This window comes from Janibacter corallicola NBRC 107790, assembly GCF_001570965.1.
GTDB lineage: Bacteria > Actinomycetota > Actinomycetes > Actinomycetales > Dermatophilaceae > Janibacter > Janibacter corallicola.
In genome coordinates this window covers 109,720-163,723 of sequence record NZ_BCSR01000001.1, presented here as the reverse complement: position 1 = coordinate 163,723, position 54,004 = coordinate 109,720, and the positions used below count along the sequence as shown (strand labels likewise).

General features: G+C 71.2%; 57 protein-coding genes and 3 tRNA genes (2 of these 60 running past the window's edge). 31 read left to right on the top strand and 29 right to left on the bottom strand.

Going from position 1 to position 54,004, the window contains the following annotated elements:
* Positions 1–326 carry the 5' portion of a pyridoxamine 5'-phosphate oxidase family protein gene (locus JCO01S_RS00860; protein WP_068249485.1) on the bottom strand. It extends 145 nt beyond the left edge of the window, so 326 of the gene's 471 nt are visible here — the first part of the coding sequence; the start codon lies at positions 324–326; its stop codon lies beyond the left edge, outside the window.
* 155 nt (positions 327–481) lie between these two features.
* On the opposite strand from JCO01S_RS00860, the gene JCO01S_RS00855 reads away from it, so the two are divergent.
* Together JCO01S_RS00855 and JCO01S_RS00850 are read left to right on the top strand one after the other, a co-directional pair.
* Positions 482–1,546 (top strand): phosphotransferase family protein, encoded by a 1,065-nt coding sequence (locus tag JCO01S_RS00855; protein WP_068249483.1) that lies wholly within the window; start codon positions 482–484, stop codon positions 1,544–1,546.
* A 28-nt stretch (positions 1,547–1,574) separates the two neighbouring features.
* The gene (locus JCO01S_RS00850; protein ID WP_068249481.1) at positions 1,575–2,336 is read left to right on the top strand and encodes an SDR family oxidoreductase; all 762 of its coding nucleotides are present in this window, start codon (positions 1,575–1,577) and stop codon (positions 2,334–2,336) included.
* Here the strand turns inward: JCO01S_RS00850 and JCO01S_RS00845 are convergent.
* Complete coding sequence (locus JCO01S_RS00845) at positions 2,333–3,301, bottom strand: helix-turn-helix transcriptional regulator (RefSeq protein ID WP_068249479.1); 969 nt, start codon at positions 3,299–3,301, stop codon at positions 2,333–2,335. The genes JCO01S_RS00850 and JCO01S_RS00845 overlap by 4 nt on opposite strands.
* 113 nt (positions 3,302–3,414) lie before the next feature.
* Here JCO01S_RS00845 and JCO01S_RS00840 point away from each other — a divergent pair, with 113 nt between their 5' ends.
* From JCO01S_RS00840 to JCO01S_RS00805, 8 genes are all read left to right on the top strand, one after another.
* On the top strand, positions 3,415–3,996 hold the full coding sequence (locus tag JCO01S_RS00840) for a mycothiol transferase (RefSeq protein ID WP_068249476.1): 582 nt from the start codon (positions 3,415–3,417) through the stop codon (positions 3,994–3,996).
* Positions 3,997–4,017: 21 nt separating this feature from the next.
* Positions 4,018–4,647 (top strand): VOC family protein, encoded by a 630-nt coding sequence (locus tag JCO01S_RS00835; RefSeq protein WP_068249474.1) that lies wholly within the window; start codon positions 4,018–4,020, stop codon positions 4,645–4,647.
* Positions 4,648–4,666: 19 nt separating this feature from the next.
* The gene (locus JCO01S_RS00830) at positions 4,667–5,929 is read left to right on the top strand and encodes an amidohydrolase (RefSeq protein ID WP_068249472.1); all 1,263 of its coding nucleotides are present in this window, start codon (positions 4,667–4,669) and stop codon (positions 5,927–5,929) included.
* Between the two features lie 21 nt (positions 5,930–5,950).
* Complete coding sequence (locus JCO01S_RS00825) at positions 5,951–6,943, top strand: DUF2804 domain-containing protein (protein ID WP_068249469.1); 993 nt, start codon at positions 5,951–5,953, stop codon at positions 6,941–6,943.
* 51 nt (positions 6,944–6,994) lie between these two features.
* Positions 6,995–7,489 carry a MarR family winged helix-turn-helix transcriptional regulator gene (locus tag JCO01S_RS00820; RefSeq protein ID WP_068249467.1) on the top strand — a complete coding sequence of 165 codons (495 nt, stop codon included), beginning with the start codon at positions 6,995–6,997 and terminating at the stop codon, positions 7,487–7,489.
* Entirely contained in the window at positions 7,486–9,129 is a 1,644-nt protein-coding gene (locus JCO01S_RS00815; protein ID WP_084342521.1) for an MDR family MFS transporter, read from the top strand. Before JCO01S_RS00820 ends, JCO01S_RS00815 begins: the two co-directional genes overlap by 4 nt.
* A 109-nt stretch (positions 9,130–9,238) precedes the next feature.
* On the top strand, positions 9,239–10,420 hold the full coding sequence (locus JCO01S_RS00810) for an acyl-CoA dehydrogenase family protein (protein ID WP_068249465.1): 1,182 nt from the start codon (positions 9,239–9,241) through the stop codon (positions 10,418–10,420).
* Between the two features lie 69 nt (positions 10,421–10,489).
* Positions 10,490–11,509, top strand: a complete 1,020-nt coding sequence (locus JCO01S_RS00805; RefSeq protein WP_068249463.1) for a pirin family protein — start codon at positions 10,490–10,492, stop codon at positions 11,507–11,509.
* A gap of 7 nt (positions 11,510–11,516) precedes the next feature.
* Here JCO01S_RS00805 and rsgA read toward each other — a convergent pair whose 3' ends face one another.
* From rsgA to JCO01S_RS00790, 3 genes are read right to left on the bottom strand one after another with little or no spacing between them, the layout of a single operon-like run.
* Positions 11,517–12,605, bottom strand: a complete 1,089-nt coding sequence (gene rsgA / locus JCO01S_RS00800) for a ribosome small subunit-dependent GTPase A (protein WP_068249461.1) — start codon at positions 12,603–12,605, stop codon at positions 11,517–11,519.
* 41 nt (positions 12,606–12,646) lie between these two features.
* Positions 12,647–13,153 carry a hypothetical protein gene (locus JCO01S_RS00795; RefSeq protein ID WP_068249459.1) on the bottom strand — a complete coding sequence of 169 codons (507 nt, stop codon included), beginning with the start codon at positions 13,151–13,153 and terminating at the stop codon, positions 12,647–12,649.
* A 30-nt stretch (positions 13,154–13,183) separates the two neighbouring features.
* Positions 13,184–13,675: an ATP-binding protein gene (locus JCO01S_RS00790; protein ID WP_245634292.1), complete on the bottom strand. Its 492-nt coding sequence runs from the start codon at positions 13,673–13,675 to the stop codon at positions 13,184–13,186.
* An 89-nt stretch (positions 13,676–13,764) separates the two neighbouring features.
* Here JCO01S_RS00790 and JCO01S_RS00785 point away from each other — a divergent pair, with 89 nt between their 5' ends.
* Both JCO01S_RS00785 and pheA read left to right on the top strand, forming a co-directional pair.
* Entirely contained in the window at positions 13,765–14,649 is an 885-nt protein-coding gene (locus tag JCO01S_RS00785) for a DUF5926 family protein (protein WP_068249457.1), read from the top strand.
* Positions 14,649–15,581 (top strand): prephenate dehydratase, encoded by a 933-nt coding sequence (gene pheA / locus JCO01S_RS00780; protein WP_068249455.1) that lies wholly within the window; start codon positions 14,649–14,651, stop codon positions 15,579–15,581. The genes JCO01S_RS00785 and pheA overlap by 1 nt, the downstream gene beginning before the upstream one ends.
* Positions 15,582–15,589: 8 nt before the next feature.
* Here pheA and JCO01S_RS00775 read toward each other — a convergent pair whose 3' ends face one another.
* The 6 genes from JCO01S_RS00775 to JCO01S_RS00750 form a co-directional block, all read right to left on the bottom strand.
* Positions 15,590–16,015: a type II toxin-antitoxin system VapC family toxin gene (locus JCO01S_RS00775; protein ID WP_068249453.1), complete on the bottom strand. Its 426-nt coding sequence runs from the start codon at positions 16,013–16,015 to the stop codon at positions 15,590–15,592.
* Positions 16,012–16,242: a type II toxin-antitoxin system Phd/YefM family antitoxin gene (locus JCO01S_RS00770; RefSeq protein WP_218002200.1), complete on the bottom strand. Its 231-nt coding sequence runs from the start codon at positions 16,240–16,242 to the stop codon at positions 16,012–16,014. The genes JCO01S_RS00775 and JCO01S_RS00770 overlap by 4 nt, the downstream gene beginning before the upstream one ends.
* A gap of 69 nt (positions 16,243–16,311) precedes the next feature.
* Positions 16,312–17,337 (bottom strand): 1-acyl-sn-glycerol-3-phosphate acyltransferase, encoded by a 1,026-nt coding sequence (locus JCO01S_RS00765; protein WP_084342520.1) that lies wholly within the window; start codon positions 17,335–17,337, stop codon positions 16,312–16,314.
* Entirely contained in the window at positions 17,334–18,155 is an 822-nt protein-coding gene (locus JCO01S_RS00760; RefSeq protein ID WP_068249449.1) for a patatin-like phospholipase family protein, read from the bottom strand. Before JCO01S_RS00760 ends, JCO01S_RS00765 begins: the two co-directional genes overlap by 4 nt.
* A gap of 10 nt (positions 18,156–18,165) precedes the next feature.
* Positions 18,166–19,101, bottom strand: coding sequence for a transglutaminase family protein (locus tag JCO01S_RS00755; RefSeq protein WP_068249447.1), 936 nt, complete (start codon positions 19,099–19,101; stop codon positions 18,166–18,168).
* Positions 19,098–21,689, bottom strand: a complete 2,592-nt coding sequence (locus JCO01S_RS00750) for a circularly permuted type 2 ATP-grasp protein (protein WP_068249445.1) — start codon at positions 21,687–21,689, stop codon at positions 19,098–19,100. The genes JCO01S_RS00755 and JCO01S_RS00750 overlap by 4 nt, the downstream gene beginning before the upstream one ends.
* A gap of 99 nt (positions 21,690–21,788) precedes the next feature.
* Between JCO01S_RS00750 and JCO01S_RS00745 the strand changes: the two genes are divergently transcribed.
* Positions 21,789–22,424, top strand: coding sequence for a winged helix-turn-helix domain-containing protein (locus tag JCO01S_RS00745; RefSeq protein WP_068249443.1), 636 nt, complete (start codon positions 21,789–21,791; stop codon positions 22,422–22,424).
* Positions 22,421–23,740, top strand: a complete 1,320-nt coding sequence (locus tag JCO01S_RS00740; RefSeq protein ID WP_068249441.1) for an MFS transporter — start codon at positions 22,421–22,423, stop codon at positions 23,738–23,740. The genes JCO01S_RS00745 and JCO01S_RS00740 overlap by 4 nt, the downstream gene beginning before the upstream one ends.
* Before the next feature lie 57 nt (positions 23,741–23,797).
* Here the strand turns inward: JCO01S_RS00740 and JCO01S_RS00735 are convergent, their stop codons facing one another.
* From JCO01S_RS00735 to JCO01S_RS00725, 3 genes are all read right to left on the bottom strand, one after another.
* Complete coding sequence (locus JCO01S_RS00735; protein ID WP_068249439.1) at positions 23,798–24,961, bottom strand: acyl-CoA dehydrogenase family protein; 1,164 nt, start codon at positions 24,959–24,961, stop codon at positions 23,798–23,800.
* A 70-nt stretch (positions 24,962–25,031) separates the two neighbouring features.
* A complete protein-coding gene (locus tag JCO01S_RS00730) occupies positions 25,032–27,206 on the bottom strand; it encodes a 3-hydroxyacyl-CoA dehydrogenase NAD-binding domain-containing protein (RefSeq protein WP_068249437.1) in 2,175 nt (724 codons plus the stop codon).
* Positions 27,207–27,230: 24 nt separating this feature from the next.
* A complete protein-coding gene (locus JCO01S_RS00725; protein ID WP_068249435.1) occupies positions 27,231–28,451 on the bottom strand; it encodes an acetyl-CoA C-acetyltransferase in 1,221 nt (406 codons plus the stop codon).
* A gap of 111 nt (positions 28,452–28,562) precedes the next feature.
* On the opposite strand from JCO01S_RS00725, the gene JCO01S_RS00720 reads away from it, so the two are divergent.
* Positions 28,563–29,141, top strand: a complete 579-nt coding sequence (locus JCO01S_RS00720; RefSeq protein WP_068249433.1) for a TetR/AcrR family transcriptional regulator — start codon at positions 28,563–28,565, stop codon at positions 29,139–29,141.
* Here JCO01S_RS00720 and JCO01S_RS16335 read toward each other — a convergent pair.
* A complete protein-coding gene (locus JCO01S_RS16335; RefSeq protein ID WP_281189162.1) occupies positions 29,131–29,262 on the bottom strand; it encodes a DUF8730 family Cys-rich protein in 132 nt (43 codons plus the stop codon). The genes JCO01S_RS00720 and JCO01S_RS16335 overlap by 11 nt on opposite strands.
* Before the next feature lie 91 nt (positions 29,263–29,353).
* Between JCO01S_RS16335 and JCO01S_RS00715 the strand changes: the two genes are divergently transcribed.
* The 3 genes from JCO01S_RS00715 to JCO01S_RS00705 all read left to right on the top strand — a co-directional run bounded on the left by JCO01S_RS00715 (position 29,354) and on the right by JCO01S_RS00705 (position 31,377).
* Positions 29,354–29,614 carry a YrhK family protein gene (locus JCO01S_RS00715; protein WP_369407275.1) on the top strand — a complete coding sequence of 87 codons (261 nt, stop codon included), beginning with the start codon at positions 29,354–29,356 and terminating at the stop codon, positions 29,612–29,614.
* A gap of 28 nt (positions 29,615–29,642) precedes the next feature.
* On the top strand, positions 29,643–30,191 hold the full coding sequence (locus tag JCO01S_RS00710; protein ID WP_068249429.1) for an NYN domain-containing protein: 549 nt from the start codon (positions 29,643–29,645) through the stop codon (positions 30,189–30,191).
* Between the two features lie 700 nt (positions 30,192–30,891).
* Positions 30,892–31,377, top strand: a complete 486-nt coding sequence (locus JCO01S_RS00705) for a hypothetical protein (RefSeq protein ID WP_068249427.1) — start codon at positions 30,892–30,894, stop codon at positions 31,375–31,377.
* 165 nt (positions 31,378–31,542) lie between these two features.
* Here the strand turns inward: JCO01S_RS00705 and JCO01S_RS00700 are convergent.
* Together JCO01S_RS00700 and JCO01S_RS00695 are read right to left on the bottom strand one after the other, a co-directional pair.
* A tRNA-Leu gene (locus tag JCO01S_RS00700) sits at positions 31,543–31,625 on the bottom strand.
* 80 nt (positions 31,626–31,705) lie between these two features.
* Positions 31,706–32,329, bottom strand: a complete 624-nt coding sequence (locus JCO01S_RS00695) for a MerR family transcriptional regulator (protein WP_068249425.1) — start codon at positions 32,327–32,329, stop codon at positions 31,706–31,708.
* 69 nt (positions 32,330–32,398) lie between these two features.
* On the opposite strand from JCO01S_RS00695, the gene JCO01S_RS00690 reads away from it, so the two are divergent.
* From JCO01S_RS00690 to pknB, 7 genes are all read left to right on the top strand, one after another.
* Entirely contained in the window at positions 32,399–32,890 is a 492-nt protein-coding gene (locus tag JCO01S_RS00690) for a DUF4188 domain-containing protein (RefSeq protein ID WP_068249423.1), read from the top strand.
* Between the two features lie 161 nt (positions 32,891–33,051).
* Positions 33,052–34,014 (top strand): FHA domain-containing protein, encoded by a 963-nt coding sequence (locus JCO01S_RS00685; RefSeq protein WP_169796877.1) that lies wholly within the window; start codon positions 33,052–33,054, stop codon positions 34,012–34,014.
* Positions 34,015–34,038: 24 nt separating this feature from the next.
* Positions 34,039–34,533: an FHA domain-containing protein FhaB/FipA gene (locus JCO01S_RS00680; protein ID WP_068249420.1), complete on the top strand. Its 495-nt coding sequence runs from the start codon at positions 34,039–34,041 to the stop codon at positions 34,531–34,533.
* 3 nt (positions 34,534–34,536) lie between these two features.
* Positions 34,537–35,772 (top strand): Stp1/IreP family PP2C-type Ser/Thr phosphatase, encoded by a 1,236-nt coding sequence (locus JCO01S_RS00675; protein ID WP_068249418.1) that lies wholly within the window; start codon positions 34,537–34,539, stop codon positions 35,770–35,772.
* Positions 35,769–37,145: an FtsW/RodA/SpoVE family cell cycle protein gene (locus tag JCO01S_RS00670; protein WP_068249610.1), complete on the top strand. Its 1,377-nt coding sequence runs from the start codon at positions 35,769–35,771 to the stop codon at positions 37,143–37,145. Before JCO01S_RS00675 ends, JCO01S_RS00670 begins: the two co-directional genes overlap by 4 nt.
* Positions 37,142–38,599: a peptidoglycan D,D-transpeptidase FtsI family protein gene (locus JCO01S_RS00665; RefSeq protein WP_068249416.1), complete on the top strand. Its 1,458-nt coding sequence runs from the start codon at positions 37,142–37,144 to the stop codon at positions 38,597–38,599. The genes JCO01S_RS00670 and JCO01S_RS00665 overlap by 4 nt, the downstream gene beginning before the upstream one ends.
* A 46-nt stretch (positions 38,600–38,645) precedes the next feature.
* Positions 38,646–40,613, top strand: a complete 1,968-nt coding sequence (gene pknB, locus JCO01S_RS00660; protein WP_068249414.1) for a Stk1 family PASTA domain-containing Ser/Thr kinase — start codon at positions 38,646–38,648, stop codon at positions 40,611–40,613.
* 39 nt (positions 40,614–40,652) lie between these two features.
* Here the strand turns inward: pknB and JCO01S_RS00655 are convergent, their stop codons facing one another.
* Genes JCO01S_RS00655 through JCO01S_RS00645 form a run of 3 tightly spaced genes read right to left on the bottom strand, consistent with a single transcriptional unit; the run spans position 40,653 to position 43,126 of the window.
* Positions 40,653–41,657, bottom strand: coding sequence for a YihY/virulence factor BrkB family protein (locus JCO01S_RS00655; RefSeq protein WP_068249412.1), 1,005 nt, complete (start codon positions 41,655–41,657; stop codon positions 40,653–40,655).
* Positions 41,654–42,307, bottom strand: coding sequence for an aminodeoxychorismate/anthranilate synthase component II (locus tag JCO01S_RS00650; RefSeq protein ID WP_068249410.1), 654 nt, complete (start codon positions 42,305–42,307; stop codon positions 41,654–41,656). Before JCO01S_RS00650 ends, JCO01S_RS00655 begins: the two co-directional genes overlap by 4 nt.
* Before the next feature lie 15 nt (positions 42,308–42,322).
* Positions 42,323–43,126: a DUF881 domain-containing protein gene (locus tag JCO01S_RS00645; RefSeq protein ID WP_068249408.1), complete on the bottom strand. Its 804-nt coding sequence runs from the start codon at positions 43,124–43,126 to the stop codon at positions 42,323–42,325.
* 81 nt (positions 43,127–43,207) lie between these two features.
* Between JCO01S_RS00645 and JCO01S_RS00640 the strand changes: the two genes are divergently transcribed.
* Positions 43,208–43,519: a cell division protein CrgA gene (locus JCO01S_RS00640; RefSeq protein ID WP_084342518.1), complete on the top strand. Its 312-nt coding sequence runs from the start codon at positions 43,208–43,210 to the stop codon at positions 43,517–43,519.
* Between the two features lie 92 nt (positions 43,520–43,611).
* Here the strand turns inward: JCO01S_RS00640 and JCO01S_RS00635 are convergent, their stop codons facing one another.
* Positions 43,612–44,493 carry a rhomboid family intramembrane serine protease gene (locus JCO01S_RS00635; protein ID WP_068249406.1) on the bottom strand — a complete coding sequence of 294 codons (882 nt, stop codon included), beginning with the start codon at positions 44,491–44,493 and terminating at the stop codon, positions 43,612–43,614.
* Between the two features lie 4 nt (positions 44,494–44,497).
* Positions 44,498–45,019: a peptidylprolyl isomerase gene (locus tag JCO01S_RS00630; RefSeq protein WP_068249606.1), complete on the bottom strand. Its 522-nt coding sequence runs from the start codon at positions 45,017–45,019 to the stop codon at positions 44,498–44,500.
* Between the two features lie 114 nt (positions 45,020–45,133).
* On the opposite strand from JCO01S_RS00630, the gene JCO01S_RS00625 reads away from it, so the two are divergent.
* On the top strand, positions 45,134–46,126 hold the full coding sequence (locus tag JCO01S_RS00625) for a hypothetical protein (RefSeq protein WP_068249404.1): 993 nt from the start codon (positions 45,134–45,136) through the stop codon (positions 46,124–46,126).
* Positions 46,127–46,249: 123 nt separating this feature from the next.
* On the opposite strand, the gene JCO01S_RS16050 is transcribed toward JCO01S_RS00625, so the two are convergent.
* Complete coding sequence (locus tag JCO01S_RS16050) at positions 46,250–46,966, bottom strand: MFS transporter (RefSeq protein WP_068249402.1); 717 nt, start codon at positions 46,964–46,966, stop codon at positions 46,250–46,252.
* 138 nt (positions 46,967–47,104) lie between these two features.
* Positions 47,105–47,641 carry an MFS transporter gene (locus JCO01S_RS16045; RefSeq protein ID WP_218002193.1) on the bottom strand — a complete coding sequence of 179 codons (537 nt, stop codon included), beginning with the start codon at positions 47,639–47,641 and terminating at the stop codon, positions 47,105–47,107.
* Here JCO01S_RS16045 and JCO01S_RS00610 point away from each other — a divergent pair.
* The 4 genes from JCO01S_RS00610 to JCO01S_RS16155 all read left to right on the top strand — a co-directional run bounded on the left by JCO01S_RS00610 (position 47,640) and on the right by JCO01S_RS16155 (position 50,123).
* Positions 47,640–48,089, top strand: coding sequence for a MarR family winged helix-turn-helix transcriptional regulator (locus JCO01S_RS00610; protein WP_068249397.1), 450 nt, complete (start codon positions 47,640–47,642; stop codon positions 48,087–48,089). The genes JCO01S_RS16045 and JCO01S_RS00610 overlap by 2 nt on opposite strands.
* Positions 48,090–48,125: 36 nt before the next feature.
* Positions 48,126–48,479, top strand: a complete 354-nt coding sequence (locus tag JCO01S_RS00605; protein ID WP_068249395.1) for an MmcQ/YjbR family DNA-binding protein — start codon at positions 48,126–48,128, stop codon at positions 48,477–48,479.
* 208 nt (positions 48,480–48,687) lie between these two features.
* Positions 48,688–49,947, top strand: a complete 1,260-nt coding sequence (locus JCO01S_RS00600) for an MFS transporter (RefSeq protein WP_245634291.1) — start codon at positions 48,688–48,690, stop codon at positions 49,945–49,947.
* On the top strand, positions 49,944–50,123 hold the full coding sequence (locus tag JCO01S_RS16155) for a hypothetical protein (protein ID WP_245634290.1): 180 nt from the start codon (positions 49,944–49,946) through the stop codon (positions 50,121–50,123). Before JCO01S_RS00600 ends, JCO01S_RS16155 begins: the two co-directional genes overlap by 4 nt.
* Positions 50,124–50,493: 370 nt before the next feature.
* Here the strand turns inward: JCO01S_RS16155 and JCO01S_RS00595 are convergent.
* The 5 genes from JCO01S_RS00595 to gyrA form a co-directional block, all read right to left on the bottom strand.
* Positions 50,494–50,566: transfer RNA gene (locus tag JCO01S_RS00595), tRNA-Ala, on the bottom strand.
* Positions 50,567–50,579: 13 nt separating this feature from the next.
* Positions 50,580–50,750, bottom strand: coding sequence for a DLW-39 family protein (locus JCO01S_RS15595; protein ID WP_157074422.1), 171 nt, complete (start codon positions 50,748–50,750; stop codon positions 50,580–50,582).
* Positions 50,751–50,769: 19 nt separating this feature from the next.
* Positions 50,770–50,847 (bottom strand) — tRNA-Ile (locus JCO01S_RS00590).
* Between the two features lie 179 nt (positions 50,848–51,026).
* Positions 51,027–51,497, bottom strand: coding sequence for a DUF3566 domain-containing protein (locus JCO01S_RS00585; protein ID WP_245634289.1), 471 nt, complete (start codon positions 51,495–51,497; stop codon positions 51,027–51,029).
* Positions 51,494–54,004, bottom strand: partial view of a DNA gyrase subunit A gene (gene gyrA, locus JCO01S_RS00580; protein ID WP_068249393.1) — the 3' portion only. It continues 57 nt past the right edge of the window; the window shows 2,511 of its 2,568 coding nt (coding positions 58–2,568); its start codon lies beyond the right edge, outside the window — the gene reads right to left on this strand; its stop codon occupies positions 51,494–51,496. Before gyrA ends, JCO01S_RS00585 begins: the two co-directional genes overlap by 4 nt.

The window sequence follows — 54,004 nt, the reverse complement described above, 5'->3', positions numbered from 1 at the left end:
TCGCGGATGCACTCGGCGATCCCCCGCACGAGCACGCTCCACCCCGTCCCGGTCGCGGGGTCGTAGTCATCGACCTCGAAGGCCACGGGTCGGCCGTCGACGGTCGATGCCAGCCGCGAGTCCCACCGGGTACGGAAGACCACGCTCGTGCCGTCGAGCACGTGGTTGACCGGCAGCACGGCGAGTCCACCCGCCTCGTGGAAGGCGACCCGACCGATCGGGCAGGAGCCCAGACGCGCGAGACACTCCTCCATGTCCAGCACGCGCAGACCCCGGTGGTCCACCACCGCGGAGTCACGCTGCCACGGGTGCTGTGTGGTTGTCATGACCGACCTCCTTGCGCTGCGACCCCCGGGACGCTCGACTCCGGGAGGACTGGCTCCTAATTTACACGGTTTATAGCGTTAAAAATAGGTCTGCTGCGCCGGTCAGGCGGCCGTGCGATAGTCGGGCCCATGCGACCACGACGGAGGTACTGGCGATGAGCGACGAGGTCAGGTCCGAGGACGCCTTCGACGTCCCGACGGTCGCGGCGTGGGTGCGCGAGCACGCACCCGAGGAGGTCGCGGCCGACCTGGCGGGCGAGCCCGAGGTGCGCCAGTTCTCCGGCGGGGCCTCCAACCTGACCTACGAGCTGATCTGGCCGAAGCGCTCTCTCGTGCTGCGGCGACCGCCGCACGGCGCCCTGGGCGGCAGCGCCCACAACATGCAGCGCGAGCACGACCTGCAGGCCGCGCTGGCCCCGGTCTTCGACCACGTGCCACGGATGATCGCCCTGTGCACCGACACCTCCGTGCTCGGCGCCGACTTCTACGTCATGGACAAGATCGAGGGGACGATCGTCGGCCGGGACCTGCCGGGCGGCATGGAGCTGGCACCGGCGGCGGCCCGGCGGCTCTGCGAGAACGCCTTCGACGTGCTCGTCGAGCTGCACGACGTCGACGTCACGGCCGTCCCCGAGCTGGCGCGGCTGGACCGCGGCGACGGCTTCGCCGAGCGCCAGGTGCACCAGTGGATCAAGCGCTTCCGGGCCGCCCGCACCCCGGACGTACCGGACCTCGAGGAGACCATGACCTGGTTGGTCGAGCGGATCCCCGCAGACCACCCGCACACGCTGATCCACAACGACTTCCGGCTGGACAACCTCGTCCTCGACCCCGGCGACCCGACCCGCGTCGTCGGCGTCCTCGACTGGGAGCTGGCCACGGTCGGCGACCCCCTCATGGACCTCGGCGGGGCGATGGCCTACTGGACCGAGGCGGAGGACCGCGAGGCGATGCAACGGCTCCGGCTGCAGCCGAGCAACCTGCCGGGAATGCTCACCCGCGGCGAGATCGTCGAGCGCTACTGCGAGGCCCGCTCCATCACGCTCACCGACGAGGAGTGGACCTTCTACGAGGTCTTCGGGCACTTCCGCCTCGCCGGCATCGCCCAGCAGATCTACCACCGCTACCACCACGGCCACACGACCAACCCGCGCTTCGCCGCCTTCGGGCCGATGGTCACCTACCTCGACGTCCGGTGCCGGGACCTCATCAGCGGCTGACCCCCTTCGACCACCTCAGGAGACGCACATGCCCTTCACGACGCTCATCACCGGCGCCAGCTCCGGCCTCGGCGCCGAGATGGCCCGCCAGTTCGCGGCCCTCGGCCACGACCTGGCCCTGACCGCGCGGCGCACCGACCGGCTGGACGCGGTCAAGGCGGAGATCGCCGCCGCCCACCCGGGGGTCCGGGTCGAGACCTATGCCCTCGACGTCACCGACGACGAGGCCGTCGCGGCCGTCTTCGCCCGCGCGAAGGGGGACTTCGGTCACCTCGACCGCGTGGTCGTCAACGCCGGGCTCGGCAAGGGAGCGCCGTACGGCAAGGGGAGCCACTACGCCAACCGGCAGACGATCGAGACCAACGTCCTCGGGGTGGCGGTCCAGACGGAGGAGGCGATGGCGATCTTCCGCGAGCAGACCGCCGGGCACCTCGTGCTCATCGCCTCGATCACCGCACTGCGCGGCATGCCGAAGTCGATGACGACCTACGGGGCGAGCAAGGCCTTCGTCGCCGGTCTCGGCGAGGGCATCCGCTCGGAGATGATGGGCAAGCCGGAGCTCGACATCGACGTGAGCGTCCTCTACCCGGGCTACATCCGCTCGGAGATGAACGAGAAGGTCGAGCAGAAGACGAAGTTCATGGTCGACACCGTCCCCGGCGTGCGCTCCATGGTCGAGGCCATCGAGGCCCGCAAGGCCAAGGCCTACGTGCCGGCGAAGCCGTGGCTGCCGCTCGGCAAGGCGATGGAGCACCTGCCGCTGTCGGTGGTGCGCCGGCTGCTCTTCTAGTCGGTTGGGCCGGCGGCACGCCGGACGAGGCGGGCGGTGAAGTCCTCGACCGCGGCGGAGAACTCGGGCGGGTCCAGGACCGTCATCCGCGCGTCGAGGTCGGCGGCGGCCAGCACGAGGTGGCGGGCGAGCATGCCGAGGTCATCGGCGGAGCTGACCACCTCGGTCAGGTCCGGGCCCACCGCCCTCGCCTCCCCGTAGGCCGCGGGGATCCGCCGGCGCACCGAGGCCAGGTCGGTCGCGTACCGCACCGTCACCCGGTGCGCGTCGCCGGTGTGGGTGACCGCCGCCGCGACCCGGGCGAGCGCATCGGGTGCCTCCCGCGGCCTGAAGCGGAAGGTCGAGGCACGCACGCCGGCCATCCGGTCCAGCCGGAAGGTGCGCCAGTCCTCCCGCTGCAGGTCCCACGCGAGCAGGTACCAGCGTCGACCGGTCGCCACGAGCCGGTAGGGCTCGACGTCCCGATCGCTGACCCGGCCGGTGCGCCCGGTGTAGCCGAAGCGTGCCCGCACCCGATCGCGGATCGCGTGGGCGAGCACGACGAGCACCCCGGTGTCGACGTCGTCGGTCGCGCCCGGCAGCAGCGCGGTCGCCTCGGCGAGCGCCGCCACCTCACCGCGCAGCCGCGGGGGCATCACCTGGTCCAGCTTCGTCAGGGCGCGCACGGCCGGCTCACCGATCGCCGAGAGCCCCTGTGCCCCGACCCGCAGCGCCACGGTGACGGCGACGACCTCGTCCTCCTCGAGCAGCAGCGGTGGCAGCTTGCCGCCCGCCCCCAGCCGGTAGCCGCCTCCCACGCCGGGCGTCGCCTCGACCGGGTAGCCCAGCTCCCGCAGCCGCCCGACGTCACGGCGCAGCGTGCGGGTGGTCACGCCGAGCACCTCGATCAGCTCCGGCCCGGTCCACACCGACCGGGTCTCGAAGAGCCCGAGCAGGCGCAGCAGTCGTTCGGTCGTCTCGGCCATGCACGCAGTCTGCTCCCCATCGGTGACAGCTCCTGTCCGCATGTGCCGGGAGTCTGGGAGCACGAAGGGGGCGCCCGCCCCCGTCGCCACCGCCGAAGCAGGAGGAGAGCACCATGTACCACCCGGCCGTCCACGACGAGGCCACCGGCCTCGCGGAGTACGTCGACACCCAGCTCGAGGCGCTGCGTGCCAGCGCCCACGGCCTGAGCGAGGAGCAGGCCCGCCTCAGCCCGACCCGCTCGGCCCTCTCGATCGGGGGCATCCTCAAGCACGTCAACTTCGTCATCCGGCCGCCCGAGGCGCCCGAGCGCACGAGCATCACCGTCGAGGAGGGCGGGGCGATCAGCGAGGAGGCCACGACGGCCTTCATGGACACCTTCGCCCTGGGCGAGGACGAGACCCTCGCCGGCACGATCGCCGTGCTCGACCAGCGGCGCCCACGGGTCGTGGAGTGGATCCGCTCCAGCGACGAGGACGAGGAGATGCCGGTCGGCCCGGCGCCCTGGTACGGGCGGATGGACAGCCGGCAGGCGCGGCTGCGCTACGTGCACGTCCACTTCGTCGAGGAGCTCGCCCGCCATGCCGGGCACGCCGACATCATCCGGGAGCAGATCGACGGGGCCACCTCGATCGAGCTGGTCCTCGCCGACACCGGAGGCGACGCCAATCCCTTCGCCCGGCCGTGGAGCGCGTGATCGGACTACGATCACGGAGGCATGAGGATCAATGCCATCAGGCTGACCACACCCGACGTCGACGCCACCCGCTCCGCCTACCGACGGCTCGGCGCCGGCGGGGTGCGGGTCGAGGTGGTCGAGGGACGCACCCACGGACTCGACGCGGTCGTCCTCGGGGTCGACGACGTGGCCGCCACCGAGCGGCTGCTCCAGCGGCGCGGGCTCGAGGGTGACTCCGCCGGCTTCGACATCGGCGACACCACCTGGCGCCTGGCCGCGCAGGCAACCAACACCGCCGGCGGGGAGGTCCGGCTCGACCACGTCGTCGTGCGCACCGACGACGCCGACCGGGCGGCGGCCGACTTCGGCGCCCGGCTCGGGATGGACCTACGGCTGGACCGCACCATCGCCGACCGTGGCGTGCGCGGACTCTTCTTCCGGGCCGGCTCGACGGTCATCGAGGTCCTCGTGCCGCTCGATCCCGGCGGGCCGAGGGAGTTCGGCGGTCTCGCCTGGGAGGCGAAGGACATCGTGGCCACGCGTGAGCGCCTGCTCGGCGAGGGGGTCGAGGTCACCGAGATCCGGTCCGGGCGCAAGTCGGGCACCGTCGTGGCCACGGTGCGCGACCCTGCCCTCGCCACGCCGACACTGCTCATCGCCAACGCCTGAGCGGGTGCAGACTGGGCGCATGGCGACCACTGCTGATGCCGTGCTCAAGGAGCTGGACGCTCTCGTCCCCCCGCACCTGGAGCTCTACGAGGACCTGCACCGCCACCCGGAGCTGAGCTTCCAGGAGGAGCGCACCAGCGGCATCGTGGCCGACCGGCTGCGCGAGCTGGGCTACGAGGTGACGACGGGCATCGGCCCGACCGGACTCGTCGGGGTGCTGGCGAACGGCGAGGGCCCGACCGTGCTCGCCCGGGCGGACATGGACGCCCTCCCGGTGCAGGAGGCGACCGGGCTGCCGTACGCCTCGACCGCCACCGGCACCGACGCCTCGGGCGAGGAGGTGCCGGTCATGCACGCCTGCGGTCACGACATGCACGTGACCTGCCTGCTCGCCGCGGCCCAGCTGCTCGCCGAGCACACCGATGCCTGGTCGGGGACCTTCATCGCGCTCTTCCAGCCCGCCGAGGAGGTGGGCACCGGCGCGCAGTCGATGGTCGACGACGGTCTGGCACAGGCGATCCCGACCCCCGACGTCGCGCTGGGGCAGCACGTCATGGGGATCCCCCACGACACCGTCGCCTCGAGGCCCGGGCCGGCCCTCTCGGCCGCCGACAGCCTCCGGGTCACGCTGTACGGGCGGGGCACCCACGGCTCGATGCCGCACGCGGGCACCGACCCGATCCTGCTCGGCAGCGCGATCGTGCTGCGGTTGAACGCGATCGTCTCCCGCGAGCTGGACCCGAACGAGTTCGGTGTCGTGACGGTCGGCAGCTTCCGCTCCGGCTCCAAGAGCAATGTCATCCCCGGGACCGCACAGCTGCAGCTGAACCTGCGCTCCTACGACGAGCGCACCCGGCTGCAGCTGCGGGCGGCCGTGGAGCGGATCGTGCGCGCCGAGTGCGAGGCCTCGGGGTGCGAGCGCCCACCGGAGATGGAGTACTTCGACCCCTTCCCGCTGACCGAGAACTCGCCGGAGGTCCACGAGAAGGTCTCCGCCGCCTTCACCGAGCAGTTCGGGGACAAGGCGATCGAGATGACCCGCTCGACCGGCAGCGAGGACTTCAGCGACATCCCTCGGGCGCTGGGCGTGCCGTACCTCTTCTGGATCTGGGGCGGCTTCGACCCGCAGACCTACCACGAGGCGCAGGCCGCCGGGACGCTGGCGCGGACCATCCCCGGCAACCACGCGGACACCTTCGCCCCCGTCGCCGAGCCCACCCTGCGCACCGGGGTCCGGGCCATGACGAGCGCGCTCCTGGCCTACCTGGCGAAGGGGGACTGAGCTCGCGCGAGCTCGAGCACGATGAGCCTTCCCGAGCTGACCGCACCCGTCTCGCTGACCGACGCCGACGGACGCCTCGACCGGGCGGCCGTCGGGTGGGCCCGCCACCCTCTCGTCGACACGGCCGGCATCGGTCGCGGTCGTGGGCGCAACAAGCGGTGGGAGTACTGGGGCGTCGTCACCCCGACGCACCTGCTCGGCGTGACCGTCTCGCACATCGACTACGCCGCCGTGCACGAGGTCTGGGTGCATGAGATCGGCTCCGGCCGCGAGTGGCACCGCACGGCGGCGCTCGTCCCGCCGCGCGGGGTCGTCCTGCCGCAGAGCCTGGGCGACGGCCCGGCCCGAGCCAGGGCCCGCAGGCTCGCGGTCGACATCGAGGACGTCGACGGCGGGACCCGGCTACGGGGTCACGTGCCCGGCGCCTCCTTCGACGTCGTCGCCGCCCTGCCGTCGGGCCACGAACGGCTCTCGGTCGTCGTTCCGTGGAGCGATACCCGCTTCCAGTACACGGTCAAGGACGTCGCTCGGCCGGCCACCGGGCACCTCGTGCTCGACGGTCGTCGGCTGGACCTGCCGGAGGGAGCGAGCTGGGCGGTGCTCGACCACGGACGCGGACGCTGGCCGCACGACGTGCGGTGGAACTGGGGAGCCGGTTCGGGCACCACCGAGGGTCGCACCATCGGATTGCAGGTCGGCGGCCGATGGACCGTGGGGACGGGATCGACGGAGAACGCCGTCGTGGTCGACGGGCGCCTGCACCACATCCCCGTGGAGCTGACCTTCGACTACGACCTGGCCCGCTGGCGCCGACCCTGGCGGGTCACCGGCGGGGGGCTCGACGCGACCTTCACCCCCTTCCACCGCAAGGAGTCGCACACCGACCTGTGGCTCCTCGCGTCGCACACCGACCAGTGCTTCGGGCACTGGTCGGGCACCTTCACCGACGAGGGCAGGACAATCCCCTTCGTCGACCTGGTCGGCTGGTGCGAGGAGGTGCACAACCGCTGGTGAGTCGCCGCTGACGATTTGGATGCGTGCATCACGCAGACATATACTTGCCACATGCACGCAACTGATGTCGAGCTGGTCCGCCTGCACCTGCAGGAGACCCTCGGTGAGGTCTTCGGGCTCTTCGGCCGGCTCGTCGCCCGCCGCCAGGCCGAGGACCCCAGGGCGATGAGCCGCACCGACTACCTGCTGCTCGCCACCCTGCAGCACTGCCGGGCGGGTCAGCGCACCTCGCAGCTGGCCGAGGCCCTCGGCAACGACGCCTCCACGATCAGCCGACGCCTCACATGGCTGGAGTCCCACGGCCTCGTCGAGCGCCTCCCGGACCCCAGTGACGGGCGCGCCTCGATCGTCCGGCTGGCCGCCGCGGGCTCGGACGCCCTGGCCGTCGAGCGCACCGCCCGCACCGGCCTCCTCGCCGAGATGCTCGTCGACTGGCCCGAGGAGGACCTCGTCGAGCTCGCCCGCCTCATCGACAAGCTGGCGATCGACCTCGGCCGCGGCACCGGCACGCCCTCCGTCCCCACGACCTCCGGGAGCGCCTCATGAGCGCCACGACCACCCCCTACCGCATGAGCCCCGAGCACCGGCGGGTCTTCGTCGGGCTGATGCTCGGCATGCTCGTCGCCTCGATCAGCCAGACCATCGTCGGTCCCGCGCTGCCTCGTATCGTCGCCGAGCTCGGCGGCATGGAGCACTACAGCTGGGTCGCGACCGCGGCGATGCTCGTCTCCGCGGTCACCGTCCCGATCGTCGGCAAGCTCTCCGACCTCTACGGCCGGCGCAGCTTCTACATCGCCGGGATCTCGGTCTTCATGCTCGGCACCGTCTTCGCCGGCTTCGCCCAGAGCTTCTGGATGCTCATCGCCGCCCGCGCCATCCAGGGCCTCGGCATGGGGACGCTGATGCCGCTGTCGCAGACGATCATCGGCGACATCATCCCGCCCCGGCAGCGGGGGAAGTACCAGGGGATCATGGGCGCCGTCTTCGGCCTGACCTCCGTCGCCGGGCCGCTCGCCGGCGGCTTGATCACCGACCACCTCGGCTGGCGCTGGCTCTTCTTCGTCACCCTGCCGATCGGGCTGCTCGTCCTCGTCTTCATCACGAAGTTCCTCCACCTGCCCCACGAGCCGCGCCGGGCGAAGATCGACTACCCCGGCATCGCGACCCTCTCCACCGCCCTGGTCGCCCTGCTGCTCGCGGTCTCGATGGGCGGCAGCTCCTGGGCCTGGGGGTCGCACACCTCGCTGGCGCTCTTCTCGCTGAGCGTCCTCTCGGCCGCGGCCTTCGTCTTCATCGAGCTGCGGGCGAGCGAGCCGGTGCTCTCCCTCCGGCTGCTCACCGACCGGACCATCGCCCTGAGCCTGGTCTCGGCCTTCGGCATCGCGATGGTGATGTTCGGCGCGATCATCTACATCCCCGTCTACGCCCAGGGCGTCATCGGGGTCGACGCGACGAACTCCGGCCTGATCCTCATCCCGCTGATGCTCGGCTTCATCACCTGCGGCATCCTCACCGGCCTCATGGTCACCAAGACCGGGCACTACCGGCCCTTCATGCTCACCGGCATCGCCGTCATGGGCCTCGGCGTGCTGCTGCTGACCCGGCTGGACCACACCGCGACCGAGGGACAGCTGACCTTCGCGATGGTCGTGCTCGGCATCGGCCTCGGCATGGCGATGCAGCAGTACACGATGGTCGTGCAGAACGTCGTCGCCCGCTCCGACATGGGCGTGGCCACCGCCTCGACGCAGTTCTTCCGCAACGTCGGCTCCACGGTCGGCATCGCCGTCTACGGCGCGGTCATGACGAACGGCCTCGCGCAGCAGATCGCCGGCCACCTGCCCGCCGGGATGGCGAAGGGAGCCTCCTCCGGCATGGACGTCGGCTCCGTCGGCTCGGTGCTCGACCCGAGCACGCTGGACGAGCTGCCCGACGCGGTCGCCACCGCCGTGCGCTGGGGCCTGGCGGAGAAGCTCGGTGACGCCTTCTCCCTCGGCCTGCCGATCCTCCTGGTCGTCTTCGTCGCGACCTTCTTCATCCCGCACACCCCGCTGCGGGAGAGCACCCACGAGCACCCCGTGGAGGACGCCGGCCGGGAGGTCCTCGACGCCGACGGCGACGAGTGGGCCGAGCACCACGGGGAGACACACCTGCGAGACGGTCTCGCAGCCCCCCGCGGAGGATGATGCGGACCATCCCCCGCGCCCGCGCCGGCTCCCTTCGCGAAGGGGGCCGGCGCGCAGGGCTACCATCGGCCGCTCCGGTGCGCACTTCTCCGACCCCAGGAGGCCCGTCATGACCACCCACCCGTTCGACCTCTTCGGGCTCGAGACACTCCTCGACCCCGACGACCGCGACATGCAGCACACCGTCCGCTCGGTCCTCCGGGACACCGTCCGCCCCCACCTGGCGGACTGGTTCGAGGCGGGATCGGTCCCCGCACGCGAGCTCGCACAGGAGTTCGGGCGACACGGGCTGCTCGGCATGCACCTGGAGGGCTACGGGTGCGCCGGCACCTCGGCCACCGCCTACGGCCTGGCCTGCCTCGAGCTGGAGGCGGCCGACTCCGGCATCCGGTCCCTGGTCTCGGTCCAGGGGTCGCTCGCCATGTTCGCCATCCACCGGTGGGGCAGCGAGGAGCAGAAGCAGGAGTGGCTGCCGCGGATGGCGCAGGGGGAGGCCATCGGCTGCTTCGGCCTGACCGAGCCGGACTTCGGCTCCGACCCCGGGGGCATGCGCACCCGGGCCGTGCGTGACGGCGGTGACTGGATCCTCAGCGGCACGAAGATGTGGATCACCAACGCCCCCGTCGCCGACGTCGCCGTCGTCTGGGCCAACACCGACGAGGCACCGGGCGCCAAGGGCATCCGCGGGTTCGTCGTGCCCACCGACACCCCGGGCTTCTCCGCCCCCGAGATCACCCGGAAGCTCTCCCTTCGCGCCTCGGTCACCGGTGAGATCGTCCTGGATGACGTGCGCCTGCCCGACTCCGCGATGCTCCCCGGCGCCGCCGGACTCTCCGGGCCGCTGTCCTGCCTGGACGAGGCACGCTTCGGCATCGTCTTCGGCGCGGTCGGCGCCGCCCGGGACTGCCTCGAGACCGCGCTGGCCTATGTGGGTGACCGGGAGATCTTCGAGCGCCCCCTGGCCGGCTACCAGATCACCCAGACCAAGCTCGCCGACATGACCCTCGAGCTCGGCAAGGCCATGCTCCTGGCCATCCAGATCGGCCGGTTGAAGGACACCACCGGGGTGCGCCCGGAGCAGATCTCCCTCGGCAAGCTCAACAACTGCCGCGAGGCCATCACCATCGCCCGGGAGTGCCGCACCCTGCTCGGCGCGAACGGCATCACCCTCGAGTACCCGGTGCTGCGCCACGCCAACAACCTCGAGTCCGTCATGACCTACGAGGGCACCACCGAGGTGCACCAGCTGACGATCGGTCGCGCACTCACCGGCGAGTCCGCCTTCCGCTGAGCACCGTGGTGGAATGTTTGATTTTCAACTATAGTTGTCGGTGGTGAGCAACGAGCGAAGGAGCGCACCATGCCGGCCGTGACCGTCGAGAACATCCTGACCCTCCCCCGTGTCAGTCAGCCCCTGCCCGAGACCTCCCGCCCCGTGCTGTCGGTGACGACGGCGCCCCAGGGCCACGAGGGCGAGGGTTTCCCCGTGCGGAGGGCCTTCGCCGGCGTCGACACGGGTCGGCTGGACCCCTTCATCCACATGGACCAGATGGGTGAGGTCGAGTACGCCGCCGGTGAGGCGCGCGGTACCAGCTGGCACCCGCACCGGGGCTTCGAGACCGTCACGTACATCATCGACGGGACCTTCGCCCACGAGGACACCCACGGCGGTGGCGGCCTGATCACCAACGGCGACACCCAGTGGATGACCGCCGGGTCCGGGCTGCTGCACATCGAGGCGCCGCCGGAGGACCTCGTCGTGAAGGGTGGCCTCTTCCACGGCATCCAGCTGTGGGTCAACCTGCCCTCGGCGCAGAAGATGACCGACCCGAAGTACCAGGACATCCGCTCCGGCGAGGTCACCCTGCTGGCCAGCCACGACGGCGGCGCACTCGTGCGCATCATCGCCGGCGACCTGGACGGGCACGAGGGCCCCGGCATCACGACCACCCCGATCTCGATGCTCCACGCGACCGTGGCACCCGGCGCCCGGATGCACCTGCCCTGGCGTGCGGACTTCAACGGCCTGGCCTACGTCCTCTCCGGGCGCGGGCTCGTCGGTCCCGAGCGCCGCCCCGTCCGCGAGGGTCAGCTGGCCGTCTTCGGCTCCGGAGGCTCAGTCGAGGTCGCGGCCGAGGACGCCCAGGACAGCCGGAGCCCGTCCCTCGAGGTGCTGCTGCTCGGCGGCCGCCCGATCCGCGAGCCCGTCGCCGCCTACGGCCCCTTCGTCATGAACTCCCGCGACGAGCTGATCACGGCCTTCGAGGACTTCCAGGCCGGCCGGCTCGGCGTCATCCCGAAGACCCCGCGGGTGCGCTCGGCCCTCGAGGTCGTCGATGCGCTGAACCGGGGCGGGCACCCCGGGCACGACGTGCTCTGAGCACTCGTCAGCCGAAGGGGTCCTCGCCCCGCTTGAGGATGGCCCGCCGGCGCCCCTCCCTACCCGTCGCTGCCCACTGCTTGCGGGCCGCCGCCCGGGCCACGGGGTCGGCCCGGCGGGCGATCCACTCGGCCTCGCGCTGCAGCTTGACCCAGCTGTCGTAGCGCCGCTGCTCCAGACTCCCGTCCTCGAGCGCCGCCCGGATCGCGCACCCCGGCTCGGTGTCGTGGGCGCAGTCGCTGAAACGGCACCGGGCCGCCAGCTCCTCGACGTCGGGGAAGGTGCGCGCGACCCCCTCGCCGTCCTCGTGCAGGCCGGCCTCCCGCAGACCGGGGGTGTCGATGAGCACCCCGCCACCCGGGAGCGGGATCAGCTCGCGGGCGGTCGTCGTGTGCCGGCCCTTGCCGTCCTGGCGGGTCTGCGCGACGAGCTGGTCCGCGGAGCCGCTCAGGGCATTGACGAGCGTCGACTTGCCGGCGCCGGACTGCCCGATGAGCGCCGCGGTACCGCCGGCGAGGACCTCCCCGAGCTCCTCGATGCCCTCCCCGGTCTCCGCGGAGACCGACCGGACCGACGCGCCGGGGGCCGAGACCGCCACCTCGGCGAGGGTCCCCTCGGGGTCGTAGGCGAGATCGGCCTTCGTCAGCAGGACGAGCGGCTCGGCGCCGGACTCCCAGGCGAGCGCGAGGTAGCGCTCGATGCGGGCGAGGTTCACCCGGGTCTCGAAGGGCACCGCGATCACCACGTGGTCGAGGTTGGCCGCCATCACCTGCCCGGCAGAGCTCTTGCCCGCCACCTTGCGCACGATCGCGCTGCGGCGGGGCAGGACGAGACGGACCACGTCGCCGTCGTCGCGCCGCTCCAGCCCCACCCAGTCACCGGTGGTCGGCGCCTCCTCGCGAGCGCTGCCCGATCCCAGTCGGACCAGCGCCGGGGAGGTGCCGGTGGCGGTGTGCACCGTGACCCTCCCCCGGTCCACCCGACCGACCCGACCGGGCTCCAGTGCAAAGGGGGCGTCCGCCGCCGCCTCGCGGAAGGCCGCGGCGGTGGCCGGGTCCCACCCGAGGTCGATCAGGTGCGTGCTGGAGGTTTCCACCCGACGAAGGTGGCAGGTCGGCCCCCTTCGCCGCCAGTGATTTATCGCCGGCGCACGATCCAGATGATGAGGCCGATGATCACGACGACGCTGCCGAGGCAGCACAGCGCGCCGCCGATGCTCGCGGCGACGATGCCCGCGACGGAGACGCCCTCCCCTACGACGAAGGGAGCCGTGCAGTTGATGGTGTAGTCACCGCTGCCGTCGGCGTCGATGGCCATCACCCGGTGCAGGTCCCGGTCACCGAAGGAGACGTTCTCGTCGGCCACCGCGGTGTTCTCGACGGGGCCGTTCGGCCCGCTGGCGGTGCACGTGGCCAGCTCGTCCTCGGAGAAGACGCTCGTGCTCTCCCCGTCCTCGAGCGCGACGGTGTAACTGCCGTGGTGCATCGGCTGGTCGACCAGATCCTTGGCCGCGTTGAAGGCCCCGAAGCCACCGAACGCGCACAAGAGCAGCGACAGCAGCACGAGGACCCCGCCGATGCCGAGCACCCAGGCGTGGGCGCGGGACTTCTTGGGGGGCGGTTGGTAGGCGGGGGGGACGCTCATGCGCCGATCCTATGGTCGACTGCCACCCGGTCAGGTCCCGACACGTCGGCGGGACGGTCCCCCGAGAGCGGCCCAGACGGTCGTCTGCTTCTCATCGCGCAGCACCCCCCACTCGTGGGCCAGGCTGCGCACGATCCGCAGGCCCCGGCCGGAGGTGGCCCACACGGCCCGGGTCGCCGGGACCGGCTGGGTCTCGGCGCCGCCGTCGCTGACCTCGACCTCGACGCAGTCGCCGCGGGCCTTCCAGTGGATGCGGACCGTACGGTCCGAGAGCGGCTTGGCGTGGCGCAGCGAGTTGGTGACGAGCTCGGTCGTGACGAGCTCGGCCTCGCTGATGACCTCCTCGGAGACCTCCCTGGCGCGCAGGTCCAGCGCGACCGCCTCCCGGATCCTCGTGACCGTCGGCAGCTCCCACCGCGCACGGACGGTGCGGGCCTGTCCCCGCCCGATCTCTCCCCCGAAGGCGTCCGTCGTCGGGGCGGCGGCGCTGCCTCCCTGTGCTGCGACCATGTAGCTGGTCATCCTCCCTCGTGTGTCGTACGCGGCCATTGTCACCTCATCGACCGGTCCGGCCCAACCCCCGCCTCGACGAACGCCTACGCTGAGCGACCATGGGCAAGGCATCACGTCGCAAGAAGGAGGCGCGGGGCACCCGGACGAAGGTCCGCCCCGCACCGTACGTCGCGCGCCCCTTCGAGGGGCTCCCGAACGAGCGGGACTGGGTCGCCACCTACGAGATCCTGCCGGCGGCGACGGCCACGGTGACGCTGGACCCGGCCGCCGTGCCGGAGGGCTCCCCCGAGACGGTGACCCTCGCGACGGTGCTCCCCATGGCCTGGCCCGCACTGCGGCGGGAGCAGGGTGAGGTGCTGGTCGCCAGCCAGTCCGGCTCCTCCAGCGGCGACCCCAGCCGGGACCTCGCCCAGGCCCTGCTCTCGGCTCTGGCGAGCGAGCCCGGCGCCGCGGTCCAGCAGCTGCCGCGCAGCACCGCGGAAACCCCCCGCCTGCAGGACCTCGTGGTGGCGGACGCCCCCTTCGAGGTCACCGTGCACGAGGGCTTCGACTTCTGGGTGGACGACCAGGACCTCTCCGGTGAGGCCGCGACGTCCCTGGAGCGGGCCAACGAGTCGGTCGTGCCGACCGTCGTCCTGCCGGCCACCCCTTCGACCTACTGGTGCCGCATCGGCGAGCGCACCTACATCCGGCACGTCCTCGCCGAGGACGAGGAGTCCGCGACGACCGCGCTCGCGCGGCTGCACGCGAAGGGGGAGGCCCACCTCGACGGCGACGGCCGGCTGCTCGGCGCCTTCCGCGCGCAGGGCCTGCTCGTGCCGGTGTGGGAGGTGCCGGCCGACTCCGAGCCGCAGGAGCACGACCGGGCGGTCGCCGACTTCGCCGAGCGCTACGCGGACGCCCTGGCGGTCACCGACGAGCTGACCGCCGAGGAGCGCCGGGCCCGCTCGGGGCTGCTCTCGCGCCAGGTGACGCTGCGCTGATGTCCGGGTACGCCTACCTCGGGCCCGAGGGCACCTTCACCCAGCAGGCGCTGCTCAGCTGGGGACCCTCCGAGGACGCCCCCCAGGTACCGCTCGGGTCGGTCGACTCCGCTCTGGAGGCGCTGCGCTCCAAGGAGGTCGACGCGGCCGTCGTCCCGATCGAGAACTCCGTCGAAGGGGGCGTCTCGGCCACCCTCGACGCCCTCGCCTCCGGCGGCCCGCTCGTCGTCGTCGGCGAGGTCCTCGTGCCGATCACCTTCGTCGTGTGCGCCCGTCCCGGGACGTCGCTGGACTCGGTGCGCGCGGTCGGCACCCACAGCCACGCGTGGGCGCAGGTGCGCGGCTGGGCGGAGTCGACCGTGCCCAAGGCGATCTACGTGCCGACGCTCTCGACCGCCTCGGCGGCGAAGGACCTGCTCGAGCACCCCGAGGAGGTCGGGTACGAGGCGGCAGTGTGCGCGCCGGTGGCCGCGGAGCGCTTCGGCCTGGAGGTGCTCGCCTCCGACATCGGCGACATGGCCAATGCGGTGACGCGCTTCGTGGTCGTCGCGCGGCCGGAGTGGCTGCCCGCGCCGACGGGCCGGGACAAGACGACCGTCGTGCTCTACCAGCGCTCCGACCGTGCCGGTGGCCTGCTCGAGCTGCTCGAGCAGTTCGCCGTGCGCGGGATCAACATGACCCGGCTGGAGTCACGGCCGACGAAGGAGTCGATGGGCTCCTACTGCTTCTCGATCGACTTCGAGGGACACGTGCAGGACGAGCGGGTCGGCGCGGCGCTGATGAGCCTGCACCGCGTCTGCGCCGACGTGCGCTTCCTCGGCTCCTACCCCGCGGCCTCCGGGGCGGAGATCCAGGTCGACCCGATCACCACCGATGAGGCCTTCGTCGAGGCGCGGGGCTGGCTGGACCGGCTTCGTGCGCTCGGCGAGTAGGGCGAGCCTCACGCATCGGTCTCCCACGGATCGAGCACCTTGACCCGCGAATCCGCGAAGTCGCGCACATTGCGGGTCACCACCGTCAGCCCGTGCACGATGGCTGTCGCCGCGATGAGGGCGTCACGCTCCGGGCGAGGATCCGGCACATGGAGGTCCGCCGCCTGCCGGGCCACTGCAACGTCGACCGGCAACACCCGACCGGCGAAGGCGTCAAGCACCTCCTCCTCGAGCCACGCCAGCAACTTCGCGGCCCGGCCCTCGTCCCGACAGGCCAGTCGCCGGATCCCCAGCTCGATCTCGAGCACCGTGATGCTCGAGAGGTACAACCCGGACGGTGACTGCGCCGCCGTCCATCGCCGCACGCCCGCGTCGGCACGTCCCTCGGGCTTGCGCAGCTCGCTGATGACATTGGTGTCGAGCAGGTGGCTCACAGGTCGGGTACTCGCAGCCCGATCTCGACCGGCGTGAAGTCGAGGTCGTCCTCCTCGGGCATGCTCAGGCGATCGACGAGGTCTTCCCCGTCCTCGCCGAGCTGCCGGTAGGCGTCGATCGACAGCAGCACAAAGGCCGGCTCGCCCCGATCGGTGATGACGACGGGGGACTGGGTCGCCGCACGCTTGGCTGCACTCACGTCCTGGTTGAACTCCCGCGCACTCATCGTCGTCACGCCGACCACCTCCGTAGGTACGTACCTACGTTACGTCTCTACGGGCTGGGCGACAAGACCTCACAGGTACTCCCGGTCACTGATGCGCTCGGCCACCCAGCCGTTGACGCCGGTCCACTGCTCGTCGAGCCACCGGGCGACCTCCTCGGGCCGGTCGGGCACCTCCTCGCCCCGGAAGAACCGCCCCCGCAGCAGCAGCCGGTTGCGGAAGGGCACGGCGCGCACGACCTTCCACGGGCCGGCGAGCATCTCCAGCCCGGTGTGGGCGATGACGAGCACGTCGACGTCGGGGGCGTGCTCGCGGATGGCGGCCACCCCCCGGGAGCGCGGCTCCAGCACCCACGGGCGCCTCGCCGCGCGCTCGGCCGCCTCGGTCCGGCCACGCTGCTGCAGCCGCTCCACCTGCTCCTCGAAGCGGTCCGGTGACCAGTTGCGCCCCTCCGGGAAGATGAGCATCGCGTCCTCACCCCTGAGGGACTTCGCGAGCTCGGCGACCCCCTTCGTCCGGTCGTCGCCGGCGCCGGAGCGGGAGGGCACGAAGTAGGAGTGCAGCCGGTGCAGCACGGTCGCCACGCCCGGGTCCCAGAGCATCGCGTCGGCGAGGACGATCCGCGGGATCCGGCCGGCCCGGGCGAGCAGCCACCCGAGCGCGAGCGAGTCGGCCGGCCCGGCGTGCCGGGAGATCACGACGAGGGGCCGTCCCGGCCGGCCGAGCTGCAGCTCGCCCTCGGTCTCGATCCGGAAACCGACGAGCACCCGCGCAGCGTGCATGACGCTCTTGAGGGTCTCGACGATCGCGTCGAGGTGGTCCTGCTCCCAGGTCCTCGACCTGCCGAAGGGAGAGCGCACCCGCAGCCACCAACACCGCGCGACGATGCCGATGTCCTCCCACATGAACCACATCGTCAGCAGCAGGCACCGCGGCAGCGCGAGCCGCCGGTCGATCGGCCACAGCAGCAGGGTGACCGCCGCCAGCCCGATGAAGACGAGGGAGAGCACCGCCCCGACCACCGGGTAGGCGACCTGCATGAGCACCCGGAGCCAGCTCGGCGGCGCCGGGAGCGAAGGGAGTGAGCTGATCCTCATCGACGCCCCGCCAGATAGGCGCTCGAGGCGGTGAAGGCGCGCCGCATACGCTCCCGGGGGTCCTCGCGACGCGACTGCCCGAGGATCGCGCTGGTCGGGATCGGTCCGCTCCCGCTCGGGAGGACGTGCAGCTCGATGCCGTCAGGCACCTGCTCGACCTCCTCGACGAAGCGGTGCCGTCGGGCGATCTCGAAGGCCACCTCGGCGACCGCCAGGGGGCCCGTCGGCACCTGCAGCGGCTGCTCCACCCGGCCGACCTGCAGCACGTGGATCTCGGTGGCGCCCAGGGCGATCGCCCGCCCCACGGGGATCGAGTGGACGAGCCCGCCGTCGTAGTGGTGCCCGCCCTCGACCTCGACGGGGGCGAAGAGCCCGGGCACGGCGCAGCTGGCCGCGACCGCCGGCGCGACCGGCCCCTCGGTGAACCACCGGGACGCGGCGGTCTCGATCTGCGCGGCCACGCACTGGAAGGGCACCGTGAGGTCCTCGATGCGCTCGACCTCCAGGTGCTCCCGCACGAGGTCCGGGATGAGCGAGGGACTCATGACGTGCGTGCGGTGGCGGGCGAAGCGCGCCGCCCGCCGGGTCCGGGACTCGTCCATCTGCCCGGAGGCGAAGACGTGCTGCCAGAGCAGCTCGAGGCCGGCAACTCCCTTCGCCGTGGGGTCGGCCGCGACGAAGGCGCCGTTGACGGCCCCGATGCTCGTCCCGACGACGAGGTCCGGCGTGATGTCCGCGGCCAGCAGGGCTTGCAGCATCCCGACCTGGCTGGCTCCGAGCGCACCGCCACCACCGAGGACGAAGGCGACGGTCGACATGCGCCCCAGATTACTGGCCGGGCGGGTCGCGCCGGATGACGTCCACCCCGACGTCGAGCGAGCTGCCGCCGCCGTCGGAGAAGATCACGCCCTTGAGCGGGGAGACGTCACGGAAGTCGCGCCCCCACCCGGTGACGACGTAGCGCGAGTCGGCGAAGTGGTCGTTCGTCGGGTCCAGGTCGACCCAGTCACCCTCCGGCGTCATCGCCGAGACCCACGCGTGCGAGGCGTCGGAGCCGGCGAGCTTCGGCCTGCCCGGCGGCGGTGTGGTCTCGATGTACCCCGAGACGTAGCGCCCCGGCAGGCCGACGGCGCGCAGGCAGCCCAGCGCGAGGTGGGCGAAGTCCTGGCAGACGCCCGTCCGCTGCTCCAGCAGCTCGGGGAGGGTCGTGCGCACGTTCGTCGTGCCCTTCGCGTACTCGAAGTCGGCGTGGATCTCGCCGTAGAGCGCGGCGAGCGCCTCCCCGAGGGGGCGCTCCGGCGGCAGGATCCGCGCGGCGTAGGCCTCCACCTCCGGGGCCGTGACGTCCACGAGCGGGGAGGGCAGGCGGTACTGCGAGGCCTCCACGCGGTCCACGTGCTCCCCGGCGTCGATGAGCTCGGCGGCCCCGCCGACGGTCCAGGCATCCAGCCGCGCCAGGTCCGGCGGCGGCCACTCGATCTCCAGGAGGCTGACCTTGCTCACCTCGAGCACGGTGTGCGGGGTGCGCACCTCGTAGAAGCTGGAGTGGTTGCCGAAGTGGTCCACGTGGTGGGTGAGCACGTGCGGCTCGGGAGTGATCTCGACCTCGTGGCTGACGACGCGCTGCTGCTCGGTCTCCCTGGGCCGCAGCAGCGCCCGCCCGAAGGAGTCGGTCACGTACTCCTCGTAGGTGTAGGTGGTGCGGTGGCGCACCTCGTAACGACGGCGGGTGTGGTGCTCCGGCTGACGAAGGGGGTCGCTCACGTGCTCACCTGCCCACCGCTCCACTGCACCGGCTGGACCGGGCGGCCGCGCGTCTTGCGCACGAAGTGCGCCCGGTCGACCTCGGCGTGGATCTCCCGCAGCCGGGCGCCGACCTCGAGCAGCTCGCGCGCCAGCGGCGTGCGCCCCTCCTCGAAGAGCAGATCCAGGTCGAGGCCGGCGATCCGGGTGGCGAGCGAGCGCGCCTGCGCCAGTGCGGTTTCGTCGCCGATGACACTGAGCGCCTCGACGAGACGCTCGATCTGGAAGGCGACCGAACGCGGGTTCGTCAGGTCCCCGAGGATGAGGTCGAGCGCCGCCTGGAGCGAGGAGAGCGGTCCCAGGCCATTCGCCAAGCGGCGGCGGAAGGTGATGACTGACTCGGTCGCGATGAGCGCGGCCTCCGTCGTGCTCCCCTCGACGACAGGCGTACGTTCGACCGCGATGACCGAGCGCAGCAGCCGGATCGTCTGCTGCGCTCGCTCGACCCGCTTGCCGGCGTCGGCGAAGGCCCAGGCGGGGTCACGCACGAGGGACTCGACGCCGATGCCGGCGAGGGCGAGCAGCCCCTCGATGGTCTCCATGAGCAGCTCCTGCAGGTCGTCGTGCGGGACGGCGTGCTGCAGGGTGCGCTCGAGGCGGGACATGATCAGCCAGGTGTCGACGGAGAGGACCTGGCGCACCGCCTGGGCGGCGTTGACCGCGCGGCGGGTGCTGTAGGCGACCGACCCGGCGATCCGCGGGTCGAGGGTGAGGTCGCGCAGGTGCGGCAGCGGGTCCGCGCGCCGCTCGCTCCCTTCGTCACCGAGGAAGCCGGGGCGCACGCCCATCACCTCGGTGACCGCCTCGAGCATGACGGTCATCGCCGTGTGGCCGGTGGTGCCGGGCCGCCCGACGTGGTCGTCGACGAGGTCGTCCGCGACCCGCAGCAGCCGGGCGGCCGCCTCGGCCCGTTCGGTGTAGCGGCCCATCCAGTACAGGTCGGCCGCGACGCGTGGTGCGGGCGCCGCGGAGGTGACCGGCGCCTGCCCGCGGAAGGCGGTGGGCAGGTGGGGCAGGCCCCCTTCGCCGTCGGCACCGGTCTCGACCCGCACCCACACGTCCTTGCTCATCGCGCCGGTGAGGCTGGAGATGTCGCCGGAGTCGGGGCGGGTGGCCAGGCGCGCGAGACCGCCCGGGAGCACCGCGTAGTCCTCCTCGTCGGCGACGGCGAAGGTCCGCAGCACGACGTGCCTGGGCTCCAGTCCCTCGGCGGTGACGACGGGGGCGGTGGACATCGTGAGCGGGTCCTGGGCGGTCCAGCGCCACGGTTCGGCCTGGATCCGCAGCGCGAGCCGGTCCCGCTCCTGCCCGCTCAGTTCCCAGCCGAAGTACGGGCGCTCGTCGGCGGTGCGGGAGGTCGGCTTGACCACGAGGCTGGAGAGGTTGGTGACGATGTGGCTGAGGTGGGTGCGTTCGCCTCCCCACCACGTCTGGGTCGAAGGGAGCGCCAGGTCCTCGTCGAGCAGGTGGCGGCAGATCGCGGGCAGGTAGGGGATGAGCGCCGGGTTCTCCAGGACGCCGGAGGTCACCGGGTTCACGATCGAGACGTGGCCGAGGCGGGCGGCCTCGAGGACGCCGGGCAAGCCGAGGCGGGAGTCGCTGCGCAGGTCCAGCTGGTCGATGTCGCGGCCGGCGAGCCGGCGCAGGATGACGTCGACCGGGGACAGGCCGCTCGTGGTGCGCATCCAGATCCGCCCGTCGCGGCTCACGAGGTCCTCGGACTCGACGACGGGAATGCCGAGCAGCGTGGACTGGAGGGCCTCGTCGAAGGCGGCCTCGCTGAGCGCGCCGGGGGTGAGGATGACCGCGCGCGGCGGGTCGTCGGTCTGCGGGGCGACCCGGGTGAGGGTCTGCTGCACGGTGTGGAAGAAGCCGCGCAGGTGGGCCAGGTCGAGGTCGCGGTGCAGGCCGGGCAGCACACGGGCGGTGATGCGGCGGTTGGCCATCGCGTAGCCGGCGCCGCTGGGGGCCTGGGTCCGGTCGGCGAAGACCCGCCAGGTGCCGGCGTGGTCGCGGGCCAGGTCCATGGCGGGCGTGACGAGCTGGCGGGGGCCGGGCAGCCGGATGCCGTCGGCCTGCGGGAGCCAGTCGCCGTGGCCGTGGACGACGGCGCCGGGCAGCACGCCGTCGCGGACGAGACGCTGCGGGCCGGTGAGGTCGGTGAGGACCTGGTCGAGGAGCACGGCACGCTGACGGACCCCGCGCTCGAGTCGGGCCCACTCGTCGGTACCGAAGGTGAGCGGGACGGGGTCGAGTTGCCAGGTGCGCGGTTCGCTCGGCGCGCGGCTGCCGGGCGTCTGCTCGTCCTCGTCCTCGGCGACGCCGCCGCCGTAGGTGATGCCCTCGTCGGCGACGAAGCGGCGGGACTCGGAACGGGCGAGCAGCAGCCCGGTCAGGCCGGTGTCGGTGATGGTCTGCGCGAGCTGCTCGGCCGGCTCGCGCACACCGTCGAGGGTGACGACCTCGTCCACACCCTCGGTCGTGGTCACGACCTCCCGGTAGGCGTCCAGAGGGCTCGGGCGGCCCCCTCCGGCGGGCAGTGCGGACATGTGGACGAGACTAACCGCGTGCCTCCCCTCCGACGAAGTGTGAAGGCTTAGTGCACACACCCCTTTGCAAATGGTTCTTTGCGGTCTACGCTGGTCGTCATGGACCCGGTCGTCCCCGACATCACCCAGCTCAAGGCGCTCAGCCACCCCGTGCGCATGCGCATGCTCGGGCTGCTGCGCACCGCGGGCCCGGCCACGGCGAGCGGGCTCGCGCGCCGGCTCGGCCTGAACTCCGGGGCCACGAGCTACCACCTGCGCCAGCTGGCCGAGCACGGCTTCGTCGAGGAGGCCGAGGGCCTGGGCACCCGACGCGAGCGCTGGTGGCAGGCCAGCAGCCAGGTCACCTCCGTCCCGGAGCCCGAGGACGCGGGGGACGAAGGGAGGGATGCCACCGACGCCTTCCACCAGCTCGTCGTCAGCCAGCTGGCCCATCGGCTGCAGTCCGCCGCCGAGCGCCGCGGCGGTGACCTGCCCCAGTGGCGTGCCGTCACCTCGCAGAGTGATGCCACGGTCGCGGTGACGGCCACCCAGGCGAAGGAGATCCAGTCCCGCTTCGAGACCCTCGTCTGGGAGGTCATGCACGAGTACGGTCGGCCGCCCGGACCACTCGGGCCGGAGGAGCGGCGCTTCAACGTCGTGGTCTCGACCTTCGTGGACGCGGACGAGCCCGCCTGGGACCGCACCGACGATGGTCGAGGTGCGACGAGCGCCAGCGAGGAGCCTCGAGACTCATGACCGAGCCACTCTCCCCCATGGCCGCCCGCCGGGTCTTCCTCACCCTGACCGCGACCCGGTGGATGCCGGTCGGGTTCATCGTCGGGATCCTCGTGCTGTGGATGCTCGAGCGGGGGCTCTCCCTCCCCAGCGCGATGTCGGCGATGGCCGTCATCGGCTTCGTCGTCCTGCTCCTCGAGCTGCCGACCTCCGGTTTCGCCGACGCCCTGGGGCGACGACCGGTGCTCATCGTCGCGGCCGTGGCCAACCTCGCCTCGATGGTCGCGCTGATCCTCGCGCACTCCTTCACCGGCTTCGTGATCGTCGCCGTGCTGACGGGGGTCTTCCGCGCGCTGGACTCCGGGCCGCTCGAGGCCTGGTACGTCGACGCCGTGCACCACAGCCATCCCGGCGCGGACGTCGACCAGGACCTCTCGCTCGCCGGGACCGTCGTCGGCATCGTCATGGCCATCGGCGCGGTGCTCTCCGGCGGGCTCATCGCCTGGCACCCCGTGACCGCCTTCTCCGCACTGTGGTTGCCGGTGCTCATCTGCCTCGTGCTCTCCGCGCTGCACGTGGTCGCGGTGGTCGCCCTGCTCAGGGAGCCGGTCACCCACGTCGACTCGACCGGCTGGTCCCGCGCGCTCACCTCCGCGAAGGAGGCCCCCTCGATCGTCGCCTCCGGCCTGCGCCTGCTGCGGGACAACCGGGTGCTGCGCGGCCTCGTGCTGCTGGAGTGCTTCTGGTCCACGGCGATGATCGGCATGGAGAACCTCACCCCCGTGCGGATGGCCGAGATCCTCGGCAGCGAGGCGCAGGCGGGCGTCATCATGGGCCCGCTCGCCGCGGGCGCGTGGGCCGTCTTCGCCCTCGGGGCACGGATCTCCGGGTGGATCTCCGCCCGGTGGGGGGTGGCCCGGTCCGCGATCGCGGGCCGGATCGCCCACAGCCTGCTCAGCGTCGGGCTCGCCCTGGCCGTCGGACCGATCGGCCTCGTCGTCGCCCACCTGCTCGTCTACACCGGCCACGGCATGCAGGGGCCGACGTACAACGCGCTGCTGCACCGCGAGGCCAGCTCCCGCAACCGCGCGACGGTGCTGTCCATGGCCTCGATGTGCGGATTCGGGGCCTTCTCGCTCGTCATGCCGCTGGCCGGACTGCTCGCCGACGCGACCTCGACCCGGGTGGTCATGGCCGTGACGGGCGCCATCGGGCTGGGCGGCGTCTGGTGCCTGCTGCCCGCTCTCCGGGCCGAGCGGTCCCGTTCGGGTCGAGGTTCCAGCGCGCGGATAGGCGAGCGCGGCCACCTCGACTCCTCGCCACCTTCGATCGGGTAGAGGTTCCAGCGACCGGATAGGCGAGCGGGGCCACCTCGACCGGGGAAGGGCCAGAGGTCACAACGTCCGGGAGATCAGCTCCTTCATGATCTCGTTGGTCCCGCCGTAGATCTTCTGCACGCGGGCGCCGGCGTAGAGGCGCGCGATGGGGTACTCGAGCATGTAGCCGTACCCGCCGAAGAGCTGCAGGCAGCGGTCGATGACGTCGCACTGCACGTCGGTCGTCCAGTACTTCGCCCGGGAGGCGGTGGCTGCGTCGAGCGCGCCGTCGACGTGCAACTGCACGCAGTGGTCGAGGAAGGTGCGTGCCGCGAGCACGTCCGTGCCGACCTCGGCGAGGGTGAAGCGGGTGTTCTGGAAGGCGCCGATGGGCCTGCCGAAGGCCTCCCGCTCCTTCGTGTAGGCCAGCGCCAGCTCGTAGGCCAGCTCGGCCGAGCCGACGGCGCCGACGGCAATCGCCAGGCGCTCCTGCGGCAGCTGCGTCATCAACTGGTAGAAGCCCTGCCCCTCCTGGTCACCGAGCAGGTTGGCCACCGGCACCCGCATGTCGGTGAAGGCCAGCTCGCGGGTGTCCTGACCGTGCTGCCCGATCTTGGCCAGGACCCGCCCCCGCTCGAAGCCCTCCAGCTCGTCGACCTCGGCCACGATGAGCGAGATCCCCTGTGCCCCTTCGCCGCCGGTGCGCGCGACGATGACGACGAGCCCGGCGTGCGAGGAGTTGGTGATGAAGGTCTTGGACCCGTTGATGACGTAGTGCTCGCCCTCGCGCCTGGCGGTGGTCCTGATGTTCTGCAGGTCCGATCCGGTGCCGGGCTCGGTCATCGCGACGGCGCCGACGAGCTCGCCGGAGGCCATCCGCGGCAGCCACTTCTGCTTCTGCTCCTCGGTGCCGTAGGCGAGCAGGTAGTGGGCGACGATCGAGGAGTGCACCGAGTAGCCGAAGGCGTCGTCACCGGCCTTGCCCTGCTCCCACAGCACGGCCGCCTCGTGCGCGAAGGTGCCCCCGCCCCCGCCGTACTCCTCGGGGACCGAGATGCACAGCAGTCCCGCGGCACCGGCGGCGAGCCAGGTCTCCTTGTCGACCTGGTGCTGCTCGGCGAAGCGCTCCTGGTGCGGCGTCACCTCCCGCTCGAAGAAGGTGCGGGCGAGGGTCACCACGTCGGCGACCTCGTCCTTCATCCACGGGGAGACGTAGGGCTGGGGCTGGAGGATGTCGGGCATCGTTGCCTTCCTTGAGGGGGTCCGGCGATCCGAGGCGGACCGGCGGGGTCGCCGGTCCGCCTCGGTGATCTCAGTCGGCGTCGACGAGGCTCCCGGAGGCGACGCGACCGCGCAGCCACTCCGACGGACGGAAGCGCTCCCCGTAGGCGTCGGCGAGCTCGTCGGCCCGGGCCACGAAGCCGGCCAGCCCGCCCTCGTAGTTCGTCATGAAGGTCGCCGGGCCGCCGGTGTGCGGCGGGAAGCCGATGCCGAAGATGCCGCCGATGTTCGCCGACTCGGCGTCCTTCAGCACCCCGTCCTCGAAGCACCCGGCGGTCTCCAGCGCCATGATGAAGAGGTAGCGGTCCTCGATGTCGCGAAGGGGGACCTCCGTCCCCTTCGCGTAGCGCTCCCGCAGACCGGGCCAGAGCTTCTTCGGGCCGTCGGCCGGGTAGTCGTACATCCCGGAGCCGGCGGCGCGGCCCTTGCGACCCAGCTCGACCATCTCGTCGATGAGCGACTCCCCGGGGGTGGCCTCCAGGGTGCGCCCCTCCGCCTTCGCGGCCTTCTCGGCCTCGGTGCGGATGTGCTGGGTGAGGGTGAGCGAGACCTCGTCGAGCATCGCCAGCGGCGGCGCGGGGAAGCCGGCCTTCGTCGCGGCGCGCTCGATGACCATCGGGTCGACGCCCTCGGCCAACAGCTGGGCGCCCTCGGTGATGAGCGTGCCGAAGACCCGGCTGGTGTAGAAGCCGCGCCCGTCGCCGACGACGATCGGGATCTTGCGGATCTGCTGGACCAGGTCGACCGCGCGGGCGGTGGCCTCGTCGGAGGTCTGCTCGCCGCGGATGATCTCGACGAGCTTCATCTTGTCGACGGGGCTGAAGAAGTGCAGCCCGATGAAGTCCTTCGGCCGGCCGGAGAAGCCCTGCAGGCTCGTGATCGGCAGCGTCGAGGTGTTCGAGCACAGCAGCGTGTCGGGGCCGACGACGCCCTCGATCTCCTCGAAGACCGTCTTCTTCAGGTCGTAGTCCTCGAAGACGGCCTCGATGACGACGTCGACGTCCGCGAGGTCGCCCGCGTCGGCGGTCGGGGTGATCCGGGCGAGGACCTCGTCGCGCTGGGCCTCGGTGGTCCGGCCCTTCTCGACGCGCTTGGCGAGGAGCTTCTCGGTGTAGGCCTTGCCCTTCTGCGCGCCCTCGAGCGAGACGTCCTTGAGCCTGACGTCGAGCCCGGCCATGGCGGCGGAGAAGGCGATGCCGGCGCCCATCATGCCCGCGCCGAGGATGCCGACGGAGCCGACCTTGCGCTTCTCGATGCCCTCCGGGCGAAGGGAGCCGGAGCCGATGGCCTGCAGGTCGAAGAAGAAGGCCTGGATCATCGCGGTCGACTCCCGACCGGAGGCCAGCTCGGTGATGTAGCGGGACTCGATCCGGCTGGCGGTGTCGAAGTCGACCTGGGATCCCTCGACGGCCGCGGACATGATCGCCCGCGGGGACTTGGTCGGGGCGTCCTTGAGCGTCTTGCGCAGGTTCGCCGGGAAGGCCGGCAGGTTGGCCGCGAACTTCGGGGAGCTCGGGGTGCCGCCGGGGATCTTGTGTCCCTTGACGTCCCACGGCTTGACGGCCACGTCCTCGTCGCCGGAGTGCTCCCGGATCCACGCCTTGGCGGCCGGCACGAGCTCCTCGCGGGTGGCGACGAGCTCGTCGATGACGCCCTTGTCCTTCGTGGCGGCCGGGGTGCGCTGCTGGCCCTGCAGCAGCCAGCCCATGAGCGCCTCCTGGATGCCGAGCATCCGCACCAGACGGGTCACGCCGCCACCGCCGGGCAGCAGGCCGAGGGTGACCTCGGGCAGGCCGATCTTGATCTTGTCGTCGTCGACGGCGATCCGGTGGTGGGTCGCCAGCGCCAGCTCGAGCCCGCCGCCGAGGGCGGCGCCGTTGATCGCGGCGACGACCGGCTTGCCGAGCTGCTCGATGCGGCGCAGGTCCGCCTTGATGCCCTCGATCCCGGCGAAGAAGTCCGCGGCGGTCTCGGGGGTGACCGACTGCAGGTCGGCGAGGTTGCCGCCCGCGAAGAAGGTCTTCTTCGCGGAGGTGAGCACGACACCGGTGATCTGCTCGCGCTCTGCCTCCAGGCGGTCGATGGTCTCCCCCATCGACCGCACGTAGGTGTCGTTCATCGTGTTGGCGCCCGCGTCCGGGTCGTCCATCGTCAGGGTGACGATGCCCTCGTCGTCGCGCTCGTAACGAATCATGTTCTCGCTCATGTCAGTTCGATTCCTTCTTCGCGATCAGACGCGCTCGACGATGGTGGCGATGCCCATGCCACCGCCGATGCACAGGGTGGCGATGCCGCGCTCGAGGTCACGGCGCTCGAGCTCGTCGACGAGCGTGCCGAGGATCATCGCGCCGGTGGCACCGAGCGGGTGACCCATGGCGATGGCGCCGCCGTTGACGTTGGCCTGCTCCTCGCTCCAGCCCATGTCGCGCAGCAGCTTCAGGGCGACCGCGGCGAAGGCCTCGTTGATCTCCACGAGGTCGATGTCACTGGCCTTCATGCCGACCCGGTCCAGTGCCTTGCGGCAGGCCGGGGCGGGACCCGTGAGCATGATCGTCGGCTCGCTGCCGACGACGGCCGTCGAGACGATCCGTGCCCGCGGGGTCAGGCCCATCTCCGTGCCGACCTGCTCGTTGCCGACGAGCAGCAGCGAGGCACCGTCGACGATGCCGGAGGAGTTGCCGGCGTGGTGGACGTGGTTGATCTCGTCGACCGAGGGGTACTTCGAGGTGGCGACGAAGTCGAAGCCGCCCATCTCACCGATCCCGGCGAAGGAGGGCTTCAGCCCGGCGAGGGTCTCCGCGGTGGTACCGGGGCGCACGGTCTCGTCGTGGTCGAGGATGGTCAGGCCGCTGGCGTCCCTGACCGGGACGATCGACCTGTCGAACCAGCCCTGCTCCTGGGCGTGGGCGGCCCGGGCGTGGGACTGCGCGGCGAAGCGGTCCACCTCGGCCCGGTCGAAGCCCTCCCGGGTGGCGATGAGGTCGGCCCCGATGCCCTGCGGGACGAAGTCGGTCCCCAGCGCGGTCGCGGGGTCCATCGCCCACGCGCCGCCGTCGCTGCCCATGGGCACGCGGGACATCGACTCCACGCCGCCGGCGATGAAGAGGTCCTCGAAGCCGGACCGCACGCGCGCTGCGACCTGGTTGACCGCCTCGAGGCCGGAGCCGCAGAAGCGGTTCAGCTGCACGCCGGCGACCGGCTCGGGGTAGCCGGCCTTGAGGACGGCGGTGCGCGGCAGGACCGCCCCCTGGTCGCCGAGCGGGGAGACGATGCCCATGACGAGGTCGTCGATCTGGGCGGCGTCCAGGCCGGGGTTGCGCTCCCGGATCGCGTCGAGGAGCCCGACGGTCAGGTCGATCGGCTTGACCTCGTGGAGGGAGCCGGACGACTTGCCCTTCCCTCTGGGTGTACGGACGGCGTCATAGATGACGGCCTCGGGCTGCGCGGGCATGAACCGGCTCCTTCGTGGGGGGAGACTTCGCTACACCTCGCACGATACGTATCGTTTGAACACCTGTGCAATAGTGCCTGACGTGAGGTAGCCGACACGAAGGGAGGCGCCGTGACCCCGCCGACCGAGCAGCCCTCCGCGAGCTCGCGGGAGCGGATCCTCTCCGCGGCGCTGCGCCTCTTCGCCGAGCGGGGGGTCGCCGCGACCAGCCTGCGCGAGGTCGCCCGGTCCGCCGGGGTGGCCCCCGGCCTCGTGGGCCACTACTTCGGTGGCAAGCCCGGCCTGCACGACGCCGTGGACGACCACGTGCTCGAGCTCTTCGGCGCGGCCCTGGAGTCGGTGCCGCTGGACGGCCCGGCGGGCGAGGTGGCCGCCGCGCGCGACGCGGCCGTGACCCGGATGTTCGAGGAGAACCCGGAGGCGATCGACTACCTGCGGCGGGTGGTCGTCACACCGGACCCGGGGGACGTGGGTCTGGCACGCAAGCTCGTCGAGCACACGATCGAGCAGACCCGGGTGCTGCGCGAGCACGGCATCGGCAGCAGCAACCGGCCGGTCGACGAGCACGGGGTCGCTGTGCTCATGCGCCAGATCGGCAGCCGGCTGCTGCAGCCGGCGCTGCACCGGATGTGGGAGCTGGCCGAGATCGAGACCGACGAGCCCCGGGTGTGGGTGGACCTCAGGCGGTGACCGGGGTGGCGCAGGTGCACCAGTCCTCGGCGCGGACCTGGGCCCGCACCTCGGCGACGTGCTCGCCGCAACCGGTCCAGGTGGTCTTGCCGCAGTTCTGGCACTGGACGGGCTTGCACATGGTGGGGTACCCCCTTCGTCGACGTCGTGGCCAAGGATAGTGGCCGGGCGCGGGTTCATCATGGGGCATGGCACGAGAACACCCCTGGAATGTGACGCTCACGATCGGGCACGAGGAGCTGCGCATCCGCGGCGTCTACGAGACCATCTCGATCACCAACGACTTCCTCGCCGGGGTGCTCTTCCTGGTCGGGAGCATCCTCTTCTTCAAGGAGTCGACCGTCTACGCCGCGACGTGGCTCTTCACGATCGGCTCGGTCCTCTTCGTCGCCCGCCCGTCGATCCGGCTGGTGCGTCGCTTCCACCTGGGGCGGGTCGGCGACGCCGCGTCGGCCACGGCGCGGGACTTCTGAGGGCGGGTCGGCGCTATAGGCTCGCCCCATGGCCGATCGCACCACCTACCTCCTCGTCGACGGCGAGAACATCGACGCCACCCTCGGCGTCTCCGTCCTCGGGCGCCGACCGCAACCGGAGGAGCGACCGCGCTGGAACAAGCTGCTCGTCCACGCCGAGGAGGCCTGGCGGCAGCCGGTCAAGGGCCTCTTCTTCCTCGCGGTCTCCGGTGACCTGCCGGCCTCCTTCGTCCAGGCGCTGCTCGCGATGGGCTACCGGCCGGTGCCGGTCAGCGGTGAGGGCAAGGTGGTCGACATCGCCATCCAGCGCACCGCCGATGCGCTGCTGGAGCGGGACGCCGACGTCATGCTCGTCAGCCACGACCGTGACTTCGTGCCGCAGATGGAGGAGCTGGCCGAGGACGAAGGGCGCCGCGTCGGCATCGTGGGCTTCGGCGAGTTCATGGCCACCGGCCTGCGGGAGATCGAGGGGATGGAGTTCTTCGACCTCGAGTACGACGTGCGGGTCTTCACCAGCCGCCTGCCCCGGGTGCGGGTCATCCCGATCGAGCAGTTCGACCCGCTCGAGTTCATCTGATCCCGCGGTGAGCGGTCCTACGCTGCAGGGGTGTCCAGCCAGGTCCCGCCGATCCTCATGGGGGTCTACCGGCAGCGGTCTCTGCTCTCGCTGCGGTCCGAGCCGGCGGCCCTCGGCGCGGAGCCGGGCCACGTCTGGCTGACGGGCCCGACCGGCGTGCTCCTCGACGCCCCGGCGCAGTCGATCCGGGCGAAGCTCGACCCGACACCACCCGGCCTTCGCGCCCGAGCAGCTGGCGCGGCTGGACTACTCCCGCGCGGCGATCGACGCGGATCCCCGTGCCCGGGCGCTCATGGCGGGGCGGGCGCTGTACCTGGCGACAGGAGGACCGCCCGAGGGTGACTTCGCCGTCGAGGCGCGATACCTGCACTCACGCCCCTCGGCCGGCTGGTCGACTTCGGCGCGGCCCTCGAGGAGCTGCTGCGCGCGGTCGGCGTCGCCCTCTGAGGTGCAGGGCGTCGGTTGTCGCGGCCTCGGACTTCCTCTCCCGCTCTGTGGCGTCGCAAGTGACTCGCGGGTAGTACACCACTCTCCCCGGCCCGGGGTGACGGGCACCGTGCCAGCGGCGCCCGGCGCCTCTGGTGGCCTCCGACGGGGCGAGCCCGGCTGACCCACGGCGGTTGGCTCACTCCGCGGGCTCTTCGTGCAGGATAGGCCGTGCGATGGACCAGAGTCGTAGCCCCAGACACAGGAGTACCGCATGACCGCTGCACCCGTGCCCCCGATCCTCATGGGCGTGTACCGCTACCCGCGGATGATGACCTCGAAGTCCGAGCCGGCCATCCTCGGGGTCCTGCCCGGACGGGTGTGGCTCACCGGCCAGCAGGGCGTCTTCTTCGACGCGCCCACCCAGCAGATCTCCGCGAAGGCGAACAAGACCGTCGGCCACGTCACCCTCAAGGTCGGCGGCGACAAGCACGTGGTCTCCGGCCTCGGGAGCGCGAGCGGGGCCCCCTTCGCCCCGCAGCAGCTGCAGGAGCTCGAGGCCTCGCGCGCCGCGACCCGGGCAAACCCGGGCGCCCAGTCGCTCATGGCCGGCCGCGAGCTCTACATCGGGAAGGCCGGCAAGGCCGACGGCAGCGTCCAGGGCGGGCTGGCGTCGGTGGCGCAGAACGAGATCGGCCAGCAGCGGGACTTCGGTGCCGCGCTGCGCGAGCTGCTCGCGGCGGTGGGCGTCAGCCTCTGATCGGGCAGGTCTCCGGCACGTCGCACGGCAGTTCGTCGGGCCCGCCGTCGGGGGCCCCGGCACAGCGTGGCCGCGGTGCGCCGAGGAGGATGAACTGCCGCGCGACATGCCGCGGGCCCAACGAGACGAAGCCCCGCACCTCATGGTGCGGGGCTTCGTGGTGGGTGCGAGAGGGGGGATTTGAACCCCCACGCCCATAAGGACACTGCCACCTGAAGACAGCGCGTCTGCCGTTCCGCCACTCTCGCGTGAGTGCCACCCGCGGGCCGACGGGCCCACGAGCGGTCTCATTCTGCCCCATGACCGGTCGGATTCCCAAAGTGAGGGCTCAACCCCCTTCGCTCACCGCCAGGTGCTGCTGCGCGAGGCGGCGCAGCAGGAGCAGGACGCGGTCCAGCAGGACGGTGCCGATGACCACCTGGCGCACCGCCCCCTGGGGATCCGCCGGGACCGAGGCGAGGTCCACGGCGGCCACCCGGAGCACCGCCTGCGCGTAGGCGGCCATCCGTTCCTCGTCGACACCGAGATCCGCCGCCTCGCAAGCCGCCCAGGCCGTGTCGAGCTCGTCGATCGCCGGGTCCGCGGGGTGGACCTGCCAGCCCTGCTCCGCGAGCCACGCCCGGGCCCGGTTCGTCGGCCGCAGCGCTCCCCCTTCGCCCGGGTCGGACACGTACTCCTCCCCGAGCAACGCCCGCTGGGCCGCCCCCATGACATCGGCGCGCGAAGTCCGTGGCGCCTCGGTCGCCTCGAGCACCCTGCGGGTGGTCGCCAGGCTGAGCCCGCCGACCCCCGTGAGCGCCCGCACGAGCCGGACCCGCTCGACGTGCTCCTGCCCGTAGTCGGCGCTCGTGCGTGTGCGCGCCTGCCCGGAAGGGAGCACGCCCTCGCGCAGGTAGTACTTCAGGGTCGCGACCGGCACGTCCGTGGTGGCCGCCAGCTCCGAGATCCTCATCCACTCACCTCTTGCGCTGGATAGTACTGGTACCCAATACTGGATAGCACAACTATCCAAGGGGGAACGATGACCAACCTCACCCACGCGCACACCGGCGGCCTGGCCGTCTTCCACATCGGCATGACGATCCACCGCCCCCTCCGGGTGGACCTGTGGTGGCCGGTCTTCACCGCGATGCCGCGGATGCTCGCCGAGCTCGAGCGCAACAGGGCCGCGGCCAAGCGCGGGGAGGCCGAGGACATGGGCTTCCTCGGGGCGCACACGCTCATCGGGGCCTCCGGACCATGGGTCGTGCAGTACTGGCGCTCCACGGACCACCTCATCGACTACGCCAGGAACCAGGATGCCGTGCACCTGCCGGCGTGGCGCCGCTTCAACCAGGTCGCCCGTGCGCACCCGGGCGCGGTGGGCATCTGGCACGAGACCTTCGACGTTCCGGCAGGGCACTGCGAGACCTTCTACGGCAACGGCGCGCTCGTCGGGCTCGGCGTGGCGACGGGGGCCGTTCCGGTCGAGCGCCGCGGCCGGGCGGCCCGGGACCGGCTCGGCCCCACCTGAGCCACCGGCGCGCCCACGGCTGCGCCGCCAACCGCACGTCGATTCCGGGCGCGTGCAGTGACTTTGCAGTGTCGATAGTTAGGATCACGTGAGCACGGGTGTGGCTGGATGCTGCCCGTGGGACACGGACCTCGGCACCGAGCGAAGGGAGGGACCCGTCGATGAGCCTCTTCCAGCGCATGGAGCGCAAGCTGGAGCGCACCGTCAACGGCGTCTTCGCCCGCGCCTTCCGCTCCGAGGTGCAGCCCCTCGAGCTCGCCTCGGCGCTGCGCCGGGCCATGGACGACCGGGCGACCATGCTCGGGCGGGGCCGCACCGTCGTGCCCAACCTCTTCACAATCGAGCTGGCGGCCGAGGACCACACCCGCCTCACCGAGTTCGACGAGGAGCTCGAGGACGAGCTCGTCTCCGCCGCCCAGGAGCACGTGGAGTCCCAGCGCTACCAGCCGGGCGGGCCGCTCCAGGTCCTCTTCGTGCGCGACGACGAGCTCGAGACCGGGGTCTTCCGGGTGCGTCCCGCGACGGCCCGCGAACACGTCCCGCGCGACCCGCAGTCCCCGGGCCCCTACCAGGGGGACGACGACCGCTACGCGGACTACCGCGAGGAGGCCGGCTACGACGAGTACTCCGGCTCCTTCGAGGCCGGCGCCTACGACCAGGGCGACGCCGCGCCACCCGCTGCTCCCGCCCCCGTCGCAGCGCCGGCACCGAGGCCGGCGCCCGCCCCCGAGGCCCGGCAGGCTCCCCCTTCGCCCCCCGCACCCGAGGAGGAGGAGACCACGGTCGTGCGGCGACAGGACTCCACCCCCGGGCCGCCCGCCGCGTCCGTGCACGAGCGCCCGTGGCTGGAGGTCGGCGGCGAGCGCTACCCGCTCATCGGTGCGATGACGGTGATGGGGCGCGACCAGTCCGCCGACATCGTCCTGGAGGACCCGGGCATCTCCCGCCGGCACTGCGAGCTGCGCATCACCCACGACGGTCCGCGCCTCGTCTCCCACCTGCGCGACCTCGGCTCGACCAACGGCACCTACGTCAACGGCGAACGCACCGACGCGACACCGATCGCGGATGGTGACAGGATCACCGTCGGTCGCACCCACGCGACCTTCCACACCCGTCGCTGAGTCCCGGCGCACAAAGGAGCACCCGTGAGCGAGCTGACAGTGACCGTGCTGCGCCTCGGCCTGCTCGTGCTGCTGTGGGTCTTCGTGCTCTCCGTGGCCTCCGTGCTGCGCTCCGACCTCTACGGCACCCGGGTGGTCACCCGCCGTCCGGAGCGGGCGAAGGGGGGCCGCTTCGGCCGCCGGCCCGCGGCACCGCCGGAGTCCCGCCCCGCCCAGCGCGCCCCCCGGCTGCCCACGAAGCTCGTCGTCACGACGGGACCGCTCGCCGGCACCTCGCTGCCCCTGCGCGACTCGGGGATGCTCATCGGGCGCAACCCCGAGTGCGACCTCGTCCTCACCGACGAATTCGCCTCCGGCCGGCACGCCCGGATCCTGCGGGCACGCGACGGCTGGTACGTCGAGGACCTCGGCTCGACCAACGGCACCTACGTCGGTCAGTACCGCGTGGGCGACCCCGTGCCGCTGCAGACCGGTGGGCAGGTGCGCATCGGTCGCACCGTCATCGAGCTGAGGGGCTGACCGGTGTCCCTCTCCTTCCACTTCGCGGCACGATCGGACGTCGGGCTGGTCCGCCAGGACAACCAGGACTCCGGCTACGCCGGCCCGCACCTGCTCGTCGTCGCGGACGGGATGGGCGGGCACGCTGGCGGTGACATCGCCTCCGCGACCGCGATCACCGAGCTGGTCTCGATCGACCACGACTCGCTCACCGCGGACGAGGCCTCCACCCAGCTGCAGCGGGCGATCCGCACCGCCAACGAGGAGATCGCCCGAATCTACGCCGAGGACACCGCGCTCGAGGGCATGGGCACGACGGTGACGGCGATCATGCGGGCTCGCAACAAGCTCATCCTCGCCCACATCGGCGACTCCCGCGCCTACGTGCTGCGCGACGGCCGGCTCAGCCAGATCACCCGCGACCATTCCTTCGTCCAGTCCCTCATCGACGAGGGGCGGATCACCGAGGACGAGGCGAGCACCCACCCGCAGCGCAGCGTCGTGACCCGGGTCCTCACCGGCGCCCCCGACGACGAGCCGGACATCGGGGCCCGCGAGGCCCGCCGGGGCGACCGGTACCTGCTCTGCTCGGACGGCCTGTCCGGGTTCGTCGCCGCGGACACCATCGAGGAGATCCTCGGGGCGCCCTCACCTCCCGGCCGGGCGGCCGAGGACCTGATCTCGCTGGCGATGCGGGCCGGTGCGCCCGACAACGTCACGGTCGTCATCGGCGACGTCGTGGAGTCCAGCACCGCACCCTCCACCCAGCCCCAGGTCGTGGGCTCCGCCGCGCTGCGCAGCCCGGTCCGGCGGGTGGACGACTCCCCGGCCTCCCGCGCCGCCGCCCTCACCCAGCAGGAGGAGGACGAAGGGGTCGAGCTGGCCGAGGAGGGCCGGCGCGGCGTCGGCGGGCGCTGGCTTCGCGGCATCGGCGGCCTCGTCATCGCGCTGCTCCTCGTCGGTGCCGTCGTCTACGGGGGCTACGCCTGGACCCAGCAGCAGTACTTCCTCGGGGTCGACGACGACCGGGTCGCCGTCTACCAGGGGGTGCCCTCGGACCTGGGGCCGATCACCCTGCACTCGAAGGTCCGGCAGACCGACATCGGGCTGGACCAGCTGCCGCCCTTCTACCGCGAGGAGGTCATCACCACCATCTCCGTGGACTCCCGCGAGGCAGCACAGGAGCGCGTCCGGAGCCTGCGCAGTGCCGCGGAGAAGTGCACCGACCTGCGCGCGGCGGGGGAGCCCTGCAGCCGATGAACCGAGCCGTCGAGACGATCAAGCCGGTCCGCGGGCGCAACATCGAGCTCGTGCTGACGCTGCTCGCGATCGTCGTCGTCGTCGTGGCCTACACCAACGTCGCCGTCGCGACCTCCGGCGAGGTCCCCCCGGACCTGCTCTGGCACACCGGTCTGCTGTCGGCCATCGCCATCGGGGTGCATCTCGTGCTGCGGTGGCGCAGTTCCTTCGCCGACCCGCTGATCCTGCCGATCGTCACCCTGCTCAACGGCATCGGCCTGGTCATGCTCCACCGGCTGGACATCGCCCAGGGCAAGGACTTCTCCGAGGGAGACGCCCTTCGCCAGCTGGTGTGGACGGCACTCGGCGTCGCCATGGCCCTGGCGGTGATCATGCTGCTGCGCGACCACCGGGTGCTGCGCGGCTACACCTACACCTGCGGGGCGCTGGCCCTGGTCTTCCTCGCCCTGCCCCTGTCTCCCCTGGGCACCTCCGTCTACGGCGCCCGCATCTGGATCGCCCTGGGCCCCTTCACCTTCCAGCCCGCGGAGGTCGCCAAGATCATGTTGGCCATCTTCTTCGCCGGCTACCTGGTGCAGACCCGCGACCTGCTGGCACTCGCCGGCCGGAAGTTCCTCGGGATGACCTTCCCCCGGATGCGCGACCTCGGACCGCTCCTCGTGGCCTGGGTGGCCGCGGCCCTCGTGCTCGTCCTCGAGAACGACTTCGGCACGACCCTGCTGATCTTCGGTCTCTTCGTCGCCATGCTCTACGTGGCCACCGAACGCACCTCGTGGATCGTGCTGGGCCTGGGCCTGGCGGCCGCCGGCGCCTACATCGTCTACCAGTTCGCCGACCACGTGCAGACCCGCGTGCTGTGCTGGACCGACACCTTCTCCGACAAGGGCATGGAGCAGTGCGGGCAGCTGGCGACCGGGATCATGGGGATGGCCGCCGGCGGGCTCTCCGGCACGGGGCTGGGCCGCGGCCGCCCGTGGCTGACCCCGCTGCCGAAGTCGGACTTCATCTTCACCAGCATCGCCGAGGAGCTCGGCCTGATCGGCGTCATCGCGATCATCCTGCTCTACGTCCTGCTCATCGAGCGCGGGCTGCGCTCGGCGATCGGGCTGCGCGACGGCTTCGGCAAGCTGCTCGCCACGGGGCTGACCTTCGCCCTGGCGATCCAGGTCTTCGTCGTCATCGGCGGCGTCACCCGCGTCATCCCGCTCACCGGGCTCACGCTCCCCTTCCTCGCCTACGGAGGGTCCTCGCTGCTGATGAACTGGATCCTCATCGCCCTGCTGCTGCGGATCAGCGACCACGCGCGCCGCCCCGACCCGGAGTTCGACCCGGCGTCGATGGACGCCCCCACCGAGATGGTGAAGGGCCGATGAACCAGCCCATCCGACGCCTGTCCATGGTCGTGGCCGTGATGTTCGTGCTGCTGCTCGCCTCCAGCACGTGGATCCAGGTGCTCGACGCCGGCGACATCAACGACCGTCCCGGCAACCGCCGCACCCAGCTGGAGAGCTATGCGCGCGAGCGCGGCCAGATCCTCGTCGACGGGAAGCCGATCGCCATCTCGAAGGAGACCGACGACGACCTGCAGTGGCAGCGGACCTACCCCGAGCCGACCCTCTACAGCCACATCACCGGCTTCTACTCCTTCACCTACGGCGCCGGCGGTGGGATCGAGCAGGCCTCGGACGGACTCCTCTCCGGGCAGGACGACCAGCTCTTCTACGACCGGATCACCGGGGCCATCGCCGGACGCGAGCCCACCGGCGCCAGCCTCGAGCTGACGATCGACCCCGCGGTGCAGAAGGCCGCGGACGACGCCCTCGGCGACCAGGCCGGCGCGGTGGTGGCGATGGACCCCCGCACCGGCGAGATCCTCGCGATGGTCTCCCACCCCTCCTACGACCCCAGCCCGCTGGCCAGCCACGATCCGAACGTCGAGCAGGACGCCTGGGAGAGGCTGCAGGAGGACCCCAGCAACCCGATGGTCAACCGCGCCATCGGCGGTAACCTCTACCCGCCCGGTTCGGTCTTCAAGATCATCACCGCGGCGGCCGCGCTCGAGGACGGCGAGTGGACCGAGGACTCCCAGATCCCCGGCCCGGCGACCCTCGACCTGCCGCAGACCAGCGCCGACCTGCCCAACTCCCACCCCGGGGCCTGCGGTCCGGGTGGCGAGGTGAGCCTCGCGGTGGCGCTGCAGGACTCCTGCAACACCGCCTTCGGCTGGCTCGGCATGGAGATCGGTGGCAAGGACCTGCGGGACCAGGCCCAGTCCTTCGGGTTCGGCCAGGACCTGGACGTGCCGATGAGCGTGACCCCGTCCACCATCCCGAGCGACCTCAACGAGCCCCAGGAGGCGCAGGTCGGCATCGGCCAGTACGACGTGCGCGTCACCCCGCTGCAGGTGGCCATGGCCAGCAGCGCCGTGGCCAACGACGGCGTCGTCATGAAGCCGCACCTCATCGAGTCGGTGCTCGGCTCCGACCTCTCGACGCTCGACGAGACCAAGCCGGAGGAGCTCTCCACCGCCATGAGCTCGGACTCGGCGGACCAGCTGAACGACATGATGCAGCTCGTCGTCGAGAAGGGCACCGGGACCGCGGCCGCCGTCCCTGGGACGAGCGTCGCCGGCAAGACCGGGACGGCCGAGCAGGGCGAGGGACAACCCCCGCACGCGTGGTTCACCGGATTCGCCCCCGCCGACAACCCGAAGGTCGCGGTGGCGGTCGTCGTCGAGGACGGCGGCCGGGCGGGCAACGAGGCCTACGGCGGCGCCGTCGCCGGCCCGATCAGCGCAGCGGTCATGAAGGCGGCGTTGGAGGAATGAGCACCGTGTCCACTACCCGAGCCGACGCCCGGTCACAGGAGGCATCATGAGCAACTCGGCGCCGCGCCTCCTCGGAGGACGCTACGAGGTCGGTGAGCTCATCGGCCGTGGCGGCATGGCCGAGGTCCACCTCGGGCACGACGCCCGCCTGGGGCGCCCGGTCGCCATCAAGATCCTGCGCACCGACCACGCCCGGGACACCGCCTTCCTCACCCGCTTCCGTCGCGAGGCCCAGTCCGTCGCGGGCCTGAACCACCGCTCCGTCGTCGCGGTCTACGACTCCGGCGAGGACCGGGTGCAGGAGGCCGGCGGCGGCACCCTGGACGTCCCGTACATCGTCATGGAGTACGTCGAGGGCCGCACGCTGCGCGAGGTGCTCAACGCCGAGGGGACCCTCGAGCCGCGGGAGGCCGCGCGCATCGTGCAGCAGGTCCTCGAGGCCCTCGCATACAGCCACGACATGGGCATCGTCCACCGCGACATCAAGCCGGGCAACGTCATGGTGGCCGATGACGGTGCCGTCAAGGTCATGGACTTCGGCATCGCCCGGGCGGTCGCCGACAGCCAGGCCACGATGACCGCCACCCAGGCCGTCATCGGCACCGCGCAGTACATCTCCCCGGAGCAGGCCCGCGGCGAGACCGTCGACAAGCGCAGCGACGTCTACTCCACCGGGTGCCTCCTCTTCGAGCTGCTCACCGGTCGCACGCCGTACACCGGGGAGCCCATCTCGCTGACCTACCAGCACGTCAACGCCGACATCCCCGTGCCGTCCGCGCTCAACGAGGACGTGCCCCCGGAGATGGACGCCATCGTCGTGCACTCGCTCACCAAGGACCGCGACGCCCGCTACCCGGACGCCCTCGCGATGGCCGACGACCTCGGTGCCTTCCAGGACGGCATGCCGATCAGCCCGGCCTCCCGCGGCAGCCTCCAGGAGACGATGGCCCTCAGCCGTGCCGCCGTCGGCGGGGCCGCCGCCGCCCGGGGGCCGGTCCCGCGCAGGGACTCGGACACGGCATCCATGCCCGCGGAGGGCGGGCGCGCCCGACGACGTCGCCGCCGGATCTCCTGGCTGCTCGTCTTCCTCGTGCTCATCCCCCTCGCCCTGCTCGGGTGGTTCGTCTACGACACCGTGGGCGGCAACAACGCCGCCTCGGTCAACGTGCCGCGGGTGGTCGGCCTGAGCGAGGAAGAGGCGACGGCCAAGCTGGAGTCCCTCGATCTCGTCACCAGGACACGCACGGTGGCCGACGACTCCCGCAGCGGCCAGGTGGTCTCCCAGGACCCGACGGAGGGGACCAGCCTGAACCCCGGTGACCGGGTGACGCTCACCGTCTCGTCCGGCCCCTCCGACTCCACCATCCCCTCAGTGGTGGGGATGACCCGCGGCGACGCCGAGAAGGCCCTCGAGGACGCCGGGTTGGAGGTGGGCGACGTATCGAAGGAGGACTCCGCCGACCAGGCAGCCGGCCGGGTCATCCGCTCCGACCCCGAGGCGATGTCGAGTGCGGCGAAGGGGACCAAGGTGGACCTGGTCCTCGCCTCCGGCAAGGTCGAGATCGATGACTACGTCGGCCAGGACATCGACGACGTCCGGGTCGCGCTGTACGACCTCAACCTCGAGGTCGAGGTCCAGGACGTGCCCTCCGCCGAGTCCGAGGGCACGATCCTCGAGCAGGACCCCGGCGCCGGGAAGGTCGAGCAGGGCTCCACGGTGACCCTCACGGTCGCCCGCGCACCGGACCAGACGGAGACCGTCACGACGACCCCGAGCCAGTCACCCACGCCGACCCAGCCCAGTACGCCTCCGTCGAGCAGCTCGACGCCCGACGAGCCGACGTCGACCTCCACGAGCGAACCGACCACGCCGACGTCCAGCTCCACCGAGTCGCCGACCTCGACGGAGTCGCCGACCGAGACCGAGACCTCGCCCGGCAACGGCAACGGGGGCGGGAACGGCAACAACGGCGGGGGCGGCAACAACGGCAATGGCGGCAACGGCGGCAACTGACCCCGGCGCCGAGCGGGCGCAACGGGAGCGGTCTGCGGTTCAGGAGCCCTCGTCGGGTTCGGGATCCGACGGCTCGAAGCGCACGTGCACCCGCTGGAAGCCCTTGAGCCGCTGTGCCTGGGAGAGCCGCGCGTAGGCGCGCTCGTCGGCCATCGTCAGCACGACGCGGTCGGTGAAGGGGGTGAGCAGCGCCCGTGGCCAGAGCCGTTCCTTCCACACGACGTTGACCTCGATGCTGAGCAGGAGCACGACCGAGAGCGTGTAGAGGAAGATCAGCAGGCCGAGCACGAACGCGAAGACCGACGTCAGGTTGCTCGCTCGCTCGATCACGGCGCCGACGTACGTGGCACCGACCACCTGCATCCCCTGCCACGCGACGGCGGCCACGACCGAGCCCGGCAGGACATCCCACAGCTGCAGCGGGCGACTGGTCGCGATGCGCAGGACGAGGGCGATGACCAGCATGTTGATGAGCACCGAGCCGATCGTCAGGGACCAGGACGCCGCCCCCTCGGGCACGAGGCCCCGAAGGTAGGCGCTCAGCCCGGTCGTCACCACGATCGTCAGCCCCGCGACGGCGAGGAGGAGCAGCCCCCGCCCCCTGCTGGCGAAGGGGTTCGGCCGCGAGTTGCGCGGGACCATCCACGCCTGGTTGCAGACATACTGCAGCGCCTGACCGACACCGAGTGCGCCGTAGAGGGCACCGACACCACCGACGACCAGACCGGTCGTGCTGCCGCCGAGGGTGCCGGTGTCCCGCAGCTGGTCCCCGACGATCGGGAACTCCGAGACCGCCGAGTCGAGGATTCGCTGGCTCCAGTCCGGGTGGTCCTGCAGCACGATGCCCAGGGCGGTGGAGAGCAGCATCAGCGCGGGGAAGAGGGAGAGGAAGGCGTAGTACGTGAGCAGCGCGCACATGTAGCCACCGAAGTCGTCGATGAACTTGTAGACCACCGCCACCGGGAAGCCCAGCACGGAGTGCCGGCGCTGCCAGGCGTCCACCGGACCGATGCTCGCCCCGGCGGGCCCGCTCCCTTCGCTCACCCTGCGCTGGCCCGGGCGATTCCCTCGACGTCGCGCACCAGCGGGGACATGTCCGCGCTGCGGTCCACGACGTCCCGGTCGCCGGTGAGGGCAAGCCAGTTGGCGAGCATGCGGTGTCCCCCTTCGGTGAGCACCGACTCGGGGTGGAACTGGATGCCGTGCAGCGGGAGCTCGCGGTGGCGCAGGGCCATGATGACGCCGGACGCGCTGTGTCCGTTGGCCAGGAGCTCCTCGGGCAGGTCGCCCGGCTCCACGGCCAGGGAGTGGTAGCGGGTCGCGGTGAAGGGGTCCGGCAGTCCGGCCAGCACACCGGTGCCGTCGTGCTCGATGCTGCTCGTCTTGCCGTGCTGCAGTTCCGGCGCGCGTGAGACGGTCCCGCCGAAGGCGACCGCGAGCGCCTGGTGGCCGAGACACACGCCGAGCATCGGCTGGGCACGCTCGGCGCACCCCCGGATCGTCTCGATCGACACGCCGGCGCCCTCGGGGGTGCCGGGGCCCGGGGAGATCAGCACCCCGTCGTACCCGACGGCGTCCGCGGCGGACACGGCGTCATTGCGCACCACTGTCGTCTCCGCCCCGAGCTGCTGGAGATAGCCCTCGATGGTGAAGACGAAGCTGTCGTAGTTGTCGACGACGAGGATCCTGCTCACGGGAACAGTATGTCCTCACTGCCCGTCGGGGGCGGGGCGGGCATGCTCCAGCCGGATGTCACCGGAGAAGGCGGGCAGGGTCACCTCGTCCTGCACGCTCACGTCGTAGCCGAGGCCCACCGCGTCGACGTACTCGCGGTAGATGCTCACCGCGGGGTCCTCATCAAGCTCGGTCCGCATCCCGTCGGTGTCCCCGACGGCGGTGATGGTGAAGGGGGGTGAGTACACCCGTCCCTGGAGGATCAGGGTGTTGCCGACGCAACGCACCGCACTCGTGGAGACCACCCGCTGGTCCATGATCTGCATCGCCTCGGCGCCGCCACGCCAGAGGGCGTTGACCACGCCCTGCACGTCCTGCTGGTGGACCACGACGTCGTTGACGCCGTACCCCTCGGGGATCTCGTCGCTCCCCAGGTCCGCGTCGTCGAGGCTGACGGTGACTGCCGGGCCCTTCACCGCGCTCAGGCCGGCCGCGCGGGTGCGCTTCTGCACGAGGCGGTCCACCCCGGCGTGCTCGGGGTCCTTCGAGTCGCGGTCGCTGAGCCGGTCGACCTGCGAGCGCACCTCCTGCACCTGCTCCTCGGACCGCTCGTTCTCGATCGTGCGGTCGCGGATGACCTCCGAGAGACCGGTCTGCTCGGTCCGCAGGTCGGTCCCCCTGGCCGCGGTGCCGGAGGTGGCGAAGAGCACCCCCGCCCCGAGGGCGATCACCGGGACCAGCGCGGACCAGGCCGTGGGGCGCCGGGTCAGCCAGGTGCGCGGGTGAGGTGGGCGGCGGCGACCCGACTTCTCCGGGGTGTCCGCACGCTGCTGGGACATGGCGGCTCCACCCTTCCATCGACCCGGACGCCGTCGCATCTACGCTATGCCACGAGATCACACTTCACGAGGAGCATCGCAGTGGCCAAGTCAGACGCCAGCAAGTCGTCCCGCAATGCCCGCTCCGGGGACCCGAGCAAGCGGGCCGCCAACGAGAAGGCGATCAAGGAGGCCGAGGCCCAGGAGCGTCACAAGATGAAGGCGCAGAAGCTGGGCAACCCGAGCTGGTTCGTGCCGGTCATGCTCGGCCTGATGATCATCGGTGGCCTGTGGGTCGTCACCTTCTACATCACCCAGCAGCAGTACCCGGTCCCGAGCCTGGGCAACTGGAACCTCGGCGTCGGCTTCGTCCTCATCATGGCCGGGTTCCTGATGACCACGCGCTGGAAGTAGCCCTCCCCGTCATCCCCACAACCCTGTGGACAACTCGAGTTGTCCACAGGGTTGTTCACATCTGGGGACAAATGACACCGGTGTAACTCGCCCTAGGAGGCGAGGAGGTACTTGCCTGCCCACAGCGCCAGGACGACCACGAGGACCAGGGCGATGGTGGCCCAGGCGAGCACCGGTCGGCGCTGCTTGGCCGAGGCCGTCAGGCCGAGGGCGATCAGGGCCCCCACGACGAGCCCGCCGAGGTGGGCCTCCCACGCGACCTGGGGGACGACGAAGCCGATCACCGCGTTGATGGCGATGATCCCGATCATGCCGGAGGTCTCCCGCCCCAGGTGGCGGTGCAGCACGACGACCGCGCCGAAGAGGCCGAAGACCGCACCCGAGGCGCCGACGATCGGGGCCCAGGAGCCGGGGTCACCCGGGTCGACGGGCTGGACGAGCAACCAGCTCACCGACCCGGCGAGCGCGCAGACGAGGTAGACCGCGAGGTAGCGGGCCCAGCCGAGCATGCGCTCCAGGTAGCCGCCGACCATCCACAGGGCCAGCATGTTGAAGCCGATGTGCATGATCTGGTGCGGGCTGTGGGCGAAGGCGGAGGTGAGCAACCGCCACGGCTCGCGCATCCCCAGGGCCGGCGCGAAGGCCACCTCCTGGAAGACCCACGGCGAGAGCTGCTCCCCGATCCAGACCAGGACGCACACGACGATGATCGTGATCGTCAGGTAGGGCGTGTCGGCCCCGAGGCGCCCGCCCATCACGGTGACCTGGCGGCGCTCCCCCTTCGCCTGCTCGCGCAGGCAGTCGACGCACTGGACGCCGACGGCGGCGGTGCGCTGGCACTCGGGGCAGACGGGCCGACGGCACCGCTGGCAGCGGATGTAGCTGACCCGGTCCGGGTGACGGGGGCAGACCGGGGCCGCCTCGCCGTCCCCGGCACCGGGCTCTGTGCCCCAGCCGGTGGGCGGCTGGGTCATGCGCTCAGTCCTTGACGATCTCGACGGACTCGATGGTCACGGGCTCGACCGGCTTGTCCATGGCGCCCGTCGGGACGGCGGAGACCTTGTCGACCACCTCACGGCTGGCGCCGTCGGCGACCTCGCCGAAGATCGTGTGCTTGCCGTTCAGCCACGGGGTCTCGCCGACGGTGATGAAGAACTGCGAGCCGTTGGTCCCGCGGCCCATCTGCTTGCCGGCGTTGGCCATCGCGAGCAGGTAGGGCTTGGAGAACTGCAGGTCCGGGTGGATCTCGTCGTCGAAGGCGTAGCCGGGACCGCCGGTGCCCTGACCCAGCGGGCAGCCGCCCTGGATCATGAAGCCCGGGATGATCCGGTGGAAGCCCAGACCGTCGTAGAACTTGGTCGGGTTGGTGCGGCCGGCGTCGTCGTGGTACTCCTTCTCACCAGTTGCCAGACCGGCGAAGTTCTCGACGGTCGTCGGTGCCTGGTTGGGGAAGAGCTCGACGTTGATGTCGCCGTGGTTCGTGTGCAGGATCGCCTTCATGGGCGCCATGCTAATCAGAGCGGGCGTGAATCTTGCCACCGCGTCCTCCTCTGCGGTTGGGTTGAGGGCCCATTGGGGGCAGGATGGGAACAATTCACCCAGCGCAGGAGGAATGTGTTGCAGACGAACCACAAGGTCGAGGACGGGCGCGTGCGCGCCCACGAGACGGCTGAGGCCGCCACGGACAAGGTCCATCTGATGATCGACAAGCTGGCGGAGCAGGCGGTGGTCGGCAGTGACCGGGCGCAGGCGCTGCAATCCTCCGCCACCGAGCAGGCCGGCGCCGTCCGCGAGCAGGCCACCGCCCGCGCGAACGATCTGCGGGAGCAGGCCAAGGACGCGCGCAAGCAGGCCACCAAGGACGCGAAGAAGAAGCGCAAGCAGGCCCGCAAGACCGTCAAGGGCGCCAAGAAGGACGCCAAGGGTGTGAAGAAGGACGCCAAGGCCGACCTCTCCGCCGCCCGGGAGCAGGCCCGCAAGACCGCCGAGGTCGCCGCTCAGGGCTTCCGCGAGGACGTCCTCCCGCGGGCGCAGGAGACCGCGAGCGGTCTGGCCGCCGCGGGCCGCAGGGCCGCCGACGAGGCCGCCGTGCGCGCCCCCGAGGTGGCCGCCGCCTGGCGCTCCGAGCAGGACCCCAAGGCCGTCCTCGCCGCCGCCCGCGGTGAGCAGGCCGCCAAGCCGAAGAAGAAGCGCGGCAAGCTCGGCCTCCTGCTGCTCGCGCTCGTCGTCGGTGGCGCGGCAGCGTGGATCGCCAAGAGCAAGTCCCGCCCGAAGAAGGACCCGTGGGCCGTGCCCGCCGGGGACCCCTACCAGGCCCCGACCACCGGCCGCGACTCCTCGGTCCCGGCGACCGGCACCGCCACTGCCGACACCACCGCCGCGAGCGGTGGGGCTGCATCGGGTGCCGCTGCCACCGGCAGTGTGGCCGACACCCCGCAGACCGACGCCGCGGCGGGCGAGGGCACCGAGTCCACCGGCGACGCGTGGAGCTCCGCTCGGGACTGGGCCGACAGCTCCTCCGTCCCCTCGACGACCGGCCACGTGGACAGCCCCGATGACCTGTCCACCGAGCACCTCGGTGACGAAGAGGGCTCCGGCCAGGCCTGACCACGAACGGATCCTCGGCCCCACGCTCCGCGTGGGCGGTGTGAGCCCGCCCAGCGGGCGAACCTCGAAGGACGAAGGGGGCCGGACCGCAGCGCGTGCGGTCCGGCCCCCTTCGTTCGTATCTCAGGCCGTGACGCGGACCGGGTCCTCCTCCGCGGCCGTGAGCACCTGCTGGCGGGGAATGAGCAGGCACACCAGGCCGCCGACGAGGGCGGCCGCAGCACCGACGAGGAAGCAGATCCGGAAGGCGCTTTCCTCGGGGATGATGTGGCCGCCGAGGGTGACCGTCCGGCTGGTGAGGATCGCTGCCATGACGGCGCCGGCGATCGTCGTGCCGACCGCACGCATCAGGCTGTTCAGGCCGACGGCGGCGCCGGACTCCTCACCCGGGACGTTGTCGAGGATGAGGGTCGGCATCGCGGCGTAGCCGATGCCGACACCGGCGCTGGCGACGAGCGTGGCGACCATGAGCTCCCACGGGGCACTCATCAGCATCAGGGCCACGAGATAACCGACGCCGAGCACGAGCGCACCGATCAGCAGGGTGATCTTGGCGCCGACACCGTTGATGAGGCGACTGGAGACGGGCGCGAAGACCATCATCATCAGACCGCCCGGCGCCATCCACAGGTCGGCCTCGAGGACCGTCTGGCCCAACCCGAAGCCGGTGGCCTCGGGCATCTCGAGCAGCTGGGGCACGACGATCATCTGGGCCATCATCCCGAAGCCGATGAGCAGCGCCGCGACGTTGGTCATGAGCACCGGACGCCGGGCGGAGGTCCGCAGGTCGATGAGCGGGTCGTGGTGACGTAGCTGGTACCAGCCCCACACCAGGAGCACGAGCAGGCCGCCGACGATGCTGCCGACGGTCCTGCCGGAGTCCCAGCCCCACTCCGAGCCCTTGCTGACTCCGATGAGTGCGGCCGAGAGACCCAGGGCGAGCCGGATGATGCCCGGGACGTCGATGTGGGAGGGGTGTTAGTCATGGACGGCGGGTACGACGACCCAGGTCGTCGCGAGGACGACGACGGCGAGCGCGGCGGAGAACCAGAAGAGGTCGTGCCAGGAGAACTCCTCGGCGATCCAGGCCGCCAGCGGCAGGCCGATCGCACCGCCGACACCCATCGTGGCGCTCACCGCGGCGACCGCGCCCGCCTTGCGCTCCGGCGGTGCGATCTCGCGGACCATGCTGATCGCGACCGGGATGTGGCCCATCGCGACGCCCTGGAGCACCCGGCCGACGAGGAAGAGGGCGAGCCCACCTCCCAGCGCCGCGAGTGCCGAGCCAAGGGCGAGGTTCGCCGCGGAGACGACGAGCACCCGCTTCTTGCCGTACATGTCGGCGAGGCGTCCGGTGACCGGCATCGTCACCGCACCGGCCAGGAGCGTGGCGGTCACGGCCCACGAGGCGTTGCCGGGATCGGTCTCGAGGAGCCGGGGCAGCTCGCTCTGGATCGGGATGACGAGGGACTGCATGAGCGCGCCGCTCAGGCTGCACGAATGGCGATCCCACATGACCTCCCTCACGCCCGAGGCCGGGCCCGCCTGGACCGCCGTGCGCATCTCGGCGTACTGGGAACGCGCCCGCCGCGGCGTCGAGGCGGGGTTGGAGCTCAAGGTCGCCGACGGGCGGCTGCTGTGGCTACTGCGGGACGGGCGGGCACGCACCCTTCGACAGGTGGCCGACGAGCTCGGTCTGGAGCAGTCCACGGTCAACCGGCAGGTGCACGCTGCCCTGGAATCCGGGGTGATCCGCCGGTTCCGGGAGGAGGGGCACTCCGCCTGGCTGCTCGAGATCACGGGCGAAGGGCGCCGGCGTTTCCGCACCGACCTGGACCGGCAGCTCAAGGTCCACCAGCGGGCGCTCGACGCGGTCCCGCCGGAGCATCGGGAGACCTTCCTCGCTCACCTGTCGGCCTATGTCGAGGCCTTCGGTGAGGCCGCGGACGAGATCGGGCCGTGACTCCCGATGCGGCCACGGCCGTGCCAGTCTGCGGGTATGGGTATCGCTGACGACCTGCGCGAGCACGCGCTCTCCCTGCCCGGCGCCTGGCGGGACGAGCCGTGGGAGGGGGACCTCGTTGCCAAGGTCGGGCCGGAGGCGAAGGGGAAGATCTTCGTCTTCTTCCACGAGACCTCCGTCGGGGTCAAGGCCGCGACGACGCGCGAGGAGGCCGACGAGTGGCTCGATCGCTATCCCGACGACGCCTCGGCCATGCCCTACATCGGCCGCAGCGGGTGGAACACGCTGTCGATCGGCGGCGCCATCTCGCGACAGGAGCTGCTCGAGGCGATCGAGGACTCCTACGCGATGGTCCTCGAGCGGCTGCCGAAGAAGTACCGCCCCGCGTGATCAGTGGCAGGTGGGTTGCCGAGCCCGCAGTGGTTGAAGCCTGATCGCGCGCCCGGGCACGCGATCGGCTGTGAACCGGTCTCCAGGGCACATGAAGGTCATCGTTCTCCTCCGCCTGTCGGGAATACCCCCTAGGGGTATACGGTTCATGCGCGTACCGGCGGCCGGCGCTCCGCGTCGCCACACGCACGGAGAACAAGGACGACGGATGCCATCGACGAAGACGCAGCCCAGCGGCGGGCTCGTACCCCTGCTCGTGATCGCCACGGCACAACTGATGATCGTGCTCGACGACTCGATCGTGAACATCGCCCTACCCAGCATTCAGTCACAACTGGGGGTCGACCCTGTCCACCTGCCGTGGATCGTCAATGGCTACATCTTGGCGTTCGGCTCGCTGCTGCTGCTCGGTGGCAGGGTCGGTGACCTGTGGGGACGCAAGCGGGCCCTCCAGGTCGGCCTCGCCGTCTTCGCCCTGGGGTCGCTGGCCGGCGGACTCGGCCAGAGCGCGCAGATGCTCATCGCCGCCCGCGCCGCCCAGGGCATCGGGGCGGCCATGACGGCGCCCAATGTGCTGGCGCTCATCGCCACGACGTTCAAGGATCGAAGGACCCGGGACACGGCGCTGTCGCTCTACGGCGCGATGTCGGGGATCGGCATCGTCGTCGGCCTGGTCCTCGGTGGCTTCCTCACCGACGCACTGAACTGGCGGTGGGTCTTCTTCATCAACGTCCCGATCGGACTACTCGTGCTGTGGGGCAGCCGCACGCTCGTGCCGCCGGCCCAAGGCACAGGACGCCTGGGCCTTCTCGTCGGAGCCCTGGGCACCGCAGGCATGGTCTCGCTGGTGTACGCGGTCACCAGACTCGGCGAGGATGGTCTCACCGACCCCATCGCCTACGGTCTGATCGCGCTCGCGGCCGTGCTGCTCGTCTCCTTCACACTGATTCAGCGCCGCAGCCAGACACCGCTGGTGCCGCTCGGTCTGTTCAAGGATCGCAATCGCGCCGGTGCCTACCTGACGATGCTCGGCCTGGCCATTGGTCCGATGGGGATCCTCTACATCGTCACGCTCTACCTGCAGCAGGTACAGGAGTACTCACCGCTGGTCACGGGCCTGTCCATGCTGCCGTTCGCCGTGGGCATCATCCTCGGCGCGGGCTCGGCACCGAACCTCCTGCTCAAGCGCTCCCCCAGGCTGGTCACTACCGCGGGTGGACTGTTGAGCACCGCGGGCGCTCTGTGGATCGCATGGGCGATCTCCTCCGAGGGCGGCTGGCTGTTCATCGCGCCCGGATTCCTCGTCGTCGCCCTCGGGTTCGGGTTCGGGGTGATGGCCCTGACCCAGGCCGCTGTCTACCGGGTCGATGCCGACACGGCAGGCATCGCCTCAGCTCTGCTCAACTCCGCCCAACAGATTGGGGTCGCCCTCGGCTGGCTGTGTTGGCAGGTGTCGCCGCGACTGTGACCTCCGCATCCGAGACGATGAGCGCACCGACGGTCATCGACGGCTACAGCACGGCTCTGGTCGTCGGCGCGGGCATCCTGCTGGCCGCCGCCGTGCTCGCTACGCGGACACTGAGCCGACGAGTGAACGACGACGCTCACGCTGCGCAACGGCCCGAGGTCGCGAAGACCTCATAGCCAGCAGCGCTGCCACGCTCCGTCGACACCGCTGACGAGCTCGTCCATCGTGGCCACCAGAGGCGCAAGCGATCCGCAGTGGTTGGTCAAGGACCCCCGGAGATCGAGTAGGGCGCGCTCCTCGTCGGGGAAGTACAACCTGCCCTTGCTCTCCCAGTAGTCGACGTCACGGTGCGGGAGGCCGCGCGGTCAGGAAGGTGCACAAGGAGCACCTGGGTTCTGCTACCAGCACGATGCAGAGCGACATCGCGCCATGTGACGAGCGGGAGTCGATGCAGGATCCGTACAGCACCTCTGACCTGCGCAAACGTGCGGACGTGGCCCACGACGGAGGGCCGACCCGCTCCTGCGGGCCGGCCCCTTCACTCGGTGGAGGCGATCGGACTCGAACCGACAACCCTCTGCTTGCAAAGCAGATGCGCTACCAATTGCGCCACGCCCCCGAGGGCTGGTGGATCAGGACGGGCGGTCCGAGGCGGCCGCCCAGGCTCCGCGACCCTGTGGTGCGGAGCGGGTGAGGCGGGAGGTCGCGGCGTAGAGGTCCTTCTCGGACTGCTGCTGGTCGTACCGGCGCTTGGCGTACACCGCACCGACCGCGGCGGCGAGGACCGCGAGGAGCTTCTTCATGTCCCTCCCGTCTTCACAGTGGTGGGCCTACCTGGACTTGAACCAGGGACCTCTTCCTTATCAGGGAAGCGCTCTAACCGTGCTGAGCTATAGGCCCTTCTCGCGTCGGTGACGCGACGCCCGAGATTACCCCAGACTCGACTGCGTCACCAAAACGACCCTTCGAGGCTCCTTCGTCGCACCTCAGGAACCACCCTTCGCGGCTCCTTCGTCGCACCTCAGGAACCACCCTTCGCGGCTCCTTCGTCGCACCTCAGGGAACGGCGGCGGGGGCCGTCAGTCGTCGGTGAGCGTGAGGTGCACGCCCCCGACGAGGCTGGCGACGATGTTGTACAGGAAGGCCCCGAGCGTCGCGATCGCGGTGATGAGGAAGACGTCGATGACCGCGATGACGATCGAGAGGGAGAGCACCCGACCGAAGCCCATGAAGTCCATGACGTCGAAGGACTGGCCCGAGTCCTCGCCGATGATCGAGGTCGCGAGGTCGTTGAGCGACCCGAAGACGCCCATGGCCGACATCAGGGCCCACAGCACCGCGGTCATGACGACCATCGCGATGCCCATGGCCACGGACACGAGGAACCCGACCTTCATCACGGAGAAGGGGTCCACCCGCGAGACCATCAGCTTCACGCGGCGACCCGTGCGGGGCACCGGGCGACTGGCTGCGGCCGCGACCTTGGGGGGTCGCTTCGCCTCCGCGGCCCCCGTGCTCGTGCGCACGGCGGTGTCTCCTGTCGAGCTCACTCCTGGTCACCTCCGGGGGCCTGCCCCTGATCAGCGTCATCCGACGACGTCACGCCGCTCTCGGGATCCGACGGTACATCGTCAATCTGCTCGTCCTCCGCAACGCCGCGGTCGACGTTGCGTGCCACCGCGACGATGGCGTCGTTCTTGCGCGGCTTGGCGAAGGACACGCCTTGGGTGTTGCGGCCGGTGCGGTGCACCTCGCTCACCGCGGAACGGACGATGTTGCCCTTCTCCATGACGACCATGACCTGGTCCTCCTCGTCGACGACGAGCGCTCCGACGAGTTGACCGCCCTTGTGCCCGTTGGCCGCCACGACGCCGATGCCGCCGCGGTTCTTCGGGGTCCACTCCGAGGCGGCGGTCCGCTTGGCCACGCCGTTCTCGAAGACGGCGAAGACGTCCGGGTCGCTCCCTTCGGGGATGACGTTGAGCGCCAGCAGCGAGTCCTCGTCGCGGAACTTCATCCCGGTGACGCCGCTCGTCGAGCGGCCCATCGGCCGCAGCTGCCCGTCGTCGGCGTGGAAGCGCACCGACATCGCGTTGCGCGAGACGAGCAGCAGATCGTCCTCGGCCGCCACCAGGCCGGCGCCGACGAGCTCATCACCGTCGCGCAACTTGATCGCGATGAGACCGCCGCTGCGGGGGGAGTCGTACTCGCTGAGGCGGGTCTTCTTCACGAGGCCGTGCTTGGTCGCGAGGACGAGGTAGGGCTGGACCTCGTAGTCACGGATCGCGTAGACCGAGGCGATCTCCTCGCCGGGCTGGAAGGCCAGCAGGTTCGCCACGTGCTGGCCCTTGCCGTCACGCGCCGCCTCCGGGAGCTCGTAGGCCTTGATCCGGTAGACCCGGCCCATGTTGGTGAAGAAGAGCAGCCAGTGGTGGGAGGTCGTGGTGAAGAAGTTGCGCACGACGTCCTCGCCCCGGAGGGTGGCACCACGCACCCCCTTGCCCCCGCGCTTCTGCGCGCGGTACTCGTCCACCCGGGTCCGCTTGGCATAGCCGCCACGGGTGATCGTGACGACCACGTCCTCCTCGGGGATGAGGTCCTCGATCGCGACATCGCCCTCATAGGGCTGGATCAGGGTGCGCCGGTCGTCGCCGTAGCGGTCCACGATCTCGGCGAGCTCGTCCTTGACGATCTGCCGCTGCCGTTCCGGCCGGGCCAGGATGTCCTTGTAGTCGACGATCCGGGCCTCGATCTCGTCGTGCTCGTCGATGATCTTCTGCCGCTCCAGGGCGGCCAGCCGCCGCAACTGGAGGTTGAGGATCGCGGTCGCCTGCACCTCGTCGATGTCGAGCAGCTGGATCAGCCCGTCGCGGGCCTCCTCGACCGTCGGGGACCGACGGATGAGGGCGATGACCTCGTCGAGGACGTCGAGCGCCTTGAGGTAGCCACGCAGGATGTGGATCGCGGCCTCGTCCTTGCGCAGCCGGTACTCGGTGCGCCGGATGATGACGTCGATCTGGTGCTCCACCCAGTGCCGGATGAAGGCCGAGATCGGCAGCGTCCGCGGCACCCCGTCGACGAGGGCCAGCATGTTCGCGCCGAAGGTCGTCTGCAGCTGGGTGTGCTTGTAGAGGTTGTTCAGCACCACCTTGGCCACGGCGTCCCGCTTGAGGACGATGACGAGGCGCTGCCCGGTGCGCCCGGAGCTCTCGTCGCGCAGGTCGGCGATGCCCGAGATGCGCCCCTCCTTGGTCATCTGGGCGATCTTCTGGGCGAGGGTGTCCGGGTTGACCTGGTAGGGCAGCTCGGTGACGACCAGGCAGGTGCGCCCCTGGATCTCCTCGACCTCGACGACGGCCCGCATGATGATCGAGCCCCGGCCGGTGCGGTAGGCGTCGTTGATCCCGCGCTGCCCCATGATGTAGGCGCCGGTGGGGAAGTCCGGGCCCTTGATCCGCGCCATGACCGCCTCGATCGCCTCCTCGCGGGGCGCCTCCGGGTGGTCCAGCATCCACTGCGCGGCGTCGGCGACCTCACGCAGGTTGTGCGGCGGGATCTGGGTGGCCATGCCCACCGCGATGCCGGCGGAGCCGTTGGCCAGCAGGTTCGGGAAGCGGGCCGGCAGCACGTCCGGCTGCATCGTCTTGCCGTCGTAGTTCGGGACGAAGTCGACCGTCTCCTGGTCAATGTCGCGCACCAGCTCCAGGGACAGCGGCGCCATCTTGCACTCGGTGTACCGCGGGGCGGCGGCGCCGTCGTTGCCGGCGGAGCCGAAGTTGCCCTGCCCGTCGATGAGCGGGTAGCGCATCGACCACGGCTGCACGAGGCGGACCATGGCGTCGTAGATCGCGGTGTCACCGTGCGGGTGGTACTGGCCCATGACGTCGCCGACGACGCGGGAGCACTTGTTGTAGCCGCGGTCGGGACGGTACCCGCCGTCGTACATCGCGTAGACGATGCGGCGGTGCACCGGCTTGAGGCCGTCGCGCACGTCCGGCAGGGCGCGGGAGACGATGACGCTCATCGCGTACTCGATGTAGCTGCGCTGCATCTCCGC

Coding starts and splice junctions, on each gene's coding strand:
- JCO01S_RS00855 (WP_068249483.1), top strand. CDS start 482: ATGAGCGACGAGGTCAGGTCCGAGGACGCCTTCGACGTCCCGACGGTC.
- JCO01S_RS00850 (WP_068249481.1), top strand. CDS start 1,575: ATGCCCTTCACGACGCTCATCACCGGCGCCAGCTCCGGCCTCGGCGCC.
- JCO01S_RS00845 (WP_068249479.1), bottom strand. CDS start 3,301: ATGGCCGAGACGACCGAACGACTGCTGCGCCTGCTCGGGCTCTTCGAG.
- JCO01S_RS00840 (WP_068249476.1), top strand. CDS start 3,415: ATGTACCACCCGGCCGTCCACGACGAGGCCACCGGCCTCGCGGAGTAC.
- JCO01S_RS00835 (WP_068249474.1), top strand. CDS start 4,018: ATGAGGATCAATGCCATCAGGCTGACCACACCCGACGTCGACGCCACC.
- JCO01S_RS00830 (WP_068249472.1), top strand. CDS start 4,667: ATGGCGACCACTGCTGATGCCGTGCTCAAGGAGCTGGACGCTCTCGTC.
- JCO01S_RS00825 (WP_068249469.1), top strand. CDS start 5,951: ATGAGCCTTCCCGAGCTGACCGCACCCGTCTCGCTGACCGACGCCGAC.
- JCO01S_RS00820 (WP_068249467.1), top strand. CDS start 6,995: ATGCACGCAACTGATGTCGAGCTGGTCCGCCTGCACCTGCAGGAGACC.
- JCO01S_RS00815 (WP_084342521.1), top strand. CDS start 7,486: ATGAGCGCCACGACCACCCCCTACCGCATGAGCCCCGAGCACCGGCGG.
- JCO01S_RS00810 (WP_068249465.1), top strand. CDS start 9,239: ATGACCACCCACCCGTTCGACCTCTTCGGGCTCGAGACACTCCTCGAC.
- JCO01S_RS00805 (WP_068249463.1), top strand. CDS start 10,490: ATGCCGGCCGTGACCGTCGAGAACATCCTGACCCTCCCCCGTGTCAGT.
- JCO01S_RS00795 (WP_068249459.1), bottom strand. CDS start 13,153: ATGAGCGTCCCCCCCGCCTACCAACCGCCCCCCAAGAAGTCCCGCGCC.
- JCO01S_RS00790 (WP_245634292.1), bottom strand. CDS start 13,675: ATGACCAGCTACATGGTCGCAGCACAGGGAGGCAGCGCCGCCGCCCCG.
- JCO01S_RS00785 (WP_068249457.1), top strand. CDS start 13,765: ATGGGCAAGGCATCACGTCGCAAGAAGGAGGCGCGGGGCACCCGGACG.
- pheA (WP_068249455.1), top strand. CDS start 14,649: ATGTCCGGGTACGCCTACCTCGGGCCCGAGGGCACCTTCACCCAGCAG.
- JCO01S_RS00770 (WP_218002200.1), bottom strand. CDS start 16,242: ATGAGTGCGCGGGAGTTCAACCAGGACGTGAGTGCAGCCAAGCGTGCG.
- JCO01S_RS00765 (WP_084342520.1), bottom strand. CDS start 17,337: ATGAGGATCAGCTCACTCCCTTCGCTCCCGGCGCCGCCGAGCTGGCTC.
- JCO01S_RS00760 (WP_068249449.1), bottom strand. CDS start 18,155: ATGTCGACCGTCGCCTTCGTCCTCGGTGGTGGCGGTGCGCTCGGAGCC.
- JCO01S_RS00750 (WP_068249445.1), bottom strand. CDS start 21,689: ATGTCCGCACTGCCCGCCGGAGGGGGCCGCCCGAGCCCTCTGGACGCC.
- JCO01S_RS00745 (WP_068249443.1), top strand. CDS start 21,789: ATGGACCCGGTCGTCCCCGACATCACCCAGCTCAAGGCGCTCAGCCAC.
- JCO01S_RS00740 (WP_068249441.1), top strand. CDS start 22,421: ATGACCGAGCCACTCTCCCCCATGGCCGCCCGCCGGGTCTTCCTCACC.
- JCO01S_RS00735 (WP_068249439.1), bottom strand. CDS start 24,961: ATGCCCGACATCCTCCAGCCCCAGCCCTACGTCTCCCCGTGGATGAAG.
- JCO01S_RS00730 (WP_068249437.1), bottom strand. CDS start 27,206: ATGAGCGAGAACATGATTCGTTACGAGCGCGACGACGAGGGCATCGTC.
- JCO01S_RS00725 (WP_068249435.1), bottom strand. CDS start 28,451: ATGCCCGCGCAGCCCGAGGCCGTCATCTATGACGCCGTCCGTACACCC.
- JCO01S_RS16335 (WP_281189162.1), bottom strand. CDS start 29,262: ATGTGCAAGCCCGTCCAGTGCCAGAACTGCGGCAAGACCACCTGGACC.
- JCO01S_RS00710 (WP_068249429.1), top strand. CDS start 29,643: ATGGCCGATCGCACCACCTACCTCCTCGTCGACGGCGAGAACATCGAC.
- JCO01S_RS00705 (WP_068249427.1), top strand. CDS start 30,892: ATGACCGCTGCACCCGTGCCCCCGATCCTCATGGGCGTGTACCGCTAC.
- JCO01S_RS00695 (WP_068249425.1), bottom strand. CDS start 32,329: ATGAGGATCTCGGAGCTGGCGGCCACCACGGACGTGCCGGTCGCGACC.
- JCO01S_RS00690 (WP_068249423.1), top strand. CDS start 32,399: ATGACCAACCTCACCCACGCGCACACCGGCGGCCTGGCCGTCTTCCAC.
- JCO01S_RS00685 (WP_169796877.1), top strand. CDS start 33,052: ATGAGCCTCTTCCAGCGCATGGAGCGCAAGCTGGAGCGCACCGTCAAC.
- JCO01S_RS00670 (WP_068249610.1), top strand. CDS start 35,769: ATGAACCGAGCCGTCGAGACGATCAAGCCGGTCCGCGGGCGCAACATC.
- JCO01S_RS00665 (WP_068249416.1), top strand. CDS start 37,142: ATGAACCAGCCCATCCGACGCCTGTCCATGGTCGTGGCCGTGATGTTC.
- pknB (WP_068249414.1), top strand. CDS start 38,646: ATGAGCAACTCGGCGCCGCGCCTCCTCGGAGGACGCTACGAGGTCGGT.
- JCO01S_RS00645 (WP_068249408.1), bottom strand. CDS start 43,126: ATGTCCCAGCAGCGTGCGGACACCCCGGAGAAGTCGGGTCGCCGCCGC.
- JCO01S_RS00635 (WP_068249406.1), bottom strand. CDS start 44,493: ATGACCCAGCCGCCCACCGGCTGGGGCACAGAGCCCGGTGCCGGGGAC.
- JCO01S_RS00630 (WP_068249606.1), bottom strand. CDS start 45,019: ATGAAGGCGATCCTGCACACGAACCACGGCGACATCAACGTCGAGCTC.
- JCO01S_RS00610 (WP_068249397.1), top strand. CDS start 47,640: ATGACCTCCCTCACGCCCGAGGCCGGGCCCGCCTGGACCGCCGTGCGC.
- JCO01S_RS16045 (WP_218002193.1), bottom strand. CDS start 47,641: ATGTGGGATCGCCATTCGTGCAGCCTGAGCGGCGCGCTCATGCAGTCC.
- JCO01S_RS00605 (WP_068249395.1), top strand. CDS start 48,126: ATGGGTATCGCTGACGACCTGCGCGAGCACGCGCTCTCCCTGCCCGGC.
- JCO01S_RS00600 (WP_245634291.1), top strand. CDS start 48,688: ATGCCATCGACGAAGACGCAGCCCAGCGGCGGGCTCGTACCCCTGCTC.
- JCO01S_RS15595 (WP_157074422.1), bottom strand. CDS start 50,750: ATGAAGAAGCTCCTCGCGGTCCTCGCCGCCGCGGTCGGTGCGGTGTAC.